The sequence below is a fragment of the Bacteroidota bacterium genome (genome assembly GCA_040388375.1).
Classification (GTDB): Bacteria; Bacteroidota; Bacteroidia; order UKL13-3; family UKL13-3; genus JAAFJM01.
Genome location: JAZKBU010000006.1, coordinates 230,686 through 288,356 on the forward strand (window position 1 = coordinate 230,686; position 57,671 = coordinate 288,356).

Genomic DNA, 57,671 nt, shown 5'->3' on the forward strand with positions numbered 1-57,671 from the left:
CCAATTGGGTAGTGTAAGCTTGTTTCCAAACCCTGCTACCAAAGTGGTAAACTTACAGTTTAACTTATTGCATAATGCATCTGCGCAAATAGAGGTAATAGATGTATTGGGTAAACAACAACTGAAACAGGTTTCGTTTGTAAACGGCAAAGAAAATATTGCGCTTGATATTGCTTCGTTGCAAGCAGGTGTATATTTTGTTAGCGTAACTATTGATGGCAACAAAAAAACAATGCGTTTGGTAGTAGAATAATATTGTTATTATTCTTTATTGAAAGCATTTCGACTACGCTCAATGCCCCGGAAGTTATAATGTGACCAGAGCACATTGAGCATAGCCAACAGGGCATTGAGCGTAGCCGACAGGGCATTGAGCGAAGTCGAAATGCCACATAAATAAAAAAGACCTGCTGTTTTACCAGCAGGTCTTTTTTGTTATAGCAAAGCAAGAATACTATTTACTATTCTCGACTACGCTCGATGTGACCATTGAGCGTAGCCGAAATGCAAAATATTACAATACGCCTATTTCGCTTAATACATTGTTCATGTTACGAACAGCATCAGCACTTTTATTGAATAAATCTTGCTCTTCAGCAGTTAATTTATAATCAACTATAGTTTCCCATCCATTTTTACCAATGGTTACAGGTACGCCTAAACAAATATCTTTTTGTCCGTACTCACCATCTAAAGCAACGCAGCAAGGCATTACACGTTTTTGGTCACGTACTATACTTTCTACCAATAAAGCACTGGCAGCACCCGGTGCATACCAAGCTGAAGTACCTAATAATTTAGTTAAAGTAGCACCACCAACCATAGTAGCATCGCTAATTTCTTTTAACTGCGCAGCACTTAAAGTGTTTGAAACCGGTACACCATTTAAAGTAGCTAAACGGGTTAAAGGTATCATGGTAGTATCACCGTGTCCACCAATTACTGTTCCTTGAATATCAGCCGTAGGTTGGTTTAAAGCCAAGCCTAAGTAACCTTTAAAACGAGCGCTGTCTAACAAACCACCCATTCCAATAATTCTGTTTTTAGGTAATCCTGTCGATTTCAACGCTAAGTAAGTCATGGTATCCATAGGATTTGACACTACTACTATAATAGCATTTGGCGAATGTTTTAATACATTTTCAGCTACTGTTTTTACTATATTGGCATTGGTACCAATTAACTCCTCACGGGTCATACCCGGTTTACGCGGAATACCTGAAGTAATAACTACTACATCTGAGTTAGCTGTTTTGCTGTAATCGTTTGTAGTTCCGCTTACGCGGGTTTTCATGCCTAATAACGAAGTAGTCTGGTAAATGTCTAAAGCTTTACCTTCAGCAAAACCTTCTTTAACGTCTAATAAAACTACCTCATCGGCCAATTGGCGATAAGCAATAACATCGGCTGTGGTTGCTCCCACTGCACCTGCTCCAATAACTGATACTTTTGTCATGTGTATGAATTTATAATGGTATGATTAAAAAATATTTACGAAGCGCGAAATTAACCGCTTCCGCTACATTTAAAAATTGATTGTTTACAGTTTTATAAAAACTTTATTCCCAAACGGAAAATAGTAATCGGTGGGTAAAGTAATGGGTGGTCGGGGCTTATGTGGTGGTTTCGGTACCAGTAAGAGGGTAGCCAATCACGTATACCCACTTTGTTTCTAACCTTCCGTCAATGGGTCTGCATGCAGTTAAAGGCTTATAACTAGTAGTAACCATACTCGTAAGTGTAGCTATATTTATCTTTGCCTTTGGCCGTTGTTTCTTTCCAGCTTGCAACCAATCCCTTGTCGCTATAAGTATATTGGTGGGTAGCGACTAACTTACCTTTTTTAAACTCCTGCGATGACCGCATTTTGCCCTCTTCATTGAAAGTACGTACAAATTTTAATACTTCTTTATCATTTCTATTAAAGTAACTTATTTCCAGTGCTAAACTATTTTTACTGAATTTAATTATCCTCCTTGTTGTACGCCCTTTATTATCTGTGCCTTCGTATATTTCAAAATAGCTACTGTCTGGATTAAAGGTGCGTCTTTTACAAATATTTTGCTGGGTTATTTTGGAAGCTAGCACACCAGTAGGCTCACAGGCATAGCTCCATATTTTTTTTAGCTTATTGTTCTTGTTAAAGTAACGTGCTTCCTTCTTACTGCCATTGTCGTAATAAGCATATTGGTATTTGTAACTTTGCTCGCCCTTTTTATTAAAGCCGTTTATTTCTATTAAACGTTTTTCTGCATTATACTGGCATACATAAGAATAATAAAGCTGGTGTTTTTTATTGTAAAAAAGCACTTTGGTTATTTGTTTGTCTGCATTAAACTCATAGGTCGATATGATGGTATCCTGTTTAAGTATATACGAGACTTTATCGTAATGGTTACTGTCAATTAAGTGATATATGGTATACTGCTTGGGCAATCCTTTTTTATTAAAATAAGTATTTGTATGGCTTACCCCAAAATCATTGTATTCGTTTTTAGCTACGGGTATCCATTGGTTTTGTTTATTGGCCTTTTTAGACACCACAAAACTTACACGATTGGCTTTGTAAGCACTATCTGCATGAATAGTACCACGGCCATTGTAAAAATCAATATCGTCCGTCCAAAAAGATGAATAGCGGGAAAACATTTGTGCTTTTGCTGAACAAAAAAGCAACACGAGTGCGGGAATAATGATAAACTTTTTCATATAAAAATAAAGGTTAACGTACTATTCAATTATTTAGTTTTACCATATTTACTCAGTAACAAAACTTCGTAATTACTATTGGCATAATTAAACGGCAATGTTTTATATACCAAGCCTACTTTGTCTGCATATTTATTGCTTACATAACGGGTTTTACCACCTTGCTGGTAATTGCTTCCCATTAGGTACGTGGTTTTATAATTAATGGTTTGAAACTTGCCAACAGGTGTTGAATCCATCACTGTTTCGGCAATTACTTGCGCGCTTACCAGTGCAAAAGTATCGCTTACATTCGTTCCATATTGCACATACTGTTTAAGCGTAGTGCCCAAATTTACAGTAGCCAGTATAATAGTACCTGCACTATCTATGGTATAGCCCGAAGAGTCGCGCATATATTTAGCTACCAACATTCCCCCATTATCGTAATCCTTTTGTATTACTTTAAAATAACGTTTATCGTTCCAGGTAGTATCCTTCTCTACATATACCGAATCAAACTGGTTTAAGCTTAGTATTGCTCCATTGGTATCTAAACTAAAATGCTCATACACCCAAAAGTTGTTGGTATCCAATGCACTGTAATTACCATACACTACCACTACGGGTATTACCTCTAACTTATCTTTTCCGCAACTGATTAAGGCTAAAAGCAAAACAAAAAATACACCTATTCTATTATTCATAAAGTGTCAAATATAATAACAATTGCATTATAGCGTAAGCGCAAATTGAATATGCTAAATTTAATTACCGGAGCTGACGGCTGTCATCGTTTTATAGTAACACAAACCTATATTTGTTGCCTGTAAATTTAATATTAGCCTAGTTTATAAAAGGATATATACATGAAAAAGGATTACGAAGATATAATAAACCGGATTGAACAAAAATACGATGCCATCAACCAAAACACCGGTGTACATTTAGAGGGATTGCTATGGGCAAAACCAATTACCTACTGGGATTATATTCAGCCCGAAGCGCTCCTTAGCTTACAAATACAACGCACCACTTTACCCGATGAGATGGTATTTATTATGTACCATCAGGTAAACGAGCTGCTTTTTAAAATGATTTTATGGGAAATAGACCAGGTAAGTAATGCCGAAAACATAACGGCTTCTTTTTTCAGCGAAAAGCTAACCCGCATCAGCCGCTATTTCGATATGCTGTCTTCATCGTTTGAAATAATGGGCGATGGTATGGAAGTAGAACAATACCTTAAATTCAGAACTACGCTAACCCCTGCAAGTGGTTTTCAAAGTGCGCAATACCGCTTAATTGAATTTGCCTCTACTGAACTGATTAACTTAATTGATTACCGATTCCGTGCTAACATAGACAGAAACACCTCATACGACTATGCTTTTGAACACCTTTACTGGCAAGCCGCAGGTAAGGACCATGCAACAGGTAAAAAAACAACTCTGCTTAATTTGTTTGAAGAAAAGTATAAAGCCGGTTTCTTAACCAAAATGGAATGGTATAATACCTGCAATTTATGGACAAAGTTTAAGCAATTACCGGAAGATATTAAACAAGACAAGGCACTCATTGATGCCATGCGCCATTACGACTACACGGTAAATGTAAGTTGGGTTATGGCCCATTACCACGCAGCAGAAAAATACTTAACACGCAAAGGCGAAACAACGGAAGCCACCGGAGGTAGTGATTGGAAAAAATATATGCACCCCAAATACCAACGTAGAATTTTTTTCCCGGATTTGTGGAGCCAGTCTGAACTGGAACATTGGGGCGAAAACGTTAATTAACGTGCACTAGGGCTTATAGCTAAATCAACAAAATCGTTGGCTATATATTTATAATGAGCTGTCATGGCTATCATACCCGCATTGTCAGTACAGTATTGAAAAGCAGGAATAAATGTATTCCATTTATATTTAACACCTGCTTCTTCAATGGCTTTACGCAAACCACTGTTAGCCGACACACCACCCGCTAAAGCTATGTTTTTAATACCTGTTTGTTTACTGGCTAATACCAGCTTTTTCATTAAGTGGTTAATAATACTTTGCTGTATAGAGGCACATATATTATCCCTGTTCTCTGCTATAAAATGCTCATTTTGTAGTTTTTCCTTCTTTAAAAAATACAGGAACGAAGTTTTTAAACCACTAAAGCTATAATCTAAACCGGGTATATTGGGTTTAGCAAACTCATATACTACTTCACCTTGTTGTGCATATTTATCAACCAAAGGGCCACCCGGATAAGGTAACTCTAACATTTTTGCAGCTTTATCAAAAGCTTCGCCCGCAGCATCGTCTATGGTTTTACCAATTATTTCGCTTTCAAAATAACTATGCATAATGGCAATTTGGGTATGTCCGCCACTTACTGTTAAGCACAAAAACGGAAAAGCAGGTTTAGGTTCATCAATAAAATGAGCCAGTATATGCGCTTGCATATGGTTAACCGCTATTAAGGGGATTTGTAAAGTTTGTGCTAAAGATTTAGCAAATGAGGCACCCACCATTAAGGAACCAATTAAGCCCGGTGATTGGGTAAAAGCAATGGCATCCATTTGTGGCAACTGCTTATCGGCTTGCTTTAAAGCCAAATCAACCACAGGAACAATATTGGCCTGATGCGCTCTGCTAGCCAGTTCAGGTACTACTCCACCATACAGCTCATGCACTTTTTGGCTCGTAATAACGTTACTTAATACTTGTCCATTACAAATAACTGATGCGGAGGTATCATCGCAGCTGGATTCAATGGCGAGTATAGTAATATTGGTTGCTGACATTTATGGTTCAAAATTTGCTCTTAACGAAAAATATTCTAACAAAATTAAGCCCTATATTTGGCAAAACATAAATTGAAGAAAATATTAATTAAAATATCGTACACCTTGCTGGGCATTTTTTTTGCCGGAATGTTGCTTATTTATTTAATATTTAACAGTTCACGTTTCCAGAATTTTATTATTCATAAGGCAGATACTTACCTGAGCGAAGCTTTTAAATGCGAAATAAGTATTGGCCGCCTTAATTACGATGGTTGGACTACTTTTAGCTTAGACCAGGTTTACTGGGGCGACCAGAAAAAGGATACGCTCTTTTATGTAAACAATTTAAAATTTGATATTGGGTGGATACAACTGGACTCTACCAAGTTTATTTTAAGCAAGGTTGATATTGATGGCGGCTACTGTAAAATAATTACCTACCCCGACAAAACGTTTAATATAGATGTACTCTTTAATATTTTAGACCCTAACGATACCATACCACCCGACCCAAATGCCGCAAAATTTAAACTGATATTTGACGAAGTAAATGCTGTGAATTGCAGGTTTAGGTTTATTGATTCCACTACCAAATTTGAAACCACAGGCTTTAATCCTTTTGATCAGGATTTTTATGGAATAAACATAAAGGCAACTCACTTTAAAATTATTCAGGACTCCTTACACTTTTTGTTAAAAGAAATGTCGGGGTTTGAAAAATGTGGTTTGCACATAAAAAACATGGCCTGTAAAACCACTATCTCTCCAACCATCATGGAGTTTGAAAACTTAAATTTACAGCTCAATAAAAGTACTATTAAAGACTATGGCAGCATGTCCTACACCAGTTGGGATAGTTTAGCCAGCAACTTTATTAGCAACGTAAAACTAAAAGCCAATTTAAAACAAAGCTATATTCATGTTTCTGATATTGCTTTTTTTGCTCCCTTATTAAAGGAATACGATTATGATGCTACCATAACGGCTAAAGTAAATGGCACCATTGATAATTTAAGTATGCGCGATGCCAGGATAAGGTATGCTGACCAAACGCAGTTTAACGGCAGTGCCAGTATGAACGGCTTACCTGATATTGACCAGACATTTATTGAAGTAAAGGCCGACTATGCCACCTCGGTAAAAAAGGAAATTGAGAAACTGGCTGGCATGGCTTTACCGCCTGAATTAGAGCGTTTAGGATTGATTAAATTTAAAGGGCATTATACCGGTTTTATAAGCGACTTTGTAAGTTATGGTGTATTTGAAACTCCTTTTGGCGTAGTAAGCACCGATTTAAACATGAAACTACCTGATGACCCGAAACAATCCGTTTACTCAGGAAAGTTAGACCTGAATAATTTTAATTTGGGTGGATTGCTGGACAATAAACAGTTTGGGCATGTTACACTTACCAGTGAAGTGGATGGAAAAGGATTTGACCTTAAATATTTAAAGGCCTCTTTAACTACTAAAATAAGCAACTTTACTTTTAATGGTTATAACTATAAAAACATAGCGTTGAATGGCAAAGCCAATAAAAAATTGTTTGATGGTAGTTTTAGCATAGCCGATGACAACATTCAATTAAAATTAACAGGTAAGGCAGATTTAAACAAAAAAGTTCCGGAATTTGTATTCAACAGTAAACTGGAGAATGCCAATTTAAAAGCGCTTCATTTTCACGACAAGGAAATTGTAGTGAATACCACTATTGATGGTGATTTTGCCATCAAAAACATTGACGTAAACAATGGAACACTTACCGTAAAAAATACGCTGTTAACGTATAATGAAACCGACTATATAATAAACCAGATAAACATTGTTTCGCGCAATGCAGGTACAGAAAACAGAAGGTTACTGTTACAAAGTGATTTTGCTACTGCCAGTGTAAACGGCAAGTATGATTTTTTAAACCTGCATAAATGTTTTGTCAATATATTTAGTGAAGTAATACCGGCTTACTTAAAACCTTATCCGGCCAACCAGATTACTGCCCAGAATTTCAACTTTAACATTAAAGTAAAAAATACCCAAAACCTTTCGCCTCTGTTTTTCCCTGATGTTGATGTAGAAAATTTAGAGCTGAAAGGCTCGTTTAGCAATACACAGAACAATATGGATGTAATAGGTTATGTTGAAACTTTCAGGTGGCAAACTTATTACTTAAACGATTTAACCCTTAAAACAGAAATAACCAGTAACAATAGAGCTTCGCTTTTATTTGGCATATCAAAGCTAAGTAAAAATGATACGGTGCTTATTAAGGAATTTGCTATCAATACCAATATAGCCAATAACAAAGCACAGCTTCAAATGCATATTCAGGATACAACCAGTATTGTATATGCCAATATAAACAGCACCATAACTTTTGACAGAAACAATATAAAGCTGGCCTTTAAAAAGTCTGACATTAGCTATAGCAAAACCAACTGGACTATTAATGAAGGTGGTTTGATTACCTTTAACGATACGGCTTTACATATTCAAAAAATACAAATCAGCGACAGAACGCAACTGTTAAGTATTGATGGCAGGTATAATATTCAAACCAATGAGAAAAATATTGCATTGAATTTAACCGACTTTGAACTAAACAATGTCAATACCATTTTCCCTGATTTATACATTACCTTAAATGGTAAAAGCAACGGAAGTGTTAGTTATCAATCCATACAAGATAAAAACATTTTCAAAGGCAATTTATTAGTCAAGTCGCTTCAACTGGATAACGACACCATTGGCGATATTGAATTAACAAGTGCTTTTGATAATAAAAACAACAGGTTAAGTTTTGAAGCCAACGCTTTAAATGGCAAACTGAATAATTTTAAAGCAACAGGTTATTGGATGCTTGACAATAATAAAATAGATGCAACAGTTACTTTAAACGATGCCGAGGTGAGTGCCTTCCAATCGTTTGCCAAAGACTTTATAACCCTTTATCAGGGTAAAGCAAGCATGAAAGCTATTATTAGCGGAACCATTAATAAACCTGAGGTAGATGGCTTTTTACAACTCAATAATGTAAGTACAAAAATTAATTATTTGCAAACTACTTATGCTTTTACCAATACCATTCACTTTAACAAAAACACCATTGAGCTATTGCCTTTTTACATGAGCGATATCAATGGTAAAAAAGCAAAGATAAGTGGCTCTATTAGCCACCAAAATTTTAGCCGTTATAACTTTGATATCAGCGTAAATGAATTCAAAGATTTTATGGTTCTAAATACTACTTCAAAAGACAATGCATTATACCACGGTAAAGCATTTGGAACAGGCTATATGACTATAAAAGGTCCGTTAAACGATATAGCGCTAACCATTAATGCTACCACAGAAAAAAACACCAAAGTAGCTATTACCCCTTTTGGCGTAAGCGATGGAACAGACGAAACATTACTGCACTTTGTAAGCCGCGATACTACCAAGGGTTTTGCTTTAACACGCAAGCAGGACTTAAACGGTTTTTCTATTAATTTCAAGTTGCATGCTACACCTGAGGCTGAAATTCAAATTATATTTGATGAACAGACTGATGATAAAATAAGGGCAACCGGGGTAGGCGAAATACGCATGGAATTAACGCGTGAAGGAGTATTTAATATGTATGGCGAGTATGTGGTAATTGAAGGTGATTATATTTTTACGGCTTTAAACATAGTACCTAAAAAATTCTTCCTGCAAAAAAGCACCATTAACTGGAGGGGCGATCCTTTAAATGCATCGTTAAATATATATGGTGTTTACAGGCAACGCACTTCTATCAGCGAGCTGGTTAACAATTCATCTACTGCAAGCAACGGAACAAGCGGAGCCACTAACCAAAAAACATTGGTTGAAGCTATTATGAATATCAGGGGAACATTAAGTCAACCGGAATACAGGTTTGATTTGAATTTTCCTGAGATAGATAATACCATGAACAGCAGCAGTATTTCTGACTTAAACTTAGTGGTAAATAACTTAAGGAGAGAGCCTGAAAACATGACTCAGCAAATTATTAGTTTAATGGTTTTTGGCAGGTTTACACCGCTAAACAATAATGCAAGCACTGTTAACCCAAGTTCCAATATTGGTGTCAATACGTTATCTGAATTAGCTTCTTCGCAAGTAACTTCTATTATAAACAGGTATGTACCTAATATTGACTTTAACTTAGACGTTCAGAATGCAATTGACCCTTCAAAAAACAGAAGTGTGTTGCTATCGGCTTCTACCAAATTTTTAAACAACAGGCTTGAGGTAAGGGGTAGTTTTGCTACTGATAATTCGCAAAACAATATATTGGCTCAATACAACATTTCGGCCAATGGTAATTTTAAAGCACGTTTGTTTAACAGGTTTACCACTGACCCTATTTTTAACCGCGGTAATATAACTACACAAGGTATTGGGCTTTACTACAGGAAAGAGTTTGATGGTATCAGGGATTTGTTCAGAAAACAGTTATATGTTGACTAAGCCAACTGCTCTACTTTATGCTTAAAATCTGTCGGTACGGCTACTGTTTTTCTTAAAGTATAATCGTAACAAACCATACCCGTTTTAGCCTCGGCTACCAAAACATTGTTTTCATTTTTGGTAAACCTGTAATATAAATCAAAGCTTTTTTCGCCTACATTATCTGTACCTATGGCTATGTTTATTTCATCGCCATAAAAGCACTCACTTTTATATACAATAGCACTATCGCCCATAATAACGGCTGCACCTGCCAAATCCATTTCGCTATAGTGCATACTTTTAAAATATTGCATCCGGGCTTCGTGCATCATAGCCAGGTATACATCGTTACTTAAATGATTGCCATAGTTTAAATCGCTTACTCTTACCTTTAACTGAATACTGAATTTTAAAACTGCCGGTATATCTAATACTATTCTTGCCATATTGTTTGCATAAAAAAATCCCAAACTTTAAAAGTTTGGGATTTCAATGATAAGTTTATTTTCTATCTAAATTTATGGTCTTACATAAATTTTAGCATTGTCTCTGTTACCTACTTTAGTGGTGTACCAATCTCTATTGCTGGCACCTCCACTTTGTGCCCAGGCAGCAAAGTTTAAATAGGCTTCTGTAATATCCACTTTTTCGCTAGGATATTGGAAAGGCACCGGTGTGCTTATAGCCCAAGGTAAATTAGTAGTTGATAAGTAAAATTTATTTAAACCAACATTGCTATCATCTATACCCTGACCAAATAAACCTGTATTGGCAATATTGGTAGGTTTTTTACCCGGTAAATGTACTTCCATGGTTGTTCCATGATCCACATCGTTTACATAAATAAACGGATTGTATTCGCTGATACCAAAGGTTGATATATCAATTGGGGTTGTTAACTGAAACGATGATGTAAACATTGTTGAATCAGAATAAGCAACGCCCGGCCATGTATTCCAGCTTGAAAAATGACTGCGTGAATCGTTAAAATATTGAATAACGGTATTGGTAGCTGCAGGTACTTTAGTTCCTCCTGTTACAGCAAATGAGTTGCTGTTAGGAACCGGAAACTCAACATGGAAAGCATGTGTAAAGGCTGCACCTGAAGCTCTGGTCACTACATTTGATTTTACTTCTACTACGTTGTTTGAAGCATTGGTTACTGCATTGTGACGGAACTCTACTACTAAATCGTTCAAATCGTAATCACCTTTATATGGCCAGTTGTCTTCAAACGCTACTGAACCATAAAAGCCACCATTAGGGTAATAGTTATCAAATGCTCTGTCCGGATCTGTTGGGTAATCATCATTTCCATCATCTACACCGTCACCATCGGTATCCGTATTTGAGGCAATTTTATATACTTTTTCTTTTGAAATAGCATTGATTACTGATGAACTTCCGTAGAACATTACATCATTAAAATCGTTATCAGGGTTCCAGTCGCGGTTTAAATCTTCAAAGCCAAAAATAAATCTGTCTGTTGAAGGGTCAAGCACCATTGATACGTGTTGTTTATCAGCATTCACTTCCGGGTTTAATGATTTTGTTGAGAAATATTTAGGGGTTAAAGGGTCAATATTGTTGGTACCAACAAATCCGCCTGAAGCTATACCAAAACCAATGGCTGTACCTGCAGGAAAATTACCAATATTAACTCTCATACCTGTTAACAATGAACCTCCATCACCTACTTTAGAAACGTTAGGATATACAATATAAAATGAATCAATATCGGCTTCTGTCAATGGTGGAAAATCTTTATCGTAAGTATAATAAAACAAAGTGTTTGTTAAACCGGCACCTTCGTTTAAGAAAGTAATGTAAACATCTGTTTGTTGGTTAATAATTAAAATACGTGATGAATAATTATCATTTACTAAACGAGGGAAAGTAGCTGCGTGGTTAATTGATTCTGGATACATAGAACCTACACGGTTTTGGAAAGGTACATCTACCACATCGTTAGGTGTTGCAATGTAACTAGGTAATCCGTCAGGTAATGACCATGTACCTAATTTTGATGAAAATTTAGCGTTTGATTTACCAAAACCTTTTGTTTTAGTAGCTGTACGTGGAATGGTTTTTACCGGAGCAGGGTTGCTACCTCCTAAAACCAAAGAAACATTTTTATTAGCTGTAACATCTACTACTACATTATCGCTTATATTGAAAGCACTGGTATTAATAATTATTTGATCAAGCGAAGAAGGGATAGTAACCTTGGCTTTAAAAACACCGTTTTTATCGGTCATACCTTTTAGTATTAAACTGCCATTGTTCTCTGTACTGTTAGTAGAAAGCTTCACAATGGTATTGTACGAAGGCATATCGTTGTTTGTTTTTAAAGTCAATGCCAATTCAACTTCCTTAGTAGTTTCGTAATGGAAACCATTTGGAACTGACATTTCGTTTATGTTAGAAACATTTTTGCCATTTGAATCTAATTCAGTACTTGTCTCGCGTTTACAAGCAAATAAAAATGCAAATGCAGCTATTAGAATGCTTACTATTTTTTTCATAATCTTATATTTTGTTCATAGGCTCAAGTAAAAATATACCTAACCCTTAACAAAAATAATTTTTTAGCATTCTCCACCATGAATAATTACCTGAGTAGAAGAAATATTGCGTAAATGGCTTTGTTTGGATTTAATTTAACTTTTCAAAAGCCTTCGCTCAGAACAAAAACAACATAATACACTATTTACCAATAAATTACAGGCAATAAAATATTAAATTAACATTGAGAAATAAAGAAACGAAGCACAAGAAGCCGCTTACATTACTAAAACAGCTATTCGCCATGCATTTGTTTTAAAACTGGCTTTTGTTTATGCTCTTTTAGCACGCTCCCACGAAACAGATTGCTTTCCTTTTACAAACCTGAACAATCCTAAATAAACACACAAATTCATGATGAAAAAGTAGTAAGGTACAAACAGCACTTTTACTTTAATTCTGTTGTTTTCTAAATACCAACCTAACAAGGCCATGGAATAAAAAAGTATCTGTGCTAAAAATATATAGGTATAAAGACCTCCTAAAGCATAATGAAGATACATATTCAATACAATTAAAATTAATAAGCTAAAGGGTGCTAATGTCCAACGCAAAACACGGTGCGATATGAACGCAAAAAACAAATTGAAATTATGAAATGGATTAAACGCTTTTCCTAAACGAAGCATGGATTGCCAAGCTCCTGCACTAATCCTTATCTTTCTTTTCAACTCTTCTTTTACATTGGCACTTGCTGTTTCTGCTGCCCATGCATTTTTTTCGTAAATAACCCTATGCCCATCTATAGCAATTTGCATCGATTGCATTAAATCATCAAGCAAACTATCGGCAGGCAATTCCTTGTACAAATTGGTTCTGTAACTCATTAACTCACCGGCAGCACCTACCACACTATAAAAATCGGAATCGAGTTTTTTTAACAACGACTCATACTTCCAGTATATACCTTCACCTGCAGTACTCGCTCCTTCTTTATTGGTTGAAATAATTCTTTTTTCGCCAGTAACCGCACCCACTCTGTCATTTTCATAATGCTTTACCAATTCTTTTATGGCATCAGCATTGAGGGTTGTATTGGCATCGCAAAAAACCACTATTGGTGTTTGTACAAACTTCATGGCCCTATTCATGGCTGCAGCTTTACCACTTCTTTTGTCTTCGTGTAAAGCCAATACTTCTGCATATTTTTTTATTCTAGCATGGGTATCGTCTGAGCTGCCATCGCTTATAAAAATAAGCTTTAATTTATTTTTGGGATAGTTTAAAGCTAAACTGTTTTGTATTTTTTCTTCTATATAATCAGCCTCATTAAAGCATGGTACTATTAAGGTTACCTCGGGCTCAAACGTAGCACTATAAACAGGCTTAGCAATAATTGCATTTTTAATTTTAACTATTGCATATATAATAATTCCATAGCCTATGTAACTATAGAAAACAATAAAAATACATACCCAAAAAATTATTTCAATCATTATATAAATTATTTAGTCCAAGCCGTATAAAAACCACTTGTCAATTGTTTGGGAATATAGTTAGCAAAAGCACAATCCAGTTTTTGTAAAAAATAAATTCGTCTGGTAAACCAACTGTAAGGGAAAATTCTTTCTACAAAATCAGCATTATCCCATTTTAGTTTTTTAAACCCTGCACCATGTAACATTTTTGAAAACTGACTCACTGTAAAAAACTGCGTGTGTGTTAAATCAGCATTTGACGACTGCATAGTAGCATTTGCATAACCCAACATGCGTTTAAACGATACGATTGATTTATCTAAATTTTTTCTGTGTAACCACTGCATTGGCTTGGTAATTAATACCTCGCGAGGGCCAAAACCATTAGGCACGGTAGCTACAAAAACGCCTCCGGGTTTTAGTATTCTGTATATTGATTCTACCAACTCCCAAGGTTTATCTAAATGCTCTAATACCTCGCTACATACAATGGCATCAAAACTATTGTCAATTGAAAACGCATTGGCATCATACACTTCAAATTTCACATTGGGTAATGTATTTTTTTGCGATGCTGTATCTATTGATGTTTTATCAATATCAATTCCCTTTACATTAAAGCCAACCACACCCAAAGCCATAGAAATATTACCATTCCCACAACCAATATCTAAAACTGAAATTGATTTATTATTGATACTTAATATTGAATCTACAATAAAATCAAGTCTTTTAAAATCTTCAGCATCTTTATAATTTGTAATTGAGTGATAATCTTTTGTTGTGTCCATAAGTTAACTATAATTTAAAATTAAGCTCCATACTGGTTGTACAATGCAAGTGTTTGTTTTGCATTGGCTTCCCAAGTAAAGTGCTCAACTCGTTTCAATCCTTTTTTTATTAATTGTTGTTGTAAATTTAAATCTTGCTGCAAGTTAAGTATTGCCTCCGCAATTTCTTCCGGTTTAAACGGATTTATTAACACGGAAGCCGCTCCTGCTACCTCCGGCATGGAAGAGGTATTGGAGGTAATGGTTGGCACTCCGCAAGCCATTGCTTCTAATAATGGAATACCAAAACTCTCACGCAATGATGGATATAAAAACAACTCTGCCTGAGAGTAAATGGCCGGTAAATCTTTATTGGGAACATAACCACTAAAAACTATATCGTCCATTAAACTTACATCGCCTATCTGTTTCATCGTAGCCATCAAATAATCCCTGTCTATATCAAGCATTAGTAATTTACTGCGTAATTTACCTTTGCTTTTTAAAACAGACAGTGCTTTTAAAACACCGATTACATTTTTTTTAGGATCGGTATTGCCTAAGTAAAACATAAAATTATCGGGCAAGTTATAAGCCTCTTTGGTGCGTTTTAGTTCAGCCTCATCTGTTACGCGTTTAAAGTGAGCCCCTACTCCATTATATACAGACGACACTTGACCGTTTGTTAGGTTAAAGTAAGATGCGATGCGTTGTTTTTCAAATTCGGAAACAGTAATAATATGCTTGGCTTTTTTTACCACTTTGGGTACATTCCACCTGCGGTATAAGTTACCAATAATTTGATAAGTTGTACCTTTTGTAAAGTTCCACTTTTCTAAATAAATAATATCGTGCAGGGTTATTATTAAAGGCACTTTTAAATTAATGGGTGCAGTATTACTGGTACAATGTAACAAATCCAGTTTATATTCACTTACTGCTTTTGGTAAATGCACTTGCTCCCATAACGGATATGAAGACTCTTTTAAATGAACTATTTTGCAATTAGCGGTTTCTGATAATGCTGTTACATCTTCTACGTTATTAACAAATATAAAATACTCGTTTTTACTGTCAAGAACCTGTAGCTGCTTTATTAACTCTAAAGCAACCATATCCATACCGTGTTTCTTTTTCCTGAAAATACGTTGTGCTTCTATTCCAATTCTCATCTAGTTGTCTCCTTTCACATCTGTATCTAATTCGTTATGAACTGCTTTATGCGGAGTATGAATAAAATTTTTGGTTGCAGCTCCTTTCGTTTTAAACAAAGCCAAAAACATAAGACCAATAGCCTGTGGTAAACGGAAAGAGGCTTTTATGGTATTGGAATTAATATAACTTGGTGGTACTGCCAGTATGTACGATACTAAGCATAACACAAAAAGGCATAAAAATAGTAGACCAAAGTATATATGAGTGGTAAATACGGTTAAGGCTAAAATAGCCGATATACCAAAAAGCAATACTCTTGGCAATAAAATTTTCTGTATGGATTTATCAAAATAGTCAAAGTTTCCACGCAGAAAAAGTTCTATCAAACCTTCGAAAACAATTTTATTGAAATCAAAAAACTGTGATGCTAACCAGCGTCTGCGTTGGTTGGCAAAAACCATTGAAGAGTCAACCTTTTCATCAAAAACCAATGCATCGTTTTCGTAGTGAATTTTGTGTCTGTCTTTTAAAAGGCGCATCTCTAATTCTTTGTCCTCAACAGGACTTTCAATTTCGAACATTACTTTTTTAAAATACGCGTATTGTATGGCCGTTCCGCTACCTATAAGCGCTGATGAAACACCTAAGCCAATATGACCTTTTCTGAAAATATGGTTATTTATTTCTTCACTTAATCCATCTAATATGGCAAATGAAGTATTTAAATTTTTTGCTGTTCTATGTCCCTGAATAACCATTTCATTATCCTGCAAACGGAGATTTATTTTCTTTAAAAAATCGTACTCCATAATGTTGTCTACATCAAGAATAAGGCAGTAGTCGTATTTCTCAGGTAAAAAGGCAAGGGCTGTGTTTAACGATTTAGCTTTGGTACTTACTTCAAAACTAACGGGTATTAAAGTAATATCTTTTTGAGCCAGTGTATCGAGTGTTTTTTCTGAAAGGCTGTCGGCTATAACAATTATATCGTATAAGCTTTTATCGTAGTTCTGTAGTAATGACTGATTAACCGTTTCTATAATAACGGCATCACTTTTATAAGCCGGAATAAGTACTGCAAATGAATTAAGTTTTTTGGCTTTCCTGTTAAAGTTCGTTTTCTTATAAAAAAACGCCCCCCATGAGTAAAAACTAATATAGATTATATTAAAGCCTATGTAAATGAGCACAACTAGCTCTAATAAAAATTGTACTGATTTTAGCATATAATGTACAATTATATGAATAAAAAACATGTTTTATACAACTAGACAAGCCTCACAGGCAAATTTTATTCTAGTTGCTGTTTAAAAATCATTATACACCTTTTGTTCGTTTTGGTATATATTTTTACCTGTAGCATTCCAGAAAACACCTCTTAAATAAGCTTTTAGCAACAGGAACTCTCCTTTTAGCAAATAATGAAAAACTCCTTTTGGAAAAGCCAATAGCATAAAAAACAAAATACACACTAACTCTTGCATGCCTGTGGTATTTCGCCTAGTAAAAATTAACCTGTTACGGGTTAAGTAATAGGTTTTTAAAGGGCTATGCTTACCTGTAGTAATTGATTCTTTGTGTAACACTTCTGAGTATCCGCAATACCAAATTTGAAAACCGGCTTTTTTTATACGTTCGCAAAAGTCCATTTCCTCGTAATACAAAAAGTATAACTCTGCTAATAGGCCTACTTTATTTAAAGCCTCCCTGCTTATCATCATAGCTGCACCGTGGCCTAATTGTGTTTGGTAAGTGGTGTTATAGGCTGCTGTATTTTTTTCGCCAAAGCCTACTGAAAATCCTCTTCCTGTATAAAAACTTATTCCTGTATGCCCTGCATATTGTATGGTATCGGGATGGTAATAGTATAACAACTTGGATGATGCTATACCAATTTTAGGATTAGATTCCATTAAAGCTACCATAGGCTCTAAGAAATCTGCCTTTACTTCGGTATCGTTATTGAGTAAAAAAACATATTTACCTTTAGCCTCGCGTATGGCTAAATTATTGCCCGCAGCAAAGCCTAAGTTTTTTTCGCTTTTTATTAAATGTATAAAAGGAAATTTTTCTTTTAAAATATCTGGTGATTCTACTGAAGCATTATCAACTACAAATACTTCTATATTTTTATAGTTTATGTTTACAACTGAATGCAAAAACTCCTCGGTAATTTTATTACCGTTATAGTTAACTGTAATTAAGGATACAAGAGGTAATTCACTCATAACTGTTATTTAAGTTATACTATTTTGCGGCAGCCTGTTTCAAGGCTAATAATTCTTCGTCTCTTACAAACTCTTCGTCCAACACGTCAGCTATACAAAGGTAGGACATACTTACATACATTAATGCACCTATGGGCGACTGACCAAATATAGGATTACCTAAACTGGCTATAATAACACCAAAGAAACCGCCATACAAAGCAATTAGTTTTACCCGTAAATCGGGACTTCGTGTTCGGTTTACATTGGCATAACCAAACACCAAAACATAGGCTAAGCTAAATACATGTAAGAACAATCCTATAATTCCATTTTGCGCCCAAATGGATATAAACCAACTGTCGGTTGGCACATTAGCTAAAAACGAATCAGGATAATATTTTTTAGCCCAAGTATCAGTAGTACCAATACCAGCTCCAAAAGGTCTGCTCTCTAAATATTTTCTTATCAATCGTTGGTTTTGCATCCTTACAACCAAGGAAGCATCATTAGGATCCAGAGCCGTTCTTAGCCTAAAAATTTGGTAGTTACCCGAACCAATAGTAGAAAATTTCAGAAAACTAAAAATGACTAAAAAAACTAATCCTCCAAGCATTAACATTCGGAATTTTTTAATTAACAACAAGTAAAAAACAAAGCCGAATAGAATAACAAATAAAGGCCCACGCGAACCTGAAATAGAAAAACCAATAAATGAGAATATAGCCAATCCTGCATATATTAATCTAGTTTTTCGTGGATAAGGCCCAAGGCTTAAAATAAGTGCTAATAAGGAAGTAAAAGCCATGGTTGTTCCATATTGCCCTGCGTCTGAATAAAAAGAAAAAGCCCTTAATCTGCCATTTAGTATATGTGTTATTTTGCCACCTCTTTCTAACCAAATATACTCGTAGTTATCAGGACCAAACCAAATTTGGCGAAGTCCCCAAAGGGTACTAAACACGGACCAAATCAATATTAAATTAATAAAATTATTAAAGTACTTTTTATTGCCTAACCACAACAAGGTAATAACTACCACTTGAATTGAGTAAACGGAAAGTCCTCTAATAGCATAAAACATGGACTCTCTATTGGTAATTTCCGGATTGGCAATTTGTATCAATGTATAAACTAACCAGATTAAACTTACATAAAATATACCATTATGCATTTTAGATAAATCTTGCCATTTTACTTTTGAAAACATTGATAAAGTAGTGAGCAATAAAATAGCATCGACTGTTAGCCCCAGCGGCACATCGGGTATGTACCTGTTGATACCAATAAAAACAAAACAATAATTTAGGTAAAGGAAAAAACCAATATACGGATTATAAAAAACAAGCACAACTGCCGCAATAGCCAATGGTGCCAATATTGCAATAGCGCCAAATGCTATTTGCCCACTTGAAATAACCATTGCAACAAGCACCGCAGCAAGCAAAACCATACCAAGCATGCTATACTGAGCTACATAAGGCGTTAATGATTTTTGTTGTGGTCTCATTTATTTTTTTGATTGTGTTATCTGATTAAATTTATTCTGCATTTCTTCATAGCCTAATACAAACAGGTTGGTGAAGCTAACATCAATTTGCTTTTTTAATAGTATCATGCCATACAACACACCTGTTGCAAAAGTTAAAGTACTAACAATGGCCACTGATTCTAAGGTTCCGAATATTTTTAAACAAACTATATCGCCTATTACATTAACTGAAAGCATGAGTATAACTTTAATAAAATTGAGTTGTGGCTTATCAATAATATCAAGCATTACACCACTCAGTTTATCAATAGGTGTTAAAGCTGTATAAACAGCAAACAGCCGTAAAATAATGGCCGCATCTTTGTATTGAACACCCGCCAATAGCACAACTATTTGCTCAGCAAACACAAAACAAAACAGCGCTGCGGGCAATAACAATAAAAACAAAAAACCTGTTTTGCGCTCAAACTCTTTGCGCAGTAAAGGAATATCGTTTTTGGCATGCAGGGCTGACAACAATGGCATATTGGTAATAGCAAAACTCCTGATAACCAATTCAAATACTTCAACCACCTTGGATGGTACGCTATAGGTTGCTACGGCTACACTATTCATAAATTTCCCGATTAAAAAAGAATCGGAATTTTTAATAAGATTAGAACCTATTAAAGTACCCATACTAAACTTACCAAAATGAAATAAACCGGTTAATGATTTATGTGTTCTGTGTACATAATAATTAAACCCTGTCCACCCTTTTATAATACAAAAAACGGTTGTTAAAACCTGCGCAATGGTATAGGCTATTAATACATAAAAAATGCGTTGCTCTGTAAATAAAAGCAGCATGGGTAAAATAAGCACTACAAATAGTATTTGATTTACGATGCGAACTATACTCATTTGCAGTATTTGCATACGTGCATTTAAATACCAAGTAGCAAAATTAAAGGGCATTGAAAATATGCCGATTAACAGGTACCACATAAAAAAATAATGATATTCGTTTAAAACATTAAATAGATAAAAGAACAAATAAATAATACCTATTACTACACTGTAAATTAAGGTAACCAAAAAAGAAAGTTGAAGGGATGAGCCCACAATTGTTTTTTCTTCTTCTGGCGATTTGGCTTGTGTATAGTTTTTTATAAATGCATTTAAAACCAAACCTGTCCTTAGGGTATCAAATATGCCATAAGTAGCTAAAAACAAAACCCAAGTACCAAACTCCTGCTTATTGGTAAACCTTGCCAGTATTGAAAATGAGAGCATCCCTAAAAGCGCGCTTACCCCATTGCCAAGCAATGAGGTAAAACTTTTACTTTTAAATACTTCTAGTAATCCTTTCATTAAAATAGGTGGTGTGTCTTACTAAGCTTTCACCAAAGCACTTTTCACATTGCCAAGTCCTCTTCTTGTTGATTCACCAACTAAGTTTTCTAAATTTTCCGGTGCTACATAATTCAACCAAACCATTATTTTGTTTTCGTTACTTGATGCTTTTCTGAATAAATTCAGGATATAGTTATCTGAACTGGTCCATGATCTTCTACTGTCAAGCAACATCAACGACAATCTTGAATTTTTGATTAACTGGTTTGGTATTGCATTTACGCTAATAGCAGGGATTTCTAAAATAATAAAGTTATAAGCTTCTCTGTTTACTCTTGAAAACTCCGGCAATAAATTTTGTTCTGAACGGGCACTAAACAATTTGCTGGTTACATCGTACCTCAATGTTCTAAACTTTCTATCTTCTGTTTCTATGTCATCTACACGTTCATCGTTGGTAATAAACAATACTGAATAGTCTAAACTGTATAGCTTCTCGGCTAATTTGTTAGCGGCATAGGTTTTACCTTCTTGCTCCCTATTACTAATAATGGTAATTAAATAATTATTGGCTGCTTCGGGGTTTGACTCTAACTCAATTTTCAAGTTGGACACTGCATAATCCAATAATGTATTTTCCATTCGGGCAGCACTTAAATTAGAACCTCCCGTAGTTGGCAGTGCACTAAATATTTGCAAGCCCGTTAACTGCTCTGCACGTATGGTATCTTTTATCGAAACATCTAACAGTTCTTTTGCCATAAAATAAGTCAATAACAAAAAGAAACCTGATAAGAACGAAATAATAATTAACAACAAACGCTTGCTTGGTAATGGTTTTGTTGGATAAGTAGGGTTATCCATTATTTGTAAATTATTGCTCATTTCAATATTTTGTTGACGTAATTTAGCCAAGTGCAATCCGTGCAGAATTTCTAAATATTGTCTTTCTGCAACATCTACTTCTCTATCCAATCTGTTTAACTGCATACCAAGTGGCGAGTATTCTGCATACTGTCTGTCAAACTCTTTTCTTCTGTCTATATGTACTTTTAACCTTGCTTCTGACTCATCAGCACCCAATGTTTCTTCCAACCATTTATTTAACATATTGGTTTGTGGTACTGACTCTATGGTATTGTTTAAGCTATAATATTGCAATACATATAATTGAATTTCTTTTTTTAATGTATTGGCTTTATTAATCATTGGTTGAATTGAAGTAGGGGTATTGCCATATATTTTAGCTCTTTCAATGGTTTCGTTTAAAGCACCTAATTCTTTTCTTTTCTTGTTTAACTCTTCATTATTTTTAAGTAAAATTTCTCTGCTCTCCAGCTTATCTTCTAAGCGGGCAATAGCACGTTTTTTACCTTCATAATTCATTAACTCTTTATAGTAGTCTGTTTCATTAGTCTCTTTTTCTTCCGCTAAAAATTTCGACTGCTCATGGTAATTGATAATTTTATTACGTACCCCAAAATCTTTCAATTTATTTTCTGAGTTGTTCAAATCGGCAGCAGCTTCTTTTAACCTTGCTTCAAACCATTTTACTACGTTAATGGTTTCTGAACCTTTTAAGTATTTGTATTTGGTAATGAATGATTCTGATAAAAATTTAATAGTCCAAACGGCTACACCCGGGTCACTTGATTTATAAGAAATATCCAGGAAATCTGATGCTTGTTTTCTTTCTGCAGTTAAATTGGCATTTAATACTTCAATACTATAAAATCCTTTGTTATCATTTATTAGCTGGGCTATTATATTATCGCCTGTTGAGTGGTATTCTTTGGTTATTTTTTCAATTGTTTCTGCTTCATTTTTTCCTACCAATGTTGTTCTGTCAGTTGGCGGTATTCTTTCCTGTAACTTTAAAAAACCTTCCTGACTTAGAATAGCCGGATCAACATCTTGCAGTAATAAGTGTTTCGCTAGTAATTTTATAGACACGTCTTCTAATGTTTGACGCGAACGTATGGTTACCAATAAATTATCAAATGCATTGTTAATAGCAAAATAATCGAAAGGTGCAGCGCCACCCTCACCTGATGAAAGGCTTGCACCTGATGCAATACCAGTGTATATGCTCGCACCAGATACGTATTCCTTGGGAGTTTTGGCCGTTAAAAAATAAACCAAAACTGCAATTAATGATGGAAACAGTATTAACCATTTAAGGTTCTTTCCTATTACACGTGTAAACTGTTGAAAGTTCATATACTTAGTGTTTAATTTTATAAATTATTTTGTTCAATTCTATTTTCTTTTCAAAGTAGCCAGCTTTACATTCACCATTACTTGCAAACGCTCGTAAAAATTGATGTAATACTTTTCTGAATCTTCTTTTGCCGCAATGGCAATAGCCAAAATATTTTTTTGACGTGCGTATTCAGAAATATGTATGGTGCCTTCTTTAAATTCTTTTTCGGCTACTGCACAAGCTATTTGTTGTACAAACAAATCTTCATTACGTGCCTTAAATATTTTCTGCCAACCAATCATATTGGTATACATATCCACAACTCCTTGCTTATATATTAAAGCTTCCACATCCTTTTTATGCTTAGCAACCATCAATTGTGCTTTGGCTTGGTTCACTCTTCCCTTGTATCCTAAATAATCAAAAGCTGATAAGCGAATATCAATACCTGTTCTGTATCCATCATAAATAGTAGTAAATGGTGCCGCAGGACCTGACTGTAACTGACCTACGAAATAGGGTAAATCACCTTGTGAATAGTTAAAAAATACGCCTATTCCTTGTGTCCATATTTTTTTCACGTAGTGTATATTCCACCTGTAAGCGTCCGCCTGCGCTGCTTCTAGGCGTTGCAACGGATTATTTCTCAAGCCAATTTCTATCAATGAATCCAGTGGAGGAAGTATTTCCTCAATATCTATCATAGGATCGATCACACTATCCCTGGTTGCTTGTGCACTAACATTTAACTGCGTTGCAAAAAGTAATAAGGCTACAATTAATTTATACAAACTTTTCATCAGTTTACTCATTGGTTATTTTGCCGAACATTTATTGCATCAAAGTAAATTGAATAGCAGATAATATAGTTTTACAGTTATTTACACTGAATGTATTAGTGTCTATTTTTTTAAAAACGGCTATTTAATAATTGATTTTACAGAACATATTGATAAACTTGTAGAAAGTTCAATTGTAGAATTATGCTAGTAAAAGATAGGGATATTATAGTGGTTGGCCTCCAACCATGGGATAATGAGATAGGTAGTAATTGTAAAAACATTGCAATGGAATTTGCTAAGCATAACAGGGTATTATATGTTAATTATCCACTAGACAGAATCAGTATTAAGAGAGAAATGAATAATCCATTAATCGCAAAACGGATTGATATAATACAAAATGACAAAGAAAATTTATTCCAGATAAACGACCATTTATTTCAACTTTTTCCTAAATGCATTTTAGAAAGTGCTAACTTTATTCCATTCACTTTTTTATTTAAATGGATTAATAAAATTAACAACAATCGTTTTGCTGATCAGATAAAAATAGCCATTGATAAATTGGGTTTTAAAAACTATATTTTATTTAACGATAGTGATATGTTCAGGAGTTATTATTTACCTGAATTATTAAAGCCTGATTTAAGCGTATATTATACACGCGATAACTTAATGAGTGTTCCTTACTGGTATAAACATGGCCACATATTGGAGCCAGAGATAATGGCTAAAAGCACTGTAGTTACTGCCAATTCAACGTACTTAGCTGATGTAGCAAGAGCACATAACAAACAAAGTTTTTATGTTGGGCAGGGATGTGAAACGGAAGCTTTTGATTTAACAAAAATACACCATGTGCCCAATGATATTGAAAATATTAAAGGGCCTATTATTGGTTATATTGGTGCTTTGTATCAATTACGTTTAGACCTTGAATTAATTGAACATATAGCTAAAACAAAACCTGCTTGGAGTATAGTACTTATTGGCCCTGAAGACGATGCTTTTAAACAATCGCCTTTACACCAATTAAGCAACGTACATTTTTTAGGTTTAAAAGATAGTCAGGAGTTACCAGCTTACTTAGCTAAATTTGATGTAGCCATTAACCCGCAAATATTAAATGAAGTAACCATTGGTAATTATCCCAGAAAAATAGATGAGTACCTGGCTATGGGTAAACCCACTGTTGCTACTGAAACCAAAGCTATGGAAATTTTTAAAGACCATACTTACTTAGGCAAAACCAAAGAAGACTATATAGTGCTTATTGAAAAAGCGCTACAAGAAAATAACCAACAAAAACAAGAAGATAGAATTAAATTTGCCCGTTCACATACTTGGGAAAACAGTGTTGCCGAAATATACAAAGCTATTTTAGCCGTTGATAAAAGTAAGTAACACTACATAAAATTTAAACCACACCATAATACCTATGTCAATAGTAAGTACTATTAAAAGCAATCCTAATTTGAAAAAATTTGTTCATTGGATGCTTATACCACGTCATCAAGCCAGACCTCGTACATGGGTAAAATGGTTTGTAAATCCATTTATTCATAAAAAAGGAAAAGGTGCTTCTATTAAGTATAGAACGCGTATTGATGTATTGCCTTTTAATAAATTTGAATTGGGTAACAACTCTACTATCGAAGATTTTTGTACCGTTAATAATGGCGTAGGTGATGTTATAATTGGTTCAGGAGTTAGAATAGGTATGAGCAATGTGGTAATAGGACCCGTGCAAATTGGCAACAATGTTATTTTTGCTCAAAATATTGTTATAAGTGGATTGAATCATGGTTATGAAGACATTAATACACCCATTTGCAAACAACCAACAAGCACCGCTAAAATTATAGTAGAAGACGATAGTTGGATTGGAGCCAATGCTGTTATTACTGCGGGCGTTACTATTGGAAAACACTGTGTAGTTGCGGCAGGGGCTGTAGTTACAAAAAGTATTCCTCCTTACTCTATTGCTGTTGGAAATCCGGCAAGGGTTATTAAACAATATAACTTTGAAACCAAAGAATGGGCCAGGGTGTAAACCATACTTTTATCAAATCTAAACTTGAATTAACTCATTTGTTAAGTACTTTATTTTAAATAATTTTGATGGGTAAAACAGAGTTAGACCATGAAAAAGTTAATCATTAGTACCTTATCGTTAAGTATTATTTTATCAATATTGGCTTGCTCTTCGGGCAATGAACAAAACAATACGGAAACTACTACTGAACAAACCAGTACAGCACCTAGCAGTGAAGCAGTGGTTGTACCTGACGACATTAATGACTTATTGAGTAAAAACACTTGTTTAAGCTGCCATGATGCCAACGATAGAATTGTTGGCCCTGCTTACAAAGAAATTGCTCAACGTAATTATACCGATGAGCAAATTGTGGAGTTAATATACAAGCCTAATCCAAGCAACTGGCCTGATTACCCAACTCCCATGATAGGGCTACCCAATGTACCGAAAGAAGAAGCCCTTAAAATTGCAGCATGGATTAACAGCCTGAAAAAGTAATTTTATTTTTGCTTCTCTAATAAAGCCATATAAAAACCATCAAATCCTGTGGCTGATGGCAATACAATTTTTTCGTCAACCAATATAAAATTAGGATGGTTGCTTAAAAAGTGTTGTACTTGGCTGGCATTTTCACTTGGCATAATACTACAAGTAACATAAGCCATTTTACCTCCTACTTTTAGCATAGTTTGGTACTGCTCCAAAATTTGTGCTTGAGTAGCTTTTATGTTTTCAATAAATGCAGGTTGTAATTTCCACTTAGCATCGGGGTTGCGTTTAATAACACCTAAGCCGCTGCAAGGAGCATCTATCAATAACCTATCCGCATAGTTAGCTAATTCTTTAATTACATTTTCGCCTTCAATTAATCGCGTTTCCACATTGTTTACATTGGCTCTGCGTGCACGTTTTTTGAGTTCGGTTAGTTTATAGTCCTCCACATCCATGCTTACTATTTTGCCTTTGTTTTGCATTAGCGAAGCTATGTGTAATGTTTTTCCACCTGCACCGGCACAAGCATCTATTACTTTCATACCGGGCTCTAATTGCATAAATGCCGCTACCAATTGGCTTGATGCATCTTGTACTTCAAAATGTCCGTTTTGAAATAGTTCAGACTTAAACAAATTAGTTTTATTGATTATTTTTAAAGCATCATCATAACCATCTATAGACACGGCTTCTACTTTTAAAGCAGCTAAATCTTTTATCAGTTTACCTTTGTTAGTAGCTAAAGTATTGGTACGAATAACAAATGGTGCTACTTCGTTCAAAGCATTCATCTCTTGCTCCCAACCATCACCTAATTCTTTTTCGCCCATTTCATCTAACCAATCTGGAATAGAGCATTTAATTTTTCTTATTTTCAATGCTTCATACTTACGTTGCATGACCAATTTATAATTGATACCATCAAACTCCGGCCAGTTTGGCAACTCAACATTCTTTAACATAAAATGAATAGCTAAAACAGCAAAAAACTGGTTTTGCTTTAAAGGCTTCATAGCCTCGTAACCTGTTAAACAATATTGGTATAATCTAATCCATCTAACAATATCATACGTGTTTTCTGCTATAAACGCTCTATCGCGTGAGCCCCATGTATGGTTGTTACGCAGACTGCGCTCTATTACTCTGTCGGCATATTTGTTTTGGTTAAATATAACGTTCAAATTATTTACCACTTCGTTTACAAGAGGTCTGTGTAGTTTATTGCTTTGCATGTTGTTGTTTTATAATGTTTTTAAAATACGCAATTCGTTAGGTAAATAGTTGTTTACCCTATTGGCTAAAATTTTTATCCAACCTAAGTTAAGCGTATTATAGGTTACTAAGTGCCATCCTAATTGGTCACTCGGTACTGTTATATTTTGTTTTTGTAAAAACTGTTGCGCTTGTGTTAAACTAAGCTCCACACTTGGTACATTTTTATTAATTAAAATACTTTGCGATAAATGATGATCAGGCACTAGGCTTCCGTTTTTAGCCAGTGTACCAACTGTAATGCCTCTTTTTTTCAAGTTCAAAACGTGGTTCAGATAACTTATTTCCGCAGCAAATTTTTTCTGTATAGCTATTATTTCATCTTGCTCTATACTTAAATCAAAATCTTCTAAATGATTCAGGTATAAAGCCATTTCTTCTGAATTTATTTTTTTATCCTGTTTATGGGTATAAGGAAAACGGTGTTCTTTGGCAGAGTCAACAGGTTTTTGCAATACGGCTAAAAACATTCCTTCACCTTTTATTTTATGAGGCCAAAAACGATAGGTATGTTCCATAAATCCTTCAATAGGCCAAGTCGAATCTACTTGAACAGGTACACTTTTTAAGTGTAACGTTGATTGCATCCAAAGCACATTGTCTTCATTTTCCTGCTTATTAAAAGTACAGGTTGAATACACTAAAAATCCACCCGGTTTCAAGGCATCGTATATATTGCTAATAATTTTTCGCTGACGTGCTTGGCAAATATTCACATTGTTCAGTGTCCACTCTTCAATAGCTGTTTTATTTTTCTTGAACATTCCTTCGTTACTGCATGGCGCATCTACAGCTATGATGTCAAAGTATTGGTATGTTTTAGCAAAATCAGCTGGATCGTTATGGGCCACTAATACATTGGGTAACCCCCAACGCACTATATTCTCTTCTAAAACTTTAACCCTGCTTTTTATTATTTCATTAGCCACCAATAAAGAGTTTTCATCTAACAGGCTTGCTATTAAAGTAGATTTTGCACCAGGAGCAGCACATAAATCAAGTACGCGCTGATTGGTTTTGTTTGCCAATAATTGTTTCATTACATGGCATAAAAACTGGCTACTGCTTTCTTGCACATAATAGGCTCCTGCATGAAAAAGTGGATCAGCAATAAAGGAAGGTTTATCGGTTAATAATTTACCTTGCGGGCTCCATGCAACAGACTCTTCATGTGTAAAAGCATCGCTAACTTTATGTGTATTTAAACGTACTGAGGCTTGTACTTCGTTAAAAAAACCAGTATGAAAGGCATCGTAGTCGTTGCCAAGCAATTGTTGCATATTGCTAATAAAAGCTTCTGGTAAACTTACACTCACTTGTTATTTTAGTATATAAAGTTGATTCAAATTACGACCATATCCATCATAATCTAAACCATAACCAACCACAAATTTATTCTCTATTTCAAAGCCAACATAATCCGGCTCTAAAGGTATTTTAAGTGCCGTTGGTTTAAGCAATAAACTAAGTACTTTTACACTGGCAGGCTCTTTAAGTTTTATTTCGTCTATTATATTTTTAATGGTATAACCACTGTCAATTATATCTTCAATCAAAACAACATGTCTTCCTTTAATATCGTCCTGCAAGCCTATTAAACTTTTAACTATACCGGTACTTTCCATACCCTGATAGCTTGTTAACTTAACAAAAGTAACCTGGCAGGGCGAAAGAAACGCCTTCATTAAGTCTGAAGTAAACATAAATGAGCCATTTAAAACCGAAACAAACAACGGATTTTTATCATGGTAATCCACCGTAAGTTTATTGGCAAGCTCTACTATTCTTGCCTGAATTAAATGCTCGCTGATAAAAGGTTCAAAATTTAAATCCCTAACTTTTATGTCCATTATTACTTAAATACTTATTGAACTGCAATAATACTCGTCATTATTGGCAATTAAAAGTAGTTTTATTGGCTTATTTCATCCAACAAAGCAGTGAATTTTTGGGTTAGTTTTTCGTAGCTGAATTGTTCAATATTAACCGGGTTTGTACTGGGTATATTTTGCTCCCAATCACTATACCATTGCTTAATAATGGTTTTCATTTTACCTACATCTGTATAATTGCAGGTAACACCTGTTTGTGTTTCAGCTACTATATTGGCTACATCGCCATCTTCCGGACCTATTACTAAAATAGGCTTTAATGAGCGAACACACTCAAATAATTTTGCAGGAATACGCCCTTTGTTGTTATATGGAATTCCCTCATCAGGCACATTGATTAATACCAATTGTACGCTGCTGCTTACATAATACTTAAACAAATCGTTTTTTGGAATTTGCTCTTGATAATTCAGGTTGTTTTGTAATCCATACCTACGGATTGCTTCCAATACATCATGAGCCACGTAGCCAGCAATATGCAATTTAAGTTTAGCTGCAAAACCTTTTATTTCATTACTCAATTCACTCAAAGCCTGCCATAACATATTTGGGTTTCTATCCACGCCAAAAGTTCCAAAATGGCTTATGGTAAAATACGGATTATGTTGTGTGGGTATATTTGCAAAATCATCATTATCATACCCAAACGGAATATAATCGACAGTACGATTGCTTAATTTTTCTAAATCCTTACACCAGTTTTTACTTACCATTACTAGTTTATCGGCCTTGGTAATTACTTCCTTCTCCAAACGTAAATGCTTTTGTTCTGCCATTTTAGTCATCGGAAACTTAGTAAAATAATCTATTTCGCTCCAAGGGTCTTGCCAGTCGCTAATCCAGGGAATATCAAACGCCTTTTGCAGCTCCATGGCAATTATATGCATAGAGTGTGGCGGACCATAGGAAATAATAGCATCAACAGGGTTTTGCTTAATATACTCTTTTAAATATTGAATAGATGGTTTTATCCAGAAAGCACGTGCATCTGGAATAAAGAAATTAGCCCTTAACCAAATACCTAATTTATGTGATAAGGAATGACTTGAATCTTTATTTAAAAAAACATCCTTTACCTTTTCGGTTTTGGCTTTCCCTTTTAGTTTATTAAAAAAGCTGTATGGTTCAAATATAGGTCTGCGTATGATGGCTACATTTTCCGGAAAATCCTTTTCTGTACTTGCATCTACAATGGGGTAACTGGCATTTAAGGGTGCATATACAACAGGCTCCCATCCAAACTGACGACAATATTTTATAAATTTCATATTGCGCACAATGCCAATTCCACCCGCGGGTGGCCAATAATAGGCTATATATAGTACTTTTTTCATTGTAGCAAAAGCGTAAAACAGTTGAATTGCCTTACTCTTACCCATTTTATAATTAAAACTAAGCGTGGCAAATTAAGCTTGCCGGCACAAATAAAAAATAACAAAACACTTATTTAATAACTTTTACTCAGCTACAAAGCTGCTATAAATTAGTCCTTTTATAATTAGAATACTTTTACATTCGCACCCCAAAATCATAAATTAATTATAAGCCATGGCCAGATTATTATTTTTTGTTGCTTCTGTTTTTATCCTAACACTAAACAGTATAGCACAAAAAAATACCATTTTTAATAGCAAGGGAATGTTTTACATAAGCTGGGGCTACAACAGAGAAGCTTATTCAAACAGCGATATTCATTTTAAAAATACAGAAACCGATAATTACGATTTTGTTTTGGTAAATGCTCCCGCACACGACAAAGCCGGTTTTAATGATGGTCTTAATGATTTTTTAAATAACGATTTAACTATTCCTCAATACAACCTACACATTGGTTATATGTTTCATGATAACCATGATTTGGGTATTGAGCTAAGCTGGGACCATCTTAAATATGTAGTAAACGACAATGCTACTATGCATATTAAAGGACAGATAAGAGGCAACCAAATAGACAAAGACACTTTTGTTACACCTGATTTTATCCATTTACAACACACCAACGGAAACAACTATTTAATGCTTAACTTGGTTAAAAGACGTATTCTTTATACCAGTAAAAATATAAGCCTTGATTTATCGGGTAAGGTAGGTGCAGGGCCTTTGGTATCCTATTCTATTTCTACCATTTTAGGTAATCACAATTCAGGCAGATTCAGAATACATGGCTATGTAATAGGAACCAGTCTTTGCTCTCGTTTAAGTTTATATAAATACGTGTTTATTCAACCTTCGTTTCAGTTTGCATTTGCCGACTATTTAAGTACCGAATTGGGCGCTGACGCTGTTGGCAGGGCAACACATTATTTTACATCATATACCTTTATGGTGGAGGCTGGGTTTAACTTTCCTGTTAACTGGGGTAAAAAAATAAAATAAAAAAAGCACTTCATTTCTATGGAAGAAAGAAGTGCTTTTGATAAGGTAAAATTAGTTACTAGTTAAGTGTGTACTCTACACTAATGGTTGTATTTAACAACTTACTAATCGGGCAATTTTTCTCTGCATCAGCAACCAGTTCAGCAAACTGTTCAGCGCTTATTCCATCAACTACAGCTTTTAAAGTTAAATGCGATTCTTTAATCGTTCCATCCTCAAAAGTAATAGCACAATTGGTTTCTAAACTGGTTGGTACAAATGAAGCTCCGCTTAAATTAAAGCTTAACTTCATAGTAAAACAACCTGCATGAGCCGCTGCTATTAACTCTTCCGGATTGGTACCAATTCCATCTGCAAAACGTGTATTGAATGAATATTGCGTTTTATTTAAAACATTACTTTGGGTAGTTAAATGTCCTTGACCTTCTTTTCCCGTTCCTTGCCAAAAGGCTGTTGCTGTTCTTTTCATGTTATATTGTTTATGTTTATATGTCGTCCTTCAAATATAAAAATATAGTGAGCAATTAAACTATGTAATTATTGCCTTTTTATTAAATAAAACCAAACAGCTAATAAATACAAACAGCCGACAATATTGAAATTGCCGGCTGTTCTCATTATAAATTACTTTACTGCTTTTGATTAATTAATCATATTACTTAACTATAATCAATTTTTGGATAGTCGTTTTCCCATTATTGGTTACTTGAATCATATATAAACCATCTTTCCAGGTTATAGTGTTTAGTTCGGTATTTGAATTTGTTGTTTGTTCATTATAAACAGTTCGTCCAGTTAAATCAGTGATACTCACTAAAGCCCCTTTCCCTAAACCACTAATAAATAAAACATTACTTGCTGGGTTAGGATAAACAATAAACTTCAAAACATACATATCATTCACACTAACTTGTGGTTCGTTTATAATAAAACTAGTTGAATCCTTACAGCCGTTATTATCAGTTACCACCAATTTATACGTTTCAGGGCATACATTGGTAAAGGTATAAGCTGAATCGGTTATGTTCAGGTTTGTTCCTATAGTATTTGAACTCCAAGTTAATTTTAAAGCAATTGGCAATGCACCATTAGCTATATTTACCCTAACTTGTTTACAACGACTGGTGTCGGTTGGATTAAGTACACTATGAGTTAACTGTAAATTGCAATTAATAATTGTTACACTGGTACAAGAAGAGGTATCAATACAACCATTTTGAGTAATTATTACTTTGTAACTGCCTGAAACCGTTGGCGTATAACTTTGCATATTAGCATTGGCTATTGGCAAACTGGTAGTACAATTTATCCATTGGTATATGGCATTTGTAGCAGATGCAGTTAAGGTATTTACATTCTTGGCTACTGTTTTGTTTACCGTAGTTATGTTTAAGTTATAAACCACAATACTGTCGCAACCTGCCATATTGGTTAAAGTATCACGATATGTGCCACTTTGTGTAATAGTTACTCCTTTTATTACATAACTTTTGCAAGCAGATATATTTTGAATAGAGCCATTTTTTTGAATGGTTAAATCAAGAACCAAAATACTATCGCAACCAGTAGCACTTGCAGCAAACAAGGTATCACGGTAAATGCCGGTGCTGGTGTAAGTTTTTCCATTTAAAACAAAATTGTTACAAGCTGATTGAACAATATTATTAATAGCAGGTGTGCCATTATTAATGGTTAAGTTTAAAGTTATAATACTATCGCAGCCAGCAGTATTAATTAGTGTGTCTTTATATTGACCAGTTTGTGTATAGGTTTTGTTATAAATTACTAAACTGCCACAACCAACCCTATTAATAATAGCCGAACTTGCATTGGCTAGTGTTAAATTTAGTTTTATAATACTATCGCAACCATTTACGCTAGTAGTTGTTCTATAGTAGGTTCCTGCAGTAGTTAATTGTTGGCTTCCAAACACATAAATTTTACCAGCACATATTTTAGTATTTAGGATAACGGTATCTAAATTTATTTTTAGAACAGGCGAAACTGCGGGGCAATTAGCAGAACCTGTATTACTATAATGTGCCACATAATTTCCACATAAAGTAGTTAAGAAATTAATATTACCAGTTGTATTACTAGAATCTATAATAATTCCATTTCTAAATAATTTGTATCTAGTAAAACTTGTTGTGGCAGTAATTCTATTGGTAATTTTGCTATAAGCTAAACCTTGTCCAACACCAGCAGCAGGGGCAACAGTTACTTTGGCTGTATATTGTTCAAAGCCGCAACTGTTATTAACTGTAAACTCAAATAAAGTATCGTTTAAGTTGGTATTATTTAGTAGTAAAAATGAATCGGTAGATAAAGTTACTCCATTTTTTTTGTATTGATATGTACTTCCTGCATTTCCACTAAAGTGATAAGTAATAAGTGTGCTACTACCTTCGCATACTTGTATAAGAGAAGGTATAGCAATTAATGAAGGCATATTGTATAATTTAGAAATTTCATCGGCTGATAAAATTTTGTTATAAATTTTAATATCATCGTAGTTTCCAATGCCTGGTTCGTTTCCATCGTTTCTATTGCCAATTAGTGCAATGGTATTTAATGGCAATCCTGTTATACTACTTACTAAATTTCCGTTAATATAAAATTTTGCATCGCCATTACTCGCTACATGGTAAACTATATGATACCAAACACCTGTGTTAAGCGTAAAACCTGTTGGAACACCAACTGTAGTAGTACTATTACCTAAAAACACGGCTCCGGTTGATGACGTATAAACCATTTTAGCAATATTGCCATTGGCTTGTGTATTACCAATTATAGTTCTTGCACCAGTATAACTATTTGTGGTTCGCTGATACCATAATGATACTGTTAAATTGCTGTTAGGTAAACTAGCTATTTGCATACTTTGTGCTACCGCATTAATAGCACGACCTGTGGCTGCAATATTGCTTCGACCTACAACTGATGCTGCTGTGGCAGATATTGTTATACCCGCTAATGAGTTTACTAAATTGGTGTTTTCAGTATTGTTTAATGTAAAATGATGGGTTAAATTACTACTTAAATTTACCCCAGCTTTAAAAGTTAAATTCAATTGCACATTTACAATACATCCGTTTAAATTGGCTATGGTGTCGTAATAGGTTCCCGCGTTTGTGTAGGTTTTATTATTGTAAGTATAACTACCACAAAACGAATCGGTTTTAATAATATTAGAAGGTTGAATATTTAAACGAGTATTAAACTCCTCAAAACCACATTTTGAATAAACTTTAAAAGTAATCAAAGTATCAGTTGCAGCTAAATTATTAGCTAAATAAGAGGTATCGTTACTTACGCTTACATTATTTTTTAAAAACTGATAAGAAGAGTTGTTTGAACCGCTTACTTTATAAGCAAAATTGGCTGAATTGTTTTGACAAAAATTAGTCAAAAACGGACGACTGATAATGCTTGGTCTATCATAAATTTTAGCAATATCAGCATCAGAAAGAACAGTATTATAAACCTTAATATCATCGTAACTACCCACCCCTGGTGTATTTGAACTTCCAACGCCACGCCCAATTCTAACTATACCCGTTAAACTCATATTGTTATTGGTTAGTTTATGTTCGCCATTTACATATATTTTGGCAACCCCTAAACTGTCTAATGAAAAAGTTAAATGATACCAATTATTAGTTTGGAATTGAAAATTGGTACTTGCACTTGTTCCAAAATTGTTATTTGATAATAAATTTCCATTGGCATCGGCATACAAGTAATAACCTGCATTAGTTCCTAACGAATTGGTTAGCAACCCCCTTGTATTAGTTGAACTTGACGATGTAAATTGATACCAAAATGATATGGTAATATTATCGGCTGGAATGTTTACAACTGGTGTCATTTGTTGGCTAGGTGCTGTAGGTATAAATTGGGCTGAATTTTGATTCCCAAATCTATCGTTGGTAAATAATATTCCAGATGTTTTATTCAATACAAAATTTCCAGTTAAATCTTTGGCTGAATCTTGTGCATTTAAGGTCCAATATCTAATTAAATTATTGCTTAAATTGGTAAGTTGGTTAATACTTACTGTTAGGTTTAAATACACAATACTATCACATCCAAATTGATTAACTAAAGTATCAATATAATTGCCAGAAACAATATATGTTTTATTGCCAACTTTAATTCCACAATCAGTACTAACTATATTTACACTATCGGCACTATTAATTTTAAAAATTTTAGAAATAGTTTCTTCAAAACATTGGCTATTTATGGTTATAGAAATAGCTGTATCAGTCAATGCAGCTGTTTTAACAAATGTTGGTAAACTGCTTCCTACAGTGGTTCCATTCAACTTCCATGCGTAAGTTGCATTGCTATTACTTGATAAGGCTTGAAATGAAATGGTTTTATTTTTACAACCTGATGCCAATAAATCTACAGATTTAATGCTTCCAAAGTCGTACAGCGATTTAACTTGAGCTTCGGTAATAATGGTGTTGTAAATTTTTATATCATCAAATTTACCAGTAGCTCCTTGTATTTCAGTGCCAGGACGGTTGTTTCCAATTCTATCAAAATTAGAAGCGGATAGATTATTGCCACTGTATGCCAAAACACCATTTACATAAAAAGTAAAATTGGCTCCATTACGCGTTAATACAATATGATGCCAAGTATTTTGGGCTATGGGAACACCACTTCCTATTGGTACCCCCGTATTAGACCATGGAAACAAAGTAGCCGAAGCATTATCAGTTAACAAGATTGGATGTGAAGCTGGTAAAGCTGTTCCATTACTACCTAAAATTACATTATTACTCCCGCCATTACTTTGGTAATAATACCATAATGAAATAGAAGTGGCTCCAGTTGGTAAATTTGCTGTTGGTTGTAATTGAATAAAACCAGTATTATTTGAAATGCGATAAGCCCCATTAACGGTTCCGTGCATTGCAGTATCTTTAACGGTGTTTACTAAAGTTAAACCAAAGTTGTTTTTAATATCTTTATTGTTATCATTTGCATTTGCAAGCCAATACCTAACTAAGTTATTATCTAAATTGGTAGTTCCATAGTTAATACTTAATGAGCGAGAAAAACCAACTCCACAAGCAGTAATGGCATTTACGGTAATATTTCCGCTATTGGTGCTAGGAGTAACTATAATGGTGCGTGTGTTAGATATACCTGACCAGCCTGAAGGCAATGACCAAACATACGAAGTAGCTCCAAAAACAGAATCTACACTATAAACTCTTTGGCTATTTGTGCATAATTTCACTAATCCGCTTATAGGTTTTAACTCGCCACAAGCACCAATTTTAGCCATATAACCATGCCCAAATGTAGGATTGCTTCCTGTAATGTAAGCATAGTTTCCATTTGCAGTAACCGAAACACTGTAGCCATCATCCTCTAAAATAGTACCGAGCGATTTAGACCAAACAAAAGTTCCCAATGTATTTAATTTACTTACAAAAATATCTTTCCAACTTCCGCTATTTAATGCCGATGCTGAAACGCCAACAGGAAATTCAGCATTGCCAATAAATGAACCTACTGTATATACATTTCCTAATGTGTCTAAGTCAATTGCTCCTAAAAGATCAAGTCCACTTCCTCCCAATTGTTTTATCCATATTGCACTTGCTTGGTTGGTATCTAGCTTACTTATAAATGCATCGCCACCAACAGAAACAAAAGTTTGTGCAGTTCCATTTGGGTTTAAATTAGCAGTCCCATTAAAATTGCCACCAGCATAAATTACACCTTTTCCATTAAGTTTAATTGCATTTATAATATCACCATTATTGCCGCCAACTCGTTTGGCCCAAATGGTATTTCCATTAGTTACAATTTTTGAAATAAAAGCATCGGCAGCTCCTACTGATGTAAGGAAAATACTGTTATTAAAACCAGCATTGGTTCCATTGAAATAACCAGCTGCATACACATTTTGGTTACTATCTATATCAATAGTTAATACAGCATCATTAAAGGAACTTCCACCATACGATTTTACCCATTGTAGTACAAAATTGCTATTGTATTTAACGATAAAACCATCTTCACTACCGGCAGCTAATAAATTATTGGTGCCACCAAGTAAGTTAAAATTAACATTGGTAGTATTACCCGGACTTGAGTAATATCCAGCTAAATATATATTTCCTGCGGCATCCGATTTGATACACTTTCCATCATCGTTTCCACCCATGCCAATTCTAAAAGCACCATTCGAATAGAATAAACCATCAGTTCCTAATCGCACTATGAAAATATCAAACGAATTAGATACTGAAGTTAAAGGTGCTGTAAAATTAGGGGCATATACATTCATGGTTCCTTGAAAAAACCCAGTAAGAAATACATAACCATTTGCTACCGATAAATGATTAACCGATTCGGCCATGGATCCTCCCAAACGTACTGCCCATAAAATTTGCCCAAATGAATTGTATTTGGCCACAAAAGCATCGTAACTTCCTGCTGCAGTTAGTAAGTATGCACCCGTTCCGTGGTCTAAATCTACTGTTCCATAAAAATGGCCTGCCACATACAAGTTTCCTGCTTCATCGTAATACGATGTTTTAATTTGTTCAACTCCCCCATTATCGCCAATAGAATACTCCCAATTGGTAATGGGTGTTTGTGCTTGCAATCCATAAATGGTGCAAAAGCAATAAAATAATAATAGTATTTTTTTCATTATTTGATGTAATTTAATGGCTCAAAAATGATTGAAGTACTTATTTATAAACTTGCCAGTTTATAAACCCAGATGTTTTTAAAATGAAAAAGGCAATTGAGTTGATGTAGTATAATTAGTGTAAAGAATCTTTTTCCAAAAAAATCGAACCTGTGACACTACCAAAACCAGTTAAATATTTTGATACAAATAATTATTTCTTAAATAAATGATTCCAAAATAATCTAAACCACTATAATGTATCTTTATTAACTACATTGGCAATTTGATAGGTGTTTTTTATGGTTTGGTAAACCAAATAATAAGTAACATTGGTTTTAAATTATATTTGTTAACTATTAAAATAAGTAATTGAAAGCAGTAGTATTTATTTTAGCATATATGTTATCGACTGCCATGTATGCGCAACAACCGTATTTTACGGTATTGAACGATACAAAAGGGTTGCCATCAAATAATGTATATAATATTTTACAAGATAAAAAAGGTTATATATGGATAGCAAGCCAAGAGGGCATAAGCAGGTACGATGGGTATAATTTTAAAACCTACAAAAATACCAATCAAACCTCAGCAGCGGGTAGTAATTTAAAAGAAGATGTTTTGGGTAGAATTTGGTACCAAAATTTTGATGGTTACTGTTATTACATAGAAAATGATTCGCTACATGCTTTAAAACAAAATAAACCAATTGGCTTTTTTGCTTTTGGAATAACCAATAATTATTTGTTTTTATTACAATATAAAGGGATTGATGTTTACAATATAAACACCTTACAATTAATTAAAACAATACCATTTTTTTCTGCTATTAAAGATATAAATAATACAGCTTGTTTTAACAACAACTATTATTTTACAGCCAATAAGGTGCTTTATAAAACTACTTCTAATTTAAAATTAGAAGCTACTCGGGTACAAATTGCAAGCAATGAAAAAAACAATCAAATATATGCCACCAATAAAAATTTGGTTTTAACTGCTCGAGAAAATGAAAACGAACAATTGTATTTTATTGAAAATGGTAAGTTGCAACCTACTTCTAAAATAGGAGGGCCAAAACTCATTCAAAATTTGCATTTAATTGATAATGATTATTGGGTGTTAGCTCCTAATGGTGCTTATGTATTTGGTAAAAATGGATTTAAGCATTATTTTAAAAATCAAAGTATTTCGTGTGTTATAAAAGATAGAGATAATAATTATTGGGTATCATCGGTTAATAAAGGCATATTTATTATTCCTTCATTACAAACCACATTTGTTGCTATCGAAAATTATGTACCCAGTTTATTTGAAAAAACAAAGGGAGGGTATTTACTTTTTACTCAAAATAATGAGGTGGTGGCATTAAATAATAATTTTGAACCTCATAAAAAACTATTTACCAATCCTAGTAATGCATCTATTTATTACACCTATTACGATTCTAGTTTAGATGTTTTATTAACATCTTCTTTTGGCACTGGTATTTTTAATTCAAAACCGTTTGGTTTTATTAAACATGAAGATTTTGCTTTAAAATCAATAGCAAAAATTGATCATAAATATTATGCACTGGCCACAAGTGGTTACGCTAATTTGGTTATTTCGCCAAATGCCAATAAAAATATTCCATCAAAATGGGATGATTTTTACAATAAAAAACTAAAAGAAGGGAATGGCGATGCGGCCGATTTTATTAGTAGTATTAGGGCCAAAACTGTGGCATATAGTCCAAGTCAAAATGCTATTTACTGTGGTTCAAATATTGGACTTCATAAGCAAACCATTTATAATCAAACTGAAATAAAGCAAAACAATCAAAGTGTTTTTGTTTCAAAGCTAATAGCTTTTAAATCGTTCATATTGGCACTAACTACTAAAGGCGAGTTAATTACCATCACAAACGATACTTTATTTAATACACTTAATAGCCTGCCAAATATTGATATAAAAGAAGTAAAAAAAATAAAAGCTTTTGGTAATTACTTGTGTATTTTGGGTAACGATAAATTTATAATTGTAAACACTGAAAATATACATAAAACCATTTATCAGTTATCAATACAGCTTAAAACAAGCGAAATAAACGACTTTATACTTGAACAAAATCAACTTCATATTTTAACACATAATAATATAATAAGTGTAGCTGTAAATGGAATAAATAAACTTGAAGTAAAGCCCAATTTTGTAATAGAAAACTATGAGGTAAATGGAAAACAGTATGCCACAATAAACGAGTCGTTCTCGTACCAAGAAAACAATATTATTATTAATTATGCTTTGCTTAATTATGCCCAATTTCAGCACCAAAATATTGCTTACAAAATAAACAACGAAAACTGGGTTAATACCATGCCTAATATGCGTTCTCTTCAGTTTGCCTCGCTTTCGCCAGGTAATTATACCATTCAGTTTAAAGTTAATAATACCGTACTTACTAATGTTGTTGTAAAATTTAAAATTAACAAACCTTTTTGGTTACAATGGTGGTTTTTGTTATTAATAGTTTCCATTTTAACTATATCAGGACTAGGCTATTATAAATGGCAAATTAGTTTATTAGTAAAAAAGAATAAACTAATAACCGAAAAAATGGCTTTGGAAAATGAGTTAAATAAATCAAAATTAACTTCCATCAAGTCGCAAATGAATCCCCATTTTTTTTACAATGCACTTAATACCATCCAGTCGTACATTTTTATAAATGATAAAAAAAATGCAAATAATTACCTGTCAAAGTTTTCGAAACTAACACGTATGATACTTGAAATGAGCGAAAAAGAAACCATAACCATAGGCGAAGAAATAGAAGCACTTAATTTATACCTAGCCTTGGAACAAATGCGTTTTGAAGACGACTTTTACTTTGAGATAAAAATAAGTGTAGACTTAGATAAAGAAATGGATAAAATACCTCCCATGTTGGTACAGCCATATGTAGAAAATGCCATCAAACATGGACTGCTTCACAAGGATGGAAAGAAAAACTTATCTGTTTTATTTGATTGTATTGAAAATAATTTGATGGTAACTATTAACGATAATGGAGTAGGCAGAAAACGTTCTGAACAATTGAATAAAATAAAAGATAGTAAGCATCAGTCTTTTTCTACCCAAGCTAATAAAAAGCGTTTAGAAATTTTAAATCAAAGTAAAAACAAACCTGTAGCCGTAATTATTACCGATAATTATAACGAAATTGGAAATGCAACAGGAACTACCGTAACACTAACCATACCCCTAACTTAAAACTAATACATGTACAAAGCTGTAATTATAGATGATGAAAAAATGGCCCGCACCTTATTGGAAGGCATGCTTAATGAATATTGTAAAGATATAACCATTGTAGAAAGCTGTAAAGATTTACCAACTGGTGTAAAAGCAATACGAAAACTCAATCCTGATTTAGTGTTTTTAGATATAGAAATGCCTGGACATAGCGGTTTGGAGTTATTGGAGTTTTTTAACGATGAGGAGGTTAATTTTTCAGTAATTTTCACAACAGCTTATAACCAATATGCCATTCAAGCATTTAAGTTTTCGGCCGTTGATTATTTGTTAAAGCCGATAGAGATTGCTGATTTAGAGACTGCACTCGAACGTTTTAGAAAACAAAATCACAAACAAAATTTTGGTATTTTAAAAGATAACTTATCAAACATCACACAACAAAGGAAATTAGCTATTTATACTACTGGATCCATAAAATTTATTGATATAAACGAAATATTGTTTTTTAAAGCCGATGGTGCTTATACACGCATTATTTTAAACGATGAAACCGAAATTTTGGCAAGTAAAAGCCTTAAAACTTATGAGGATATTTTAGCCGATACTGCTTTCTTTTTCAGAAGTCATAAATCGTTTATAGTTAATATCAATTATATAACTGAATATGTAAGAAATGATGGTGGTTATGCATTGGTAAATAAACATCACCAAGTATCAGTATCAACCGATAAATTAGATACATTATTGAATTTAATTAGCCGCAAAGGGAAATAGAAAATTGGCTCTTGACCCAAACTTGCTTGATACTCATATTTTATTTAACCATTGTTCTGTATTACTCCCCCCATCTTAACCAACAATAACTGGGCTTCCTATTCACATAAATGCTACTTTAAGGTATTGCACTTTTAGAAGATTGACTTATATTTTTATCTTGTTGGATAATTCTCATAGCTATAGAAAACAGCGGATAATGATTGTTTCTTCTCAATTCACTTTTGTCTATGGTCTACTAACCATCAACTAATCATCGTATCCTAAGTTTGGCGATAACCATTTCTCTACGTAATCAATACTTACATTTTTACGCTTAGCGTATTCTTCAACTTGGTCTTTTTGAATTTTACCTACCGCAAAATATTTACTGGCTTCATTGGCAAAATAAAAACCACTTACTGCCGATGCCGGATACATAGCAAAGTTCTCCGTAAGTACAATACCTGCATTTAATTCCGCTTGCAAAATATCGAACAACTTGCGTTTTTCAGTATGGTCAGGACAAGCAGGATAACCCGGTGCCGGGCGAATACTATTGTATTTTTCGCGGATAATTTCATCATCTGTTAATTGTTCACCCGCAGCAAAACCCCAATATTCTGTTCTTACCAACTCATGCATTTTTTCGGCAAAAGCTTCTGCCAACCTATCAGCGATGGCTTTTATCATAATACTATTATAATCGTCATGGTCTTTTTCGTAAGCTTCAACCAGTGGCTCAATACCAATACCTGCTGTAACAGCAAACATACCTAAGTAGTCTTGCTTACCGCTTTCTTTAGGAGCCACAAAATCAGCTAAACATAAGTAAGGTTGGTCAGCCGCTTTTTCATTTTGTTGACGTAAAAAGCTGAAGGTTGTTGGTTGCCCTTTGTCAGTTATTATTACATCATCACCAACAGCATTGGCTTCATAAAAACCAATTACCCCACGAGCCGTTAACAATTTTTCATTGATTACTTTATCTAACATTTTGTTAGCATCATCAAATAATTTTTTGGCTTCTACTCCTACTATTTTATCATCGAAAATAGTAGGGTAACGACCCACTAATTCCCATGTTAAAAAGAAAGGCGTCCAGTCTATACGTTGGCGTAATTCTTCCAATGGAAAATTATCAAATACCTTAGTTCCTAAAAATTGAGGTGTTACTATATTGTCAAAACTCACAGGTATTTTATTGGCTCTTGCTTTAGCTAAGTCTACAAAATTTTTATCCTTTTTACGGTTCTTGTAATCAATTCTAAACTGTTCGTATTCGTCTTTAAATTTCTTTTCAGATGCCACACGCTGATCAGGGCTGATTAAACTTGCTGCCACCGGCACACTCTTACTGGCATCCAACACATGTACCACAGGGCCACTATAAACAGGGTCTATTTTAACTGCAGTATGTGCTCTACTGGTTGTAGCTCCACCAATTAACAAAGGAATATTCATGCCTAAACGTTCCATCTCTTTGGCTACATATACCATTTCATCTAAACTAGGTGTAATCAATCCACTCAAACCAATTACATCCACCTTTTCTCTAACGGCAACTTCTAAAATTTTATCAGCAGGCACCATTACACCAATATCAATTATTTCGTAATTGTTACAAGCCAATACTACACCTACAATGTTTTTACCAATATCATGCACATCACCCTTCACCGTAGCCATTAATATTTTACCCTGGTTGGTGGTCATGTTACCATTCTTACGTTTTTCCTCTTCCATATAAGGCATTAAAACAGCAACCGCTTTTTTCATTACACGTGCACTTTTAACTACCTGTGGTAAAAACATTTTTCCGGCACCAAATAAGTCACCCACTATATTCATACCCGCCATTAATGGCCCTTCAATTACATGTAAAGGTTTATCATAACCCAATCTGGCTTCTTCTGTATCTGCTTCTACAAACTCAACAATCCCTTTTATTAAAGCATGGCTTAATCGCTCTTCCACCGTGCCTTTACGCCATTCATCATCAACTACACTTTCTTTTCCTTTTCCTTTTACGCGTTCGGCTAGTTCCAATAAACGTTCTGTTGCATCATCTCTTCTATCCAACAAAACATCTTCTACATGCTCTAATAATTCTTTATCTATCTGGTCGTAAACTTCCAATTGGCTTGGATTAACAATACCCATATCCATTCCATTGTTAATGGCATGGAATAAAAAGGCAGAGTGCATAGCTTCACGCACTTTATCGTTTCCTCTAAACGAGAAGGAAACATTGGAAACACCACCACTAATTTTAGCACCCGGTAAATTGTCTTTAATCCATTTAGTTCCTTTAAAGAAATCCAATGCATTTTTTCTATGCTCTTCCATACCCGTAGCCACAGGAAAAATGTTTGGATCAAAAATAATATCGCCTGCAGGGAAATGAACTATTTCCGTTAAAACCCTATAGGCTCTTTCAGCAATCTCAATTCTACGTTCATAATTATCCGCTTGTCCTTGTTCATCAAAAAGCATTACAATAACAGCAGCACCAAAACGTTTTACAATTCTGGCCTGGCGTATAAACTCTTCCTCTCCACCCTTAAGCGAAATAGAATTTACAACGCATTTACCTTGCACGCATTTTAAACCAGCTTCTATAATTTCCCATTTCGATGAATCAATCATAATAGGCACTCTTGAAATATCAGGCTCAGACGCAATTAAATTCAAGAATTTAACCATGGATTCTGTTCCATCTATCATCCCCTCATCCATATTGATATCAATAATTTGAGCACCACCTTCTACCTGCTGACGGGCAACAGCTAAAGCCTCTTCAAAGTTTCCTTCACGGATAAGGCGTAAAAACATTTTCGAACCTGTAACATTGGTTCTTTCACCTACGTTTACAAAATTGGTTTCCTTAGTAATTACTAATGGCTCAAGGCCTGAAAGGCGTAATGTATAATCTTTGTTCATTTATTTTTTGCTGCTGGCCACTGGCTTCTGGCAACTAGCTGGACTGCTAGAGGTAAGAAGCCTGTGGCAATTTATTTATAGTCTTGTCTAATTTTCAAAATCAAATTATTTATCTGCTTTTGAACTTTATTTATTTCTTCTATTAAAGAAGTTGTCGTTTCTTCTTTTGTAAAGCCTAATTCTGCACACAACAACAATTGGGTTTCTAATTCAAAAGATGAACCAATTGCTATTTCTAAAAATCGTTTAAATTCAGCATCACTGTTTCTACTTGTTCCTTCTGCAATGTTTGACGGAATAGAAATCGTTGCTCTACACATCTGAGAAACCAATCCAAACTTTTCTTCTTTTGGTAATGTTTCTGAAAATTGATAAACCTGCTTTACCAATTTCATACTATCATTCCAGATATCGTATTTTTTAAAGTCTCTCATATTTATAGCAGCTAGCTTCTGGCCTTCAGCAACTGTCACTTATTTTATTGTTATCTTGCCAAAGGCTAGTTGCCAGCAGCCAGAGGCATAAGCGCTCTCGGTTCATACTTAGCAGCCATATCAGCAATAGCTTTTATATGGTCAGGAGTAGTTCCGCAACAGCCACCCAAAATATTCACCAATCCTTCTTTACAAAACTCTTCTACCTGTTTAGCCATAGCAGCAGGGCTTTCATCATACTGTCCAAACTCATTTGGCAGGCCTGCATTTGGATAAGCACTTACAAAAAATGGTGAATGTGCAGCCATAACTTGTAAATACGGCCTTAATGCACTTGCCCCTAAAGCACAGTTTAGTCCGATGCTCATTAAAGGAGCATGTTGCATACTAATTAAAAAGGCTTCCGTTGTTTGACCAGATAAGGTTCTTCCGGAGGCATCAGTAATAGTTCCGGAAATCATAACCGGGTAATGTTTACCCAATTCTTCAAATACTTCATCCACCGCATACAATGCAGCCTTGGCATTTAAAGTATCAAAAATGGTTTCAATCAATAAAATATCAACTCCACCTTCAATTAACTTAAAGGCTTGTTGTTTATAGGCTTTTACCAATTCATCAAAAGTAGTAGCTCTATAACCAGGGTCATTTACATCAGGACTGATAGATAAAGTTCTGTTAGTTGGCCCCATTGCACCAGCTACAAACCTTGGTTTGTGCGGTTCTTTAGCCGTCATTTCATCAGCCACTTCTTTGGCTAATTTTGCCGAGTAGTAATTAATATCATCTACCAAATGCTCCAAGTGGTAATCAGCTTGTGCAATAGTAGTTCCACTAAAAGTATTGGTTTCAACAATATCAGCACCCGCTTCAAAATACAAACGATGAATATCTTTAATAATTTCCGGACGGGTAATAGAAAGTAAATCGTTATTACCCTTTAATGGATGTGCATGATTAGCCAAAGCCTCATTTCTGAAATCAGCTTCTTCTAAATGATGGCGTTGAATCATTGTGCCCATTGCACCATCTAAAATTACAATCCGTTGCTTTAATATGTCGTATATGTTCATTTTTTTTACAATGTCCATAGTCCATAGTCGATTGACCATAGGTTAATACATTCAAAAGCCATGGACTATGGTCTATTAGCTATTGACTTTTCCAGTAAACTTGTATCTGATTTTGTGTTTGAGCGCTAACATTGTGTACCAACGCATTCATTCACTTATCAGTTCTCTCTGTGTGAGATAGGTATTGGCACTCCGCTACTAAATAGTTTTTGCCAAGACATCATAGGGCCTATTCCCTCCGTCTTTCTGGATAAGTAGTGCAAATATAAAAATGAAAATGATATAAAGTAATTTTTTTTCTTTTGGTATAAATACATACCCAGTTGGACGATTAATAATTGATACCTATATCCAGCCTCTTCTTTTAAAACTGAACAATACCGCCAGCGAAGAAAGTACCATTAATCCAATACAAACTGCAAAACCCAATGGTTCATTAGCACCCGGAATTATGTTAAAATTCATTCCGAAAATACCTGCTATCAATGTGGGGGGTAAAAATGCTATAGAGAAAACCGTAAATCGCTTTAACACCTTATTTTGTTCTAAGTTAATTAAACCCGTTAAAGTATTTTGTAAGTATTCCAATCGTTCAAAGTTAAACGTACTGTATTCAACCAGCGATTGAATATCTTTTAAGATGATACGTAAACGAACTTTTCTATCCTCTGGAAACAAACTGCTTTTTAGTAAATTCGACAATACACGTTGCTTATCAATCATGCTCTCACGTAACATCATCGTATTTTCCTGCAACTCTGTAATGTCCAATAAAAATTCACTATTGGGGTCTCTATCTGTACTCAAGGTACGACTAAAAACCGTTATTTCATTCGATACGCGTTCAATTAAATCAGCTTCTAAATCAATACGGGTTTCCTGCAAACTCATCAACACATCAAAGCCCGAATTAAAATTTTCGCTGTTAGCCTTCATCTTCCGCACTACATCAGCAAAAGTTGATAAATCAGCCTGCCTGAAAGTATACAAAACACTTTCCTTTATAATAAAAGAAACCGCATGCTTTTCATACTGACCATTTTCTAAACGTAAAAAATTGCTATTAGCCGTAATCTCATTGTTACGTTCAAAATAACGCGAGCTGCTTTCAATCTCCGCTATTTCTTGCGGAGTTTGAATACTAATACTTGTTTTACTTTCAATCCACTCTTCTTCTTCCGTAGTAGGTGCTTGCATATCTACCCACATTATATTTGTGAGAGAATCTAAACGCTTTACATCGTTATCTTTTACAATTTTATCGCCTTGTTTGTAGAAAATGCGAATCATGGCCGGCAAGATAAAACTTTTAGCAAAAGTAATTCAACTAATAATAATAAATTAATGCGTGCTATTATCTAAGTAGCGATACATTACCCTTTTTAGAGTAACTAATATCATCATAACTAGTATAATCAATGCTATAAAAATACACATCAGCCTGTGCGGGTAAACCATCTAACTTACCATCCCAAAATTGTTTTTTATTCTCTGATTCAAAAACAAGCTGCCCCCATCTATTGTATATTTTTAAATGATATGTTTTCACAAACGAATAAGAAACACCAAATGCATCATTCAACCCATCTCCATTCATTGAAAAGGCATTGGGTGCATATACGTTGGGTTGTTGAAATAAAAATATTTCATTCGAACGGCTTTGGGCCAACATTTCATCAGTACCGTCTGCAATACTTTCTTTGGCAACTATATAGTAATTATAAGCACCTTCATCATAATTAAAATCCTTATCGGAATACGAATGAGGATTAATCTTAATCAATGATTCAAATGTTGACGATAAGAATTGCCTGTTTATTTGATAATTTTCTACACCACCTACCCAGCCCGTATATTCGTTCCAGTCAAGATTATGTTTTAAATAAGAAGATTTACCTTGTAACAATATAGAACAAGCCACTTTACCTTTAGGGCCAATATTATCGCAGGTATCATACATCACCAAATGGTAACAGTATGATTGCTTGTTTACATCTACATTTTGGTCAACATAAAAAGTATCCGTTACTTCTTCTAAAGTATCTATTGCAACAAAGCTCTTGGCATTATCAGTCGATTTATATAAAAAGTATTTAGCAAAATCTTTTTCCTTACTTGGTCTCCAGCTAATCCTGATATTTTCTGATGTATCAACCGTCACGGTGAACAATCTTTGTAGTTGTGGTATATACTCAATTTCACTAAAGGTTGACATGGTATCACTGCTTTGACCAATTAAACCACACTTATTTACTCCTACTATAAAATAACAATAATTAACTGTTTTGTTATTTGGCGAATTCTTATCAACGAAATAACGAACTGCTTGTTTAGCTATCGTATCTATTACTGCATAATTCGCAAAATCAATACCCCTGTAAACTACGAAATAACTAAAGTTTTCTGCTGGTGAAGTATCGCCATAATATACTGTGGTTTCATTGTTTTTACTCAATGTCATACATAACAAAGAAGGTGCTACAACCGGGGGCATACCAACCAGCTTTATCCAGATTCTTTTAGTTCCAATATTACCAATCGGACAACTCAAATTAGTAACACTAATATCAAAAGGTATATAACCCAATTTACCAGCCTCACAAGTTGGCGTATAACAAAATTGATTGTCAATACTATCAAAACCATAAACCAACGTATCAACCGAAGGGTAAGCCCCAACGTCTTTTCTGGCATAAAGAGGTGAGCTAATCCTCATCACAATAGAATCACCAACATCCTTTGCTTTCAAAGAAATGCATTTATGTTTATTAACGTCAAACTCAATAGTATCAGAAACAGCAGCAGCTTGTAAACTGTCATTTGGTAATATTTTAGGAATACTGTTAATAGTACTAACTAAAGGAGTTGCCACACCTTCCGAATCACATAAATTAACACTTTTTATTTTATAAGTGTAATCTATGCTTCTATTATTAGGTGTATTGTTATCAATAAACTGTGTGGATATTTTACCAACCTCTCCTATCAACTGATATCCTGAATCATGAACTCCCCTGTAAATTCTATAGCTTTTAAGCAAATTATAGGTTTTGGTATTCGTATCAGTCCAGTTTAATTGTGTTACATTATTTAAAAGCCCTAAACAGGTAAAATTAGGTGGAGGCGTAATGCGCATTGGTGTTATTCTTATTACTATTTCTTTTTTTACCGTTTGAGGAATAGGACATCCATTATCCTTTACTTCAATAAAAAAACTTACCGTCTTTGTATTATTCAATTCGCAACTTGTTTGCCAACAAAATCTATTTACAATACTCTTATAACCATTAATACTTTTTTTAACTGTTGGCTGGCTAATAATACTAGAAGAAAAATAAGGTGAAGCTACCGTCATATACAAAGAGTCATCATCGCTTGATTTAATATCAAAACAAATATTATTAGGAACCTCCACATCAAAAACAGTTCGCGAAGTAACCGTATCTATTGTATCAGTTGCTATAACCAATGGAGCCGGATTAGGTGCACATAAAATAACATTAAACTGAAGCTCCAATCTCACTTCTCCTATTTTTACCCCATTTCTATATTCTTCCACTTTAATAGCGGCTACAAAAGTGCCAACCTGATTAGGCGTAACCGATATTTCTCCTGTCTTTCTATTTATTGATAACGCAGGAGTACCCGAAATGGCAGTAGTAGCCGAAAAACCGGGTAACCAATCAATAGTACTATATGGCCCCTCTGAATTAAAAGGAGTTTCTTGATCTGAATTTGGGTTACCTGGTGTTAAATTTCCATTTAATGGATCAACCAAAGTATAAATTAAACTATCCGAGTTAGCATCGGTAAAATCAAAATTATAACTAAACGGATAACTTGAACATAATAATGTTACCGGATTGTTAGTGTACTTAGGAGTCGAGTTACGTATACCTGCTTTGGGAATTTCGGCATAAAAGGCAGTACTCGCATCACCGGGAACATTAATATTTGAAATAATATGATTTCTACAACAGCGTTCCCAACTTAAATAATAACCCGCTTCATTGTTAAATTCAGTTGGACTCATAGTAACAGTTGCAGTATAAAGTCCTTCTTCAGTACACTCAATAGTAGCACCACCACATTCAGGTTTTACAAAAGCTAAATTCTTTTTACCAATAAAATTTAAGATATAATACTGCTTGAGTACATCGTTGTTTTTGTTATATAAACCTATTCTTATATTGGGTTTATTAAAATCAGTTGTACTGTTCCTGCAGTCACGTAATACACGAAGACTAATTAAGAAATTATTCCCTCCAACCCACTGTACATCAAACCCACCACCAACAATATGGGTGGCGTATGATAATTTAATGGCTAAAGTTAAAAATAATATAAATGTAAATTTCTTCAATCCAACTGCAATATATAATTATAAGTACTAAAAATACTGCAATTGGTTCAGTGACAAAAATTTTACCCAATAATTAGTCAAATAAATTACTCCTATTTCGCGTTATTCACTAAATACACACCTTTCAAAATTGGTAATACGGGGGCAAAATCAATTTGCAAACAATATTTTATATCGTCCGTTTGCAAATGCAATAATTGAAAACGTTTGGCATGTGAAGACATGCGTACCAAATCCTCTAAATTATCCTTATTCGCTTGGTAAAGTAATTTAGCGCTTAATGCACTGTCACAATCTATCGTTAAGTCATGTTGTAAATTATCACAAATGGCTCCCGCAAATAATGTATCCTCCAAATTAACTTTATCCTTCCAACCGGCACATAGCAAAATAATATCCTCATCAACTGACTTAATCCAATTACATACCTGCGTTAAGTTTAAAAACGAACCTATAACAATATTTTTTGCTCCATGTTCCTGAGCGTATTTTAATGCTTTAGTGCCATTTGTTGTAGCCATTGCAACACTTTTTCCATCCAATAAATAATTATCAAAATCAAATGGCGAATTACCTAAATCAAATCCATCTACCTTAATGGCATCTTTTTCGGCAGCTATAACAAAATCAAAATCTTTGAAAATTCTACACTCTTCCGGGCTACTTACCGGTAAAATTTTTTCAACTCCATTTTTAAAAGCCACACACATACTACTTGTTGCCCTTAAAATATCTATAACTACAACCGACTTACCCGCAACCTTATAATAAGGCAATAAAGCCGGGCTCATAACAACTTCTAATTTTCGCATATTGCTTACAATTATACTATTAAAATTACTACTAACTTTAAACTTAACTTAACCTTTTAAAACTACGCATCAACTTAAAATCCTACTATATAATTGTTTAAAAATTGAAAAATTTATAATTAGCTTAAAATTAAGGCCCTACAAAAAGTTCTAAAACTAATGTAAATCAAGTGGTATAAGCTCAATGTAAAAACTTATTATTGCAGCTATTACAAAAAATTAATTATTAAAAATGGCATATCTATTCACATCAGAGTCCGTATCAGAAGGACATCCAGACAAAGTAGCCGATCAAATATCTGACGCGCTAATCGATAATTTTTTAGCATTCGATCCTGAATCTAAAGTTGCTTGTGAAACTCTTGTAACAACAGGTCAAGTAGTATTAGCAGGTGAAGTAAAATCAAAATCTTATTTAGATGTTCAAGAAATTGCACGTGGTGTAATTCGTAAAATTGGATATACCAAATCAGAATATATGTTTGAGGCTAACTCTTGCGGTATTCTTTCAGCTATACACGAACAATCAGCTGATATAAACCAAGGTGTTGATAGAAAAAAGAAACAAGACCAAGGTGCAGGTGACCAAGGAATGATGTTTGGATATGCTACAAACGAAACTGATGACTATATGCCATTAGCTTTAGATTTAGCTCATAAAATACTAATTGAATTAGCTGCTTTACGCAGAGAAAATAAAGCAATAAAATATTTACGTCCTGATGCAAAAAGTCAAGTTACTTTAGAGTATAATGACAATAATGAGCCTGTACGTATTGATGCTATCGTATTGTCTACTCAGCATGATGATTTTGGCCCGGAAGCTAAAATGTTGGCTAAAATAAAAGAAGATATTATTAAAATTTTAATTCCTAGAGTTAAAACCAAATACAAAAAATTTGCTCATTTATTCAATGACAAAATCCAATACCATATCAACCCAACAGGTAAGTTTGTTATCGGTGGCCCGCATGGTGATACTGGTTTAACCGGACGTAAAATCATTGTTGATACATACGGTGGTAAAGGTGCACATGGAGGAGGAGCATTTTCAGGTAAAGATCCTTCAAAAGTAGATCGTTCTGCTGCTTATGCAACTCGCCACATAGCTAAAAACTTAGTTGCTGCTGGTGTTTGTTCAGAAGTATTAGTTCAAGTTTCTTATGCAATTGGTGTTAAAGACCCAATGGGTATTTACATTAATACTTACGGTACATCGAAATTAAAAATGACTGATGGCGAAATTGCTAAAGCCGTTGAGAAATTATTTGATATGACTCCATACGGTATAGAAACCCGTTTAAAATTACGTAACCCTATCTATAGCGAAACAGCTGCTTATGGACACATGGGACGTAAAAACGAAATAGTAACTAAAGAATTCAAAGGTCCTGATGGAAAAATGACTAAATTCAAAGTAGAGTTATTTACTTGGGAGAAGTTAGATATGGTTGATAAAATCAAAAAAGCTTTTAAAATAAAATAAGCCCTTATCTAGCAATAAATTTTAACAGCCTCGAAGTAACTAACTTCGGGGCTGTTTCGTTTTAAAACCCAGCCATAAATAATACATTCCAACTTACACATTCCAACTGCTAGCGTTCTTTGTATTCACTTCAACTATCCTTTTACGATTGTAGTAACCAATAGAATTAACCGAAAACAATCATCTTTAAACTCTTTACAAATAAAAAGGGAGATTGCTGTTTGCAATCTCCCTTTTCAATTCTATAGGATTGTATTTTATTAATACTCCCACATATCGTGTTCTTTTTCAAATAAATCTTGCTTTATTTTTTCTCCTTCCAAAATAGCTGCAACACCATTGTCTTTAAACTCATCTCTTTCACGAATATACTTATCTTGTTCGTTAGATTGTTTGATTATATAACTAGAGAACATTCTAGCTTCAAACCAATCTTCATAAGTAATCCTAGCTGCATCATTTTGTCGGTTAAATACTTCAAAATTTATTAGTTGATGTCTTACATCACTTTCTTTTTCTAAATCTTTAGAATGATATCTTAACACACAAAGTTCTTGTTCACCTAAATCAACACCTGCTTTTTTCAACTTGTACATTGGAGCAATAGCAATTATTCTTACATAATAGGTGCTATGCTTTTTATCAAAAATCCAATCTTCAGTTATTTTAAATTTCTTCAATCCTTCTGCAGGATCAAATTTATTTACAACTGTGTCAATTTTAGTACCATCCTCTGGTGCTTCCGGATTAATAGCTACTTCAACAAACTCAGTATCTGAACCCAAAAGTAAAAACTCTTCAATTGACATTGAACTTGTCAAAGAATCATTTCTATAAGGAGTTAATTTACCGGTTTTAACAGCATTATAAAACACAACGCTTAAAGGGTTTTTAGGCCAAGCCATTACCTGATTTTGTTTTTCACGAACATCAACCATGCGTGTAATGCGTTTAGAACTCATTACATCAGCTTCTCTTAAGTAAGGCCAAGGCACTACTTTTCTTTCTTTCACGGCTTGACGATTATAAATAAAATCATCGTAAACACCTTGTGAGTAACCATTTAAAGCAGCTACTAAAACGATTAATATAATGCTTATTTTTTTCATAACTATCTAACTTCAACAACTAGTGCCGATGGAATAGGAACTGCACCTTGAGGTCCCATTGCTTTTACACCAGTAACAATAATTTTATCACCAGTTTTTACGTTTTGTAAAACACTTCTCATTCTTGGAGAAATTACTGAACCACTTCCAGACTCAAATTGAGGTGCTCCAGATTTTGGAGAGTAAATCAATTGGTAACTGATCGGTTTGTAACTAACACCTTCAAATACGAAATCTTTTAACGGTGTTCCAATGTATGATGCCGACTTAACCTGACCAGGTGAAGTAGAACCAGACACTTCAATTCCACCCAAAGTTAAAGTAGGGCGAGGAACATTTTTTAAGCGATATTTTTGCTCACCCATTTTTCTAACGCCATCAGGTGTTTTTACAGAAACACTAATTGTTAATTCTCTAGTAGAAATATCACTACCAGGGATAATTAATTTAAATGTTCCCGGTTGAGCATCTTTTGAAAGCGTACCAAAACTAGAAGTAACGTTTAACTCAGAAGCTGAATAACCTGGTACTGAAACCGAAATGGGGTTTTCAAGACCACGATACACAACATTCATTTTAGTTGCAGATACCACCGCTAAAGGTTTTACAACTGTATAGCTTGTTTTATTTTCATACGTCTTAATCTCACCATTTAATTTTCTTTGGGTAATTACTGCTGTATATTTTTTCTCCCCTTCACCAGATGCAGTTGTTTCATACATACCCACACCATTTTCTACTTTAACAGGGGTACCGTTTACTGTTAATTCAAAAGATTGGCGAGAACTATTAGCTGCCAAAAATATTTTTGCAACATATTTACCGCCTTGGGAAATATATGTTCCATTTTCGGGTATTACCTCTGCAGTAAAATTATCAACTATAAAATCAGTAACTGTCAAGCCTTTATTTAACTCATCCAAAACTTGAGCTTCTGTATTTTTAATATCATTCTCAATTTTAGTCAGTAATGTAGCCACTGCTGCAAGAGGAGAATGTTCAAATAACTCAGATTCCCATGTATGAGATGAGTTTTTAGGAGTTTCTGTAATTAAATCACTTTTTACATTACTTCTTTGCTCTGGAGGCAGAACTTCTAACATTTTAGTTCTCCACTCGTTAATTTTATTTCTTAACTCTTCTCCCTTTTTTTGAACGATTAAATAGTTAGCATGCTTTTCCATATTTGGGGCATCTACAATTTCGCCATCAGGTTTTCCTTCTTTACGTCCACCAGCATTCGTTATTAATAAATTCTTCAGGTCTGATACGTATTTAATGGCATCAGTTGCTATTTTATCAACTTTTTTTGCATTAGTTTGAGCTGTTAAACCTTTTTCGTCTGCCTTATTATTGCTAACATATTTATCAATTGAAGCTAATATTGATTTATTTTTACTTTCAATATTAACTCCAGCCTTTTCCATACTTACTTCAACTAAGTGGAACGCTTTTAATATTTCGGCTGATACATTCAGTGCCAATAGTGCTGTTAACACCAAGTACATCATGTTAATCATCTTCTGCCTTGGGGATACATTTCCTCCTGCCATTTCTTATCTAATTTTATTTTAAAACGATTAATAAATTATTTTAGTACAATTACTTACAAGAGTTAAGGAGATTATCCTTTAACGCTCATAGCTGATAACATATTGCCATAAACATTATTCAATGATGATAAGTTTTTAGACAATTTTTCCATTTCAACTTTGAAAGTTTCAGCTTGTTTGTTTGTATCGTTTAATGTGTTTACAGTTTTTGATAAACCACCAACGAATTCATTAATTGATTTTAAATGATTGTTTGATTCAGTAATCTCTAATTCATATACTGAATTTAAAGACGCTAAATTTTTAGTCATTCTTTCTATTTGAGCACCATACTCTTTAGAACCTTCTGAAGCAGAAACTAAACCATTCATAGCTTCAACAGCTTTAGAATATGAAGTATTGATTCCTGTTAATGACTCAGCTGCTTGTTTAACATTTTTGCTATAAGACTCAGTTGCAGCAGCAGCACTTGATAAATCTTTTAATCCTGATACGTTATCATTTAATGCACGGAAACCAGTTCCTAAACTATTAATTAAATCCGGACCAATTTTAGCGTCTTCCAACATTTTATCTAATTGTTGAGTAACACCAGCGCCTGATTTAGGAGCTTTTTTATTATCTTTAGGGTCTAAACCCGCTAACTCAGGGTAAACCAAAGTCCAATCTGGTTCTTGATGAGGCTTCTCAAACGCTGAAACTAAGAAAATACCTGCTTCAGTTAATAATCCCACGATAAGCATCTCATCAGCACCCTTCCAGTGCGTAATCTTAAATAATGCTCCTACGATTACAACTGCTGCTCCAATACCGTAAGCCTTTCCCATGAACGACTTAAATCCTTTACTTTCTAAGAAACTGTTAGCCATGTTTTTAATTTTAATTTTGTTTTAGGTTAATGATTATTTATTTAGTTTATTTTTTATCTTTATTCGAGCGACCAATGTAACTCATTACACAACGGAAACCAGTATATGAATTACAGCTGTCTTGGTATTCATAAGTTCTGGTACCACACTGTAAATAGTATGCTACATCTTTCCAAGAACCGCCACGAATTACTTTACGTTTTAAAGTCTCTGCGTTATCCGGATCATCCTCAGGAACCTCAAATTGATAGTCAGGATTATTATCGTGCGAGAATAAATTGGTATTGGTTTCATATGCAGTACTTGTCCATTCTGCAACATTTCCACTCATATCATACAATCCGAAATCGTTAGGGAAGTATGAATTTACTCTAATTGGGTAATGTCCACCGTCAGAAACATACTCGCCACGACCTGGTTTGTAGTTAGCTAAAGAACAACCTT

The 57,671-nt window shown here is 34.2% G+C and carries 41 protein-coding genes and 1 riboswitch (2 of these 42 only partly in view); of the genes, 10 read left to right on the plus strand and 31 right to left on the minus strand.

What is annotated here, in order from left to right; all coding sequences use genetic code 11:
* A protein-coding gene (locus V4538_10880; GenBank protein ID MES2381536.1) for a T9SS type A sorting domain-containing protein crosses the window boundary here: on the plus strand, window positions 1-253 show its 3' portion. It extends 3,728 nt beyond the left edge of the window; 253 of the gene's 3,981 nt are visible here — the last part of the coding sequence; its start codon lies beyond the left edge, outside the window; the stop codon is at window positions 251-253.
* 261 nt (window positions 254-514) lie between these two features.
* Here V4538_10880 and mdh read toward each other — a convergent pair whose 3' ends face one another.
* From mdh to V4538_10895, 3 genes are all read right to left on the minus strand, one after another.
* On the minus strand, window positions 515-1,456 hold the full coding sequence (mdh, locus tag V4538_10885) for a malate dehydrogenase (protein MES2381537.1): 942 nt from the start codon (window positions 1,454-1,456) through the stop codon (window positions 515-517).
* Window positions 1,457-1,716: 260 nt separating this feature from the next.
* Window positions 1,717-2,709 (minus strand): hypothetical protein, encoded by a 993-nt coding sequence (locus tag V4538_10890; protein ID MES2381538.1) that lies wholly within the window; start codon window positions 2,707-2,709, stop codon window positions 1,717-1,719.
* 29 nt (window positions 2,710-2,738) lie between these two features.
* Window positions 2,739-3,395: a hypothetical protein gene (locus tag V4538_10895; GenBank protein ID MES2381539.1), complete on the minus strand. Its 657-nt coding sequence runs from the start codon at window positions 3,393-3,395 to the stop codon at window positions 2,739-2,741.
* Window positions 3,396-3,557: 162 nt separating this feature from the next.
* Between V4538_10895 and V4538_10900 the strand changes: the two genes are divergently transcribed.
* Complete coding sequence (locus tag V4538_10900) at window positions 3,558-4,487, plus strand: tryptophan 2,3-dioxygenase family protein (protein MES2381540.1); 930 nt, start codon at window positions 3,558-3,560, stop codon at window positions 4,485-4,487.
* On the opposite strand, the gene tsaD is transcribed toward V4538_10900, so the two are convergent.
* Window positions 4,484-5,485, minus strand: a complete 1,002-nt coding sequence (gene tsaD / locus V4538_10905) for a tRNA (adenosine(37)-N6)-threonylcarbamoyltransferase complex transferase subunit TsaD (protein MES2381541.1) — start codon at window positions 5,483-5,485, stop codon at window positions 4,484-4,486. The genes V4538_10900 and tsaD overlap by 4 nt on opposite strands.
* Window positions 5,486-5,557: 72 nt before the next feature.
* On the opposite strand from tsaD, the gene V4538_10910 reads away from it, so the two are divergent.
* On the plus strand, window positions 5,558-9,940 hold the full coding sequence (locus tag V4538_10910) for a translocation/assembly module TamB domain-containing protein (GenBank protein MES2381542.1): 4,383 nt from the start codon (window positions 5,558-5,560) through the stop codon (window positions 9,938-9,940).
* Here V4538_10910 and V4538_10915 read toward each other — a convergent pair.
* The 11 genes from V4538_10915 to V4538_10965 form a co-directional block, all read right to left on the minus strand.
* Window positions 9,937-10,368 (minus strand): thioesterase family protein, encoded by a 432-nt coding sequence (locus tag V4538_10915; GenBank protein ID MES2381543.1) that lies wholly within the window; start codon window positions 10,366-10,368, stop codon window positions 9,937-9,939. The two genes, V4538_10910 and V4538_10915, sit on opposite strands and share 4 nt — an antisense overlap.
* 72 nt (window positions 10,369-10,440) lie before the next feature.
* Complete coding sequence (locus V4538_10920; GenBank protein MES2381544.1) at window positions 10,441-12,447, minus strand: LruC domain-containing protein; 2,007 nt, start codon at window positions 12,445-12,447, stop codon at window positions 10,441-10,443.
* 312 nt (window positions 12,448-12,759) lie between these two features.
* Window positions 12,760-13,923, minus strand: a complete 1,164-nt coding sequence (locus tag V4538_10925; GenBank protein MES2381545.1) for a glycosyltransferase family 2 protein — start codon at window positions 13,921-13,923, stop codon at window positions 12,760-12,762.
* Between the two features lie 8 nt (window positions 13,924-13,931).
* Complete coding sequence (locus tag V4538_10930) at window positions 13,932-14,696, minus strand: methyltransferase domain-containing protein (protein MES2381546.1); 765 nt, start codon at window positions 14,694-14,696, stop codon at window positions 13,932-13,934.
* Window positions 14,697-14,716: 20 nt separating this feature from the next.
* Window positions 14,717-15,847 carry a glycosyltransferase family 1 protein gene (locus V4538_10935; protein ID MES2381547.1) on the minus strand — a complete coding sequence of 377 codons (1,131 nt, stop codon included), beginning with the start codon at window positions 15,845-15,847 and terminating at the stop codon, window positions 14,717-14,719.
* Window positions 15,848-17,056, minus strand: coding sequence for a glycosyltransferase family 2 protein (locus tag V4538_10940; GenBank protein MES2381548.1), 1,209 nt, complete (start codon window positions 17,054-17,056; stop codon window positions 15,848-15,850).
* An 81-nt stretch (window positions 17,057-17,137) separates the two neighbouring features.
* A complete protein-coding gene (locus V4538_10945; GenBank protein ID MES2381549.1) occupies window positions 17,138-18,058 on the minus strand; it encodes a glycosyltransferase family 2 protein in 921 nt (306 codons plus the stop codon).
* A 19-nt stretch (window positions 18,059-18,077) separates the two neighbouring features.
* Window positions 18,078-19,547: an O-antigen ligase family protein gene (locus tag V4538_10950; GenBank protein ID MES2381550.1), complete on the minus strand. Its 1,470-nt coding sequence runs from the start codon at window positions 19,545-19,547 to the stop codon at window positions 18,078-18,080.
* Entirely contained in the window at window positions 19,548-20,882 is a 1,335-nt protein-coding gene (locus V4538_10955) for an oligosaccharide flippase family protein (protein MES2381551.1), read from the minus strand.
* 21 nt (window positions 20,883-20,903) lie between these two features.
* Window positions 20,904-23,084 carry a hypothetical protein gene (locus V4538_10960; protein ID MES2381552.1) on the minus strand — a complete coding sequence of 727 codons (2,181 nt, stop codon included), beginning with the start codon at window positions 23,082-23,084 and terminating at the stop codon, window positions 20,904-20,906.
* A 39-nt stretch (window positions 23,085-23,123) separates the two neighbouring features.
* Window positions 23,124-23,879: a TolC family protein gene (locus tag V4538_10965; GenBank protein MES2381553.1), complete on the minus strand. Its 756-nt coding sequence runs from the start codon at window positions 23,877-23,879 to the stop codon at window positions 23,124-23,126.
* Window positions 23,880-24,050: 171 nt separating this feature from the next.
* Between V4538_10965 and V4538_10970 the strand changes: the two genes are divergently transcribed.
* From V4538_10970 to V4538_10980, 3 genes are all read left to right on the plus strand, one after another.
* Window positions 24,051-25,253 (plus strand): glycosyltransferase, encoded by a 1,203-nt coding sequence (locus V4538_10970; GenBank protein ID MES2381554.1) that lies wholly within the window; start codon window positions 24,051-24,053, stop codon window positions 25,251-25,253.
* Between the two features lie 34 nt (window positions 25,254-25,287).
* Complete coding sequence (locus V4538_10975) at window positions 25,288-25,902, plus strand: acyltransferase (protein MES2381555.1); 615 nt, start codon at window positions 25,288-25,290, stop codon at window positions 25,900-25,902.
* A 90-nt stretch (window positions 25,903-25,992) separates the two neighbouring features.
* Window positions 25,993-26,385: a c-type cytochrome gene (locus V4538_10980; protein ID MES2381556.1), complete on the plus strand. Its 393-nt coding sequence runs from the start codon at window positions 25,993-25,995 to the stop codon at window positions 26,383-26,385.
* 2 nt (window positions 26,386-26,387) lie between these two features.
* On the opposite strand, the gene V4538_10985 is transcribed toward V4538_10980, so the two are convergent.
* The 4 genes from V4538_10985 to V4538_11000 form a co-directional block, all read right to left on the minus strand.
* Entirely contained in the window at window positions 26,388-27,611 is a 1,224-nt protein-coding gene (locus V4538_10985; GenBank protein ID MES2381557.1) for an RsmB/NOP family class I SAM-dependent RNA methyltransferase, read from the minus strand.
* Between the two features lie 9 nt (window positions 27,612-27,620).
* Window positions 27,621-28,967 carry a methyltransferase domain-containing protein gene (locus V4538_10990; protein ID MES2381558.1) on the minus strand — a complete coding sequence of 449 codons (1,347 nt, stop codon included), beginning with the start codon at window positions 28,965-28,967 and terminating at the stop codon, window positions 27,621-27,623.
* A gap of 3 nt (window positions 28,968-28,970) precedes the next feature.
* On the minus strand, window positions 28,971-29,501 hold the full coding sequence (gene hpt, locus V4538_10995; protein ID MES2381559.1) for a hypoxanthine phosphoribosyltransferase: 531 nt from the start codon (window positions 29,499-29,501) through the stop codon (window positions 28,971-28,973).
* A gap of 62 nt (window positions 29,502-29,563) precedes the next feature.
* Entirely contained in the window at window positions 29,564-30,877 is a 1,314-nt protein-coding gene (locus tag V4538_11000; protein ID MES2381560.1) for a glycosyl transferase family 1, read from the minus strand.
* Window positions 30,878-31,091: 214 nt separating this feature from the next.
* Between V4538_11000 and V4538_11005 the strand changes: the two genes are divergently transcribed.
* Complete coding sequence (locus tag V4538_11005) at window positions 31,092-31,919, plus strand: hypothetical protein (protein ID MES2381561.1); 828 nt, start codon at window positions 31,092-31,094, stop codon at window positions 31,917-31,919.
* A 58-nt stretch (window positions 31,920-31,977) separates the two neighbouring features.
* Here the strand turns inward: V4538_11005 and V4538_11010 are convergent, their stop codons facing one another.
* Window positions 31,978-32,388 (minus strand): OsmC family protein, encoded by a 411-nt coding sequence (locus tag V4538_11010; protein ID MES2381562.1) that lies wholly within the window; start codon window positions 32,386-32,388, stop codon window positions 31,978-31,980.
* Between the two features lie 186 nt (window positions 32,389-32,574).
* The gene (locus V4538_11015; GenBank protein MES2381563.1) at window positions 32,575-38,610 is read right to left on the minus strand and encodes a LamG-like jellyroll fold domain-containing protein; all 6,036 of its coding nucleotides are present in this window, start codon (window positions 38,608-38,610) and stop codon (window positions 32,575-32,577) included.
* 351 nt (window positions 38,611-38,961) lie between these two features.
* On the opposite strand from V4538_11015, the gene V4538_11020 reads away from it, so the two are divergent.
* Window positions 38,962-41,847, plus strand: coding sequence for a histidine kinase (locus V4538_11020; GenBank protein ID MES2381564.1), 2,886 nt, complete (start codon window positions 38,962-38,964; stop codon window positions 41,845-41,847).
* 9 nt (window positions 41,848-41,856) lie between these two features.
* The gene (locus V4538_11025) at window positions 41,857-42,606 is read left to right on the plus strand and encodes a LytTR family DNA-binding domain-containing protein (GenBank protein MES2381565.1); all 750 of its coding nucleotides are present in this window, start codon (window positions 41,857-41,859) and stop codon (window positions 42,604-42,606) included.
* A 249-nt stretch (window positions 42,607-42,855) separates the two neighbouring features.
* On the opposite strand, the gene metH is transcribed toward V4538_11025, so the two are convergent.
* The 6 genes from metH to V4538_11055 all read right to left on the minus strand — a co-directional run bounded on the left by metH (window position 42,856) and on the right by V4538_11055 (window position 52,210).
* On the minus strand, window positions 42,856-45,528 hold the full coding sequence (gene metH / locus V4538_11030; protein ID MES2381566.1) for a methionine synthase: 2,673 nt from the start codon (window positions 45,526-45,528) through the stop codon (window positions 42,856-42,858).
* Between the two features lie 71 nt (window positions 45,529-45,599).
* Complete coding sequence (locus V4538_11035; GenBank protein MES2381567.1) at window positions 45,600-46,001, minus strand: four helix bundle protein; 402 nt, start codon at window positions 45,999-46,001, stop codon at window positions 45,600-45,602.
* A gap of 26 nt (window positions 46,002-46,027) precedes the next feature.
* Window positions 46,028-47,035: a homocysteine S-methyltransferase family protein gene (locus V4538_11040; GenBank protein MES2381568.1), complete on the minus strand. Its 1,008-nt coding sequence runs from the start codon at window positions 47,033-47,035 to the stop codon at window positions 46,028-46,030.
* Window positions 47,036-47,187: 152 nt separating this feature from the next.
* Window positions 47,188-47,292: riboswitch (SAM riboswitch) on the minus strand.
* 88 nt (window positions 47,293-47,380) lie between these two features.
* Window positions 47,381-48,325 (minus strand): CorA family divalent cation transporter, encoded by a 945-nt coding sequence (locus tag V4538_11045; protein ID MES2381569.1) that lies wholly within the window; start codon window positions 48,323-48,325, stop codon window positions 47,381-47,383.
* 64 nt (window positions 48,326-48,389) lie between these two features.
* Window positions 48,390-51,398, minus strand: coding sequence for a gliding motility-associated C-terminal domain-containing protein (locus V4538_11050; GenBank protein MES2381570.1), 3,009 nt, complete (start codon window positions 51,396-51,398; stop codon window positions 48,390-48,392).
* Window positions 51,399-51,490: 92 nt separating this feature from the next.
* A complete protein-coding gene (locus V4538_11055; GenBank protein MES2381571.1) occupies window positions 51,491-52,210 on the minus strand; it encodes a 2-phosphosulfolactate phosphatase in 720 nt (239 codons plus the stop codon).
* A 232-nt stretch (window positions 52,211-52,442) separates the two neighbouring features.
* Between V4538_11055 and metK the strand changes: the two genes are divergently transcribed.
* Window positions 52,443-53,696: a methionine adenosyltransferase gene (metK, locus tag V4538_11060; protein ID MES2381572.1), complete on the plus strand. Its 1,254-nt coding sequence runs from the start codon at window positions 52,443-52,445 to the stop codon at window positions 53,694-53,696.
* A gap of 260 nt (window positions 53,697-53,956) precedes the next feature.
* Here metK and gldN read toward each other — a convergent pair whose 3' ends face one another.
* From gldN to V4538_11080, 4 genes are all read right to left on the minus strand, one after another.
* Complete coding sequence (gene gldN, locus V4538_11065; GenBank protein ID MES2381573.1) at window positions 53,957-54,805, minus strand: gliding motility protein GldN; 849 nt, start codon at window positions 54,803-54,805, stop codon at window positions 53,957-53,959.
* Window positions 54,806-54,807: 2 nt separating this feature from the next.
* The gene (gldM, locus tag V4538_11070) at window positions 54,808-56,358 is read right to left on the minus strand and encodes a gliding motility protein GldM (GenBank protein ID MES2381574.1); all 1,551 of its coding nucleotides are present in this window, start codon (window positions 56,356-56,358) and stop codon (window positions 54,808-54,810) included.
* Window positions 56,359-56,429: 71 nt separating this feature from the next.
* Entirely contained in the window at window positions 56,430-57,227 is a 798-nt protein-coding gene (gene gldL, locus V4538_11075) for a gliding motility protein GldL (protein MES2381575.1), read from the minus strand.
* 46 nt (window positions 57,228-57,273) lie between these two features.
* Window positions 57,274-57,671: the 3' end of an SUMF1/EgtB/PvdO family nonheme iron enzyme gene (locus tag V4538_11080; protein MES2381576.1), read on the minus strand. It continues 838 nt past the right edge of the window; only the last 398 of its 1,236 coding nucleotides appear in the window; the start codon falls outside the window, past its right edge; its stop codon occupies window positions 57,274-57,276.

Excerpts from the sequence above, each read along its gene's own strand:
- mdh (MES2381537.1), bottom strand. The coding sequence starts at position 1,456 with ATGACAAAAGTATCAGTTATTGGAGCAGGTGCAGTGGGAGCAACCACA.
- V4538_10890 (MES2381538.1), bottom strand. The coding sequence starts at position 2,709 with ATGAAAAAGTTTATCATTATTCCCGCACTCGTGTTGCTTTTTTGTTCA.
- V4538_10895 (MES2381539.1), bottom strand. The coding sequence starts at position 3,395 with ATGAATAATAGAATAGGTGTATTTTTTGTTTTGCTTTTAGCCTTAATC.
- V4538_10900 (MES2381540.1), top strand. The coding sequence starts at position 3,558 with ATGAAAAAGGATTACGAAGATATAATAAACCGGATTGAACAAAAATAC.
- tsaD (MES2381541.1), bottom strand. The coding sequence starts at position 5,485 with ATGTCAGCAACCAATATTACTATACTCGCCATTGAATCCAGCTGCGAT.
- V4538_10915 (MES2381543.1), bottom strand. The coding sequence starts at position 10,368 with ATGGCAAGAATAGTATTAGATATACCGGCAGTTTTAAAATTCAGTATT.
- V4538_10920 (MES2381544.1), bottom strand. The coding sequence starts at position 12,447 with ATGAAAAAAATAGTAAGCATTCTAATAGCTGCATTTGCATTTTTATTT.
- V4538_10925 (MES2381545.1), bottom strand. The coding sequence starts at position 13,923 with ATGATTGAAATAATTTTTTGGGTATGTATTTTTATTGTTTTCTATAGT.
- V4538_10930 (MES2381546.1), bottom strand. The coding sequence starts at position 14,696 with ATGGACACAACAAAAGATTATCACTCAATTACAAATTATAAAGATGCT.
- V4538_10935 (MES2381547.1), bottom strand. The coding sequence starts at position 15,847 with ATGAGAATTGGAATAGAAGCACAACGTATTTTCAGGAAAAAGAAACAC.
- V4538_10940 (MES2381548.1), bottom strand. The coding sequence starts at position 17,056 with ATGCTAAAATCAGTACAATTTTTATTAGAGCTAGTTGTGCTCATTTAC.
- V4538_10945 (MES2381549.1), bottom strand. The coding sequence starts at position 18,058 with ATGAGTGAATTACCTCTTGTATCCTTAATTACAGTTAACTATAACGGT.
- V4538_10950 (MES2381550.1), bottom strand. The coding sequence starts at position 19,547 with ATGAGACCACAACAAAAATCATTAACGCCTTATGTAGCTCAGTATAGC.
- V4538_10955 (MES2381551.1), bottom strand. The coding sequence starts at position 20,882 with ATGAAAGGATTACTAGAAGTATTTAAAAGTAAAAGTTTTACCTCATTG.
- V4538_10960 (MES2381552.1), bottom strand. The coding sequence starts at position 23,084 with ATGAACTTTCAACAGTTTACACGTGTAATAGGAAAGAACCTTAAATGG.
- V4538_10965 (MES2381553.1), bottom strand. The coding sequence starts at position 23,879 with ATGAGTAAACTGATGAAAAGTTTGTATAAATTAATTGTAGCCTTATTA.
- V4538_10970 (MES2381554.1), top strand. The coding sequence starts at position 24,051 with ATGCTAGTAAAAGATAGGGATATTATAGTGGTTGGCCTCCAACCATGG.
- V4538_10975 (MES2381555.1), top strand. The coding sequence starts at position 25,288 with ATGTCAATAGTAAGTACTATTAAAAGCAATCCTAATTTGAAAAAATTT.
- V4538_10980 (MES2381556.1), top strand. The coding sequence starts at position 25,993 with ATGAAAAAGTTAATCATTAGTACCTTATCGTTAAGTATTATTTTATCA.
- V4538_10985 (MES2381557.1), bottom strand. The coding sequence starts at position 27,611 with ATGCAAAGCAATAAACTACACAGACCTCTTGTAAACGAAGTGGTAAAT.
- hpt (MES2381559.1), bottom strand. The coding sequence starts at position 29,501 with ATGGACATAAAAGTTAGGGATTTAAATTTTGAACCTTTTATCAGCGAG.
- V4538_11000 (MES2381560.1), bottom strand. The coding sequence starts at position 30,877 with ATGAAAAAAGTACTATATATAGCCTATTATTGGCCACCCGCGGGTGGA.
- V4538_11005 (MES2381561.1), top strand. The coding sequence starts at position 31,092 with ATGGCCAGATTATTATTTTTTGTTGCTTCTGTTTTTATCCTAACACTA.
- V4538_11010 (MES2381562.1), bottom strand. The coding sequence starts at position 32,388 with ATGAAAAGAACAGCAACAGCCTTTTGGCAAGGAACGGGAAAAGAAGGT.
- V4538_11015 (MES2381563.1), bottom strand. The coding sequence starts at position 38,610 with ATGAAAAAAATACTATTATTATTTTATTGCTTTTGCACCATTTATGGA.
- V4538_11025 (MES2381565.1), top strand. The coding sequence starts at position 41,857 with ATGTACAAAGCTGTAATTATAGATGATGAAAAAATGGCCCGCACCTTA.
- metH (MES2381566.1), bottom strand. The coding sequence starts at position 45,528 with ATGAACAAAGATTATACATTACGCCTTTCAGGCCTTGAGCCATTAGTA.
- V4538_11040 (MES2381568.1), bottom strand. The coding sequence starts at position 47,035 with ATGAACATATACGACATATTAAAGCAACGGATTGTAATTTTAGATGGT.
- V4538_11045 (MES2381569.1), bottom strand. The coding sequence starts at position 48,325 with ATGATTCGCATTTTCTACAAACAAGGCGATAAAATTGTAAAAGATAAC.
- V4538_11055 (MES2381571.1), bottom strand. The coding sequence starts at position 52,210 with ATGCGAAAATTAGAAGTTGTTATGAGCCCGGCTTTATTGCCTTATTAT.
- metK (MES2381572.1), top strand. The coding sequence starts at position 52,443 with ATGGCATATCTATTCACATCAGAGTCCGTATCAGAAGGACATCCAGAC.
- gldN (MES2381573.1), bottom strand. The coding sequence starts at position 54,805 with ATGAAAAAAATAAGCATTATATTAATCGTTTTAGTAGCTGCTTTAAAT.
- gldM (MES2381574.1), bottom strand. The coding sequence starts at position 56,358 with ATGGCAGGAGGAAATGTATCCCCAAGGCAGAAGATGATTAACATGATG.
- gldL (MES2381575.1), bottom strand. The coding sequence starts at position 57,227 with ATGGCTAACAGTTTCTTAGAAAGTAAAGGATTTAAGTCGTTCATGGGA.